Source organism: Candidatus Acidiferrales bacterium, assembly GCA_035515795.1.
Taxonomy (GTDB): Bacteria; Bacteroidota; Ignavibacteria; order Kryptoniales; family JAKASW01; genus JAKASW01.
Genome location: DATJAY010000003.1, coordinates 115,343 through 173,013, shown reverse-complemented (window position 1 = coordinate 173,013; position 57,671 = coordinate 115,343). Strand labels below are relative to the sequence as shown.

Below are 57,671 nucleotides of genomic sequence, written 5' to 3'. Positions count from 1 at the left end.
CTTTGGTATACTTTAAAGACTAGATCTACTCTGACTCTGCAAAATGGATATATGTGGCAACATAGACCTACGCCATCAGCTGGCGGTAGGCACCCGATTGACGTATTGATCTATGACCATGGAAATAATCAAAGAACTTTCGAGCTTTATGATCCAATTGCACACTCCCTGAATCTTATTCATTTCCCCAACCCACATCCTGCAGAAAAACTGATTGAAAAGATTGGCAATATGATTGAATTGCAAGAGGCTACAATCATTTTATTTGCTGCTCAATTTGGTAAAACGCTGACTCATTATAAAAACGGTGAGAGTTTGGTTTGGCGTGACTCCGGTGCGTTATTAGCAACATTTGGAATGATGGCTGAAGCTTTGAGTTTGAATTGCTGTGGCATAGGAATCACGGGTGAACCTTACCTTTCAGGGGCTCTCGCTTCCGGCGGTTTAGTAACGGGGGTCGGGGGATGTTTGGTGGGCAAGCGAACCTAGATTCTTTACTGGTTGCTAAGCCTTTTCTTCAAATCGACTTGAATGATGAAAGTGGTCATTATCATTACAATAAAGGCAGAAAGAAGTCTATAAAGAAAGAGAAGATAATTCCTGCCTCATTTTAACTTTCTGCAGCAGACTGCTAGATTTGTCAAATTAATAGAGGATAACTAATTATTATCCTTCATAGGGGACTGATGAACAAATAGAAAAGGTCTAACCCCTCTCAAAGAACCCAGACCTTAAATATCCTTGCGGTCACGTTATAATGGATTTATCACTTAGTCGGAGTAATTATAATGAGACCGAAGCTATGGCTGAAATAATCGATGCCGGGATAAAAGAGTTTCTGCCAAAACCTTTCCCAACTGAGAAGCTGCTGGAGAAAAATCCCAAAATGGTAATTTCATAAGCAACACTCTCGACGCCATATACAAGACGGCTGCTTCACCTAAATGGGTGAGGCAGCCGTTTGAGCTTTCCCTCTCTGTGAACGTTACTCTTTTTTTCTGCCGCTCTTGGCTTGATCCCTTCTCATTTCCCCAGCTTCCGATTTTATTTCCACGAGGTCTCTCTTGAACTCTGTCCAGCCATGCTATTGTATGTAGTCGGGATCCATTTGGAAAGTTCTTTGGAAACTCTTCATCTGAACTTCGCGGGACGCGCCAAGACTACGACCTCGCGCGTGTCGCAGGCAGGCCAAGCCAGAAAGTCGAATTGCCTGGATCAATTCACATTTCTCCACGAAAGCATTCAATGCACATAAGCCGCGTGAATGGTTGTTCGAATTTTAGGCATCACCGTCATGTCCGGCCGCTCCCAAGTAAGAGTTGCACTTACGGTGTGTTCGGAGCCAGGTTCCAGTTCGAATGTAAAATTCCTTTCATCGGATAGAACATAATTGCTATAATCATCGTCAGCAGCATCAGTGGGTACCGTGCCACATTGCAGATTAACAGTGCAGGTCACAGGCTGGTCTCCGGTGTTCTTGTATGTCCTTTCAACCTCCACAGTTGGATTGTCTTGGGTTCTGTTCCAGTGGACATGCGAGTTATGATAATCCACCTCCACTTGCTGGTCTGCTGATTCATCATCATTGTTATCTGCCGTAGTGTTTGAGCTTGATACTTCGTCATCAGTTGAACCATCACCTGTAGGAAGTACGTCAGCATTTGTAGTACTGATGTAAGTAATGCCATACGAATATGCTTCGGCAAGAGGCTGACTGGAATGTCGAAAACCCGTGACCATGGCGTTGACTCTTTCCGTTGGAGTCCCATGGTGTGCCGGGCTCCAAAAGAAGTATTCCCCCATAGAAAATAGACTGTTTGCAAAGCCTACGATATTTGTCGGGATTATATAATTTTTTCGGCCTAAGTAATATCCGGCCATGAAATCGGCGTCAAGCTCTCTAGCTTCACCCATTAACTGGCATCCATTCTTGAACTGCAGGATATGGGCAAACTCGTGGGCCATTATTCCGGCAACAGCAACGCCTCCTTCATTCATATTCCATAGTTGATCTCTTATTAATCCCAAACCGAAATAAACTGTCCCTGTGTATCCTACGAGAGTGATCACTTGGGGAGCGGCAAAAGCATTTGGAGACCCCTGGTCATCGAACAGAAACATGTTGGGATCGACGCCAAATACATTGTAAATAAGAGTACCTTCCTGGTTAATCCTTACGTCCAAATCTGGGACTCCCGTTGTCTTGTATAACGTTCCCATACTAAGATTGGGCTGCAAGCACTGACTTGAAGCCTGAATGCTCACCAGAAAGGTGATGACAACAACTAAAATCTTCGACATTTACCTCCTCCTTAGATTATATTTAAAGGCCAACAAGAAACCCAAGGTGTACTACACTGCCTTCTCGCCAAGCTAAAGTCGAATGCAGTCACCGAGGAGAATTTTTAGGAACCATGATTCAATGAACAGTACTATTAGACAAAGAGTTCCATGTGCTAACCATGGTCTCGTTTGATATGCTGTGGACAGCAAGAAAACATACAAAACTGAAGTCACTGCTTGATCTGACTACCAGGATGGAAGAGAAATCTGCAAAATTAATCTCTTATATTTTCGCACCTACACAGTGTGCTCTCGTTACTTTTCTTTTGCTTTCTTATCTTCTGACCCAAACTGTAGACAGAGACATCGTAGCCCTTGTCTCTGTATTGTTCGGGTCCATCTTGCCTTTTCTCTTCATATTGTTCTTAAGATACAGCGCAATTATAACTCACATTCATGTCCCCAACCGTCAGCAAAGAACCATTCCTTATTTGATCTGCATTTTGATCTATTTTATTGGATTCCTAATTCTTCTCTTCATCAATGCCCCTCTTCCCGTCTCTGTCCTGATGTTTTGTTACGCAACGAATACCCTAGTGGTTACCGCGATAAATGAGCGATGGAAAATAAGCGCCCACGCGATGGGTATAACGGGGCCTTTGACGCTGCTCTTTATCGTGTTCGGCTGGAAATCTCTTTTTGCTTTTCCGCTGGTAATCATTGTGCCGTGGGCTAGGGTCAAACTAAAAGTACACACCGTGGCTCAGGTTATCGCTGGGGGATTGCTCGGAGTTCCCTTAACTGCAATTCAAACGGAATTTCTTTTCAAGCTCATCGGATCTCACTAATTAAGGTCCCGGATGAGTGGATGAGCGCTTAAATATCTTTTTTGCTCTCCAGATCTGAATTAGGCTTGATCTGGTTCCAATTACGCTCGATGCTTGCTGGGAACTAGGATTTTGAAATTCACTTGATGGAGGCTTCCATTACCAAAAATAAAAAGCTGGCCGCTTTTCTGGCCGGTTGCTTTCCGACAGGGTATGACGTTCTTGTTAAGCTCATTCCGTTTGAAACAGACATCGGACTTCATCTCTTTACAGCAAAATTTATCCCGCTTAAATGCTGTACCGAATCCACGCTGACCTCATAATTTGAAATGGGCATCGGCTCCGATACATCATTCTTAAAGGAATATGCAAATGTTTCACCTGTCTTCTTGATATATATAATCTTCCAACAGTAACCTGGTACAGCGACCTTATCTTTGCCGATTGTCACACCTGAAGTGCACACAGACCCGCACCAGATCAGCAGGCTGTCGTTTTGCTTCGCGAGCTTGCGACAGTATGTCTCAAGGCTCTTCCATACTCCACGATTGAGCTTGGGAGTCTGTGGGCACATGTTGCTGTAATAAAAGCACTCCGTCATGCCGGCTTTGCTGCAGGCATTGTCTTCAGCGCTCATGTTGTGCCCGCGGTCGTAGCCTGATCCGGCGTAGTCTTTATTGAGATTTGTGTATTTCTTCAAGTCCGGATCGGATGTGAACTTGTTTGTCCGTTTCACATGCTTTGAACAGCTAACCATTTTCTTCGTTAGCCACCATTTTACTACCGTCGGCACACGCAGAGTCGTGTCAAATGTGGTGGTGTAGTAGGTATGTTTGATCGTGACTGTTTGTGATTGGCAGGTCATCGCCAGCAAGAAGAATGAAGCTAAAAGGGAATTCCGGAACGAGCTCATGGATGCCTCCTTTTCCATAATATAATGATTTTCTGCCCATTGTATCTGCTCGTGACCTGCCGAGGCTTGACTTTAGATTGATTCGAACATACATTCGAATTCCAAATAAAGAATAGGCGCAGAGCATAAAATGGGACAAGTAAAATGGTTTAGACGAGAGTTTAATTTTACAGCTAATCAAAATATTTTTCCCTCAATTATCGAACGACTCGCAGGAACGCCTGCCCGCCTTGAGGAAAAGTTCAGATCAGTATCTCCCGATATATTGACAGTAAGGATAGATGGTAAATGGACCATAAAGGAAAATGCCGGTCATTTGACTGACCTCGAGCCGCTCTGGCAAGGCCGTCTCGACGATATCATAAGCGGCAAAACCGAATTAAGGCCCACTGATTTACAGAACACCAAAACAAGTACGGCTAACCATGATGCAGTCCCAACTGAAGAACTACTTAGCCGCTTCAGGCAGATAAGGAAAGTGACTGTTACTTTGCTTGAAATGCTCGATGAGAAGCAAATATTCAGCTCCGCCCTCCATCCGAGATTGAAAACCCCGATGAGAACGATGGACTTGTTCTTGTTTGTTGCCGAGCATGATGACCATCATCTGGCCAGGATAACCGAACTGGTGAAACTCATATGCCTAGAGAAATAAGTTGCCACCGAAACTCTGTAATGACAAGTAATCCGGGCATGCAGAGCTAACAATCAACCATTTGACTAGACTCCGAAGAGGATTTAAGAAATGTCAGTGTGTCTTGGCATCAGCTGAGGGAATCGGATCATAAAAAGCGCATTTCTCTGTCCGAATCGCTGACGGCCGCTTTCCAGTTTGCCGCCATTAGTTGTCAGGCTGGATTTTTGACGCTTCTTTCTTGTATCTCTTCTGCTGTTAAACCAAATATCGGGGGTGTTTTCACTTTCAGAAGATTAAGGTATATGTATAATTGGGCACGATGGTGTATTTCGTGTTCCACCATCACGCGTAGCCATTTCCATATCGCCATCTGTACATCCCCCGGGGTTGTACATCTGCGTTTCAAATCTTCATCGCTGAGACTCCTGAAAATATCAAGAGATTCCCTGTGAAGGTCGTCAAAATATTTCAAGATATTTTCGTAACCGTCTGCTAATTGCCTTCCGCAACCCTGATACGCGCTCCGTCTCCCTGCAACGGTTTCTGCAAACATGTAGCGTTCGATTGTTGCGATATGCCTTATTTCGTCTCCGACCGTGAACTTCCCCGGCATATAGGCAAAGTCAAGATGTTCGGGCCTAATTACTTCCATGAGCCGTTTGGTTCTTTCCCTTACGCGCTCGTAATAATCGAGAAATGATTTCACCGATGTTATTTCCATGTCTCACCTTTTCTTTCTCCAGGCATAGCCCTTGCGGCTCACTCAATGGCACCTAAACGGCGCCTTATTCCACGAAGAAATACTTTTCCTGCATAAAGATGGTTCTTGGACTTCCTTAGGAGGCCATAGACCGAAAGGTTGGCCTTCTTCATACGGTAAAGGTAACATCCATTTGGCATGTTTCCGTTCATTCCCGGAGAACTTGATTTTGAAAAGCCGTCGCGATAGATTTCGTTTCCTGAATCAGACAATTCAGAGGAATTTACAAGAGAGCGGAAAGCGATAGTTATGGAAATCTTCGGCACCACAGCCGGATGGAGCTACGTTGACTGGTACGATCCTTTCTACACTGAAAAGAAGGAGAAAGGATTCTCGGAGCTGAGGATTGGTGCCGACTTCTTCCACTGCGTGCAAGTCAACAGTACATTCTGCCGCCATTTTTCCCCGGGTGGATTGTTAGGGAAATGAAAACGGAACAGCGCCAGTGTCATATACTATAAGACCAGCTGCTAGTCGGAGTTACATTGTTTTGAAAATCAAGGGAGACCTCACAAGCGAGATGGCGCTGAGGCAAGACCTCGAGGCACACTTCTTGGGAAAGAAACTTGGGATATCCCGATACTTAGTGGATGCAACTGAGTCCAGAAATGTCGATTCGGTTTCGAACAACTACGACTTCGCGTTTAAAGACATAATGATATCACCGGACATCGATAAGAATGCCCGGGTTGCACTTTTGGTGAGCCCGGAAGACAACTCCCATGATTTCGTCGAGACTGTAGCGAGGAATGCCGGTTTGGATGTGACTCTTTTCAGAGATCGTGATCTCGCGATACGCCATCTGTTGCGTGACTAGCTGAACTCGCGACCTCAACCCGTCAACCATATTTCCGCAAGGACTGTACAATGGCTGTTCGTTAGTTCTAATGGACTCCTTTGGAATTTAAGAAGTCGCAATATTTCTTATCTACCTGCAGGATATGTTTGTTCAGCCAATTCTTAAGGAAGTCCATGAATTCCACAGTGAGAGAGGTATTTCCTTGCTCGAAACTTGTTTTTATCGCGAAGATCTGTTTTGTCAACTCATCGTGTTCCTTTTTGTGAATCGCGTACAACGGGAACATGTGTTCCTGAAGCAGTTTCTCTTCTGACTTGAAATGATAAACCGTGTAGTCTGCCAGCTCGTTCAGAAAGTTTTTAAGTACATCTCTGTTTTCCCCCTTATTCATCGAATTATGGAGCAGGTTCATCAGGTTCACCAGCTTCTTATGTTGTCTGTCGAACTCTTCGATGCTGACGCTCAACTCTTGGGTCCACTGGATTAATTGCACTGGTTCATCTCTTCCCTTCTTCCCCTCATTTTATTAGAGCATCGCGAAGTGAGCTAGAGCATCAACCCCTTCATCTTACCCCTTTTCTCTTTTGACCGATTTCCGAGTTCCTTCGTGCTCCGTTAGGTATCGTTTAATTACCCATTTCTTCAACGCTTCACGTAAATCTCGTGCCTGAACGGGCGTAATGCCCGGTGATGAGAGCTGCACTATCTTCGCGATCCTGTCACTCTCGGCCTCAACCTCTTCCCTCATTTCTTCCGATTCGTATTCGAGGATCGACTCGCCCAGGACAGGTTTCGGCGGCGAGCCGCTCCCGTCAACAAGCCAGTTGAGGTCACAGCCCGCTTTTCTTAGGGCTAAGAACAAGCCCTGAGGATCGAGTCGCGCGTCCAAGTACTTGTTGTAGTCAGCGGGGTTCTTTTCAAGAAGCTTCGCGAATTCCACTTTGCCCAATCCGAGGATCTTCCTGTACTCCTCCACCCGGCCCCCGATTTCAATGCGTTGATCGCGTGCCGGAATATTTCTATGTTTGCCTATTGACATTAGTAAGAATATTTCTTATCTTGTTTCGCCAGCGAAACACAAACAAAGATGCCTATTGCGAATAAAAGAAGCAATGTGCTTTTCATCGGGATCGACAAGGTTGTCCTGGCAGCGATGCTGGGGGTCACTCCGTCGTATGTCAGACAAATTCTCCGGGGAATAAGAGGAAGTCCCGTCCAAATCGAAAGGATGCAGGCGATTATTGAAGATGACCTTCGGAGGCTGAGGCTTGATTCGCTCAAGTCGAAGGATCTCCTAGGGGACCTTATCCCAACCAATAGATTTAAAAAGAACAAAGACAAAATTATGAAAGGGGAACAATCGTGAAATCACTGCTTTATGCTTCATTGCTATTCATCTGTACGGCTATCTCGGCCTGCGTCGACGTCGGGTCGGCAACCTTCCCAGAGCCGACCGCGAATTACCAGCCTAAGAAGGTTTACAATGCCTCCATCGATACTCTCTGGAATGCGGTTGAAGCTGTCCTTGAAAGTCAGAGAGTCAACATCGCGTCCTCAGACAAATCCGACGGGCGCATCACAACCGATTACATCCAGGGTCCAACCCAAATGAACTTGGTTCCGGGAATGCCGGACATAACAACAAGGTATAAGTACGCGATCACTATTAAGAGTGTTGATCAGTCGCAATCGAAGCTCACCATAATCTGCACGCTTGAATCTTCCTCTGAATCGATGGCGTGGCATGATGTGAGCAAAGATAATGCGGAAAGGGTGACGGGGCTGGAAAACTGGCTGTACGAGAGGATCGACAAATCTCTGCCAAGTCACTGACCTTCCCCGGTTCAAATAACAGGAGGTATCTTATGCGAAGCGAAAACAATAATTCTCAACAATCCTTACGGGCGTGGTTCGCCTACTTCATCACTTCGATGTGTCTTCTCATCGCCTCTTGCACGGGGGTTGGTTACATGGTCGGGGGCTCAATCCAGAATTTTCAGGGCAAGTACTCGATTGACTTGACCCGCCAATATCCTGACATCCTTGACCTGGTCGCCGCTGTGGGCAAGTCAATGTCCTTGGATGTCAGCTCAATCGACTCCTCGAAGGGCGAAATTCAAATCTCGACGGGCACGGTCACTACATCGGGCATTCTCCTTGGCAACCAGAATTATCAATCCATCAGCGTCAAGTCGACGAACGGAGGAAGGCATGTAGACATCATAATTGGGGTTCAGGGAAATTTCGGCCATGGTACGAAGGATGCCGCCGATAAGCTCTTTGCAGAATTCAAAAGTAAGCTGCTTGAAATTTCAAAATAGTTCTTGCTCACAGGATGACCGATGAAACGTGAGGTGACAAATGAAACACAATCTTTCCTTCATGCGTGCCGTGAATCTTTTGCTGACCGTGGTCGTGTTTCCAAACCACGGCCAGGCTCAAACGGATTTCTGGCAGAAGACAAGCCTGCCTGAGACCTATGTATTCTCAATCGCAGCGAACAGTGCTGGCTATCTTTTTGTGAGGACACCCGCGATATATCGATCAACAGATGCCGGCGTTTCTTGGGACACTGAGGCCGGCGGGCCAGACCCCGGAGGCGGCAATCCAATATGCGCATCTCCGCTGGGGTACATCGTTGCAGGGGGATACGACCAAATCGCCGTGTCCGGCGACAGCGGACAGACTTGGTCTACTCAATATACTACTTACGATTACACCGGTGCCACAGTTCCCATTATGTCGCTTGCTTTTAATCCTTCCACCAAGACCGTATGGGCTGGAACATACGGCGATGGCCTTCATCAAGTCAATGGTTATTCATGGTATGTGTCTTCAACGGCATTTGGCACATTCCAATACTATCAGGGTTCATCACTTGCCGATGTCCACTCCGTCTTCTGCGATTCAGTAAGCGGTTGCCTGTTTGTATCTTTCCAATTCGGCGGAGCCGAAAGATCGACTGACGACGGCCAATCATGGAGCGGCGTATCTGTAAGTGACCCGTTCGCAGTTGTAAACGCCTGGGCTACCAGTGGGAATGGCGATATCTTCATAGGAACATGGCACGGTGTTTTCCTTTCAACGGATCACGGCGCCACTTTCTCGTCCACTGACACTACCCGGCTTAATAACAATGTGACTGTTCTCGTTATCGCGGCGGGGAACAAAATCTACGCCGGTACAGACACGAATGGTGTATTTCTTTCGACAGATTATGGCGAGAGCTGGGAACAAATCGACAGCGGCCTTCAGAGCCGCCATGTCTTCTCATTGGCCGTTGGGTCTGACGGTTATCTCTATGCCGGGACCCATGGGGGCGGACTGTACAAAAGCACCAATGTTGTCGCTTCTGTGAAGGGTAGAGCGGCGACCTTACCAATCAGATTTTCTCTTTCGCAAAACTACCCGAATCCGTTCAATCCTTCCACAAAAATCAGTTATGGATTGCCAAAAAGTAGCTTCGTAACACTCAAGATATACGACGTGCTCGGAAGGGAGGTGAAGACTCTTGTCGATGAACGAGAAACGGCGGGAGATCATGCGGTGACTTTCAACGCAGGAAACTTGCCGAGCGGTGTTTATTTCTACAGGATGACTGCCGGAAATTTTGCGGAGACAAAGAAACTAATGGTGATCAAGTGAGACGCGTCATGCTGAGATTCAGTTGCGAAAATTAGCCAGGCTTACAACCTGGTTGGGAAAGGGATTTCCCAATCAAGTGGGCAAACCTTTGCTCACTTTCCAAAGCGAGCTTCGAAATCCCGTTCTTTTAAAGGCAAAAACAACGGCATAGATCTTGAGTCACCAAAGGTGGCAACTTCAGAAACGGACTTTTACAGATTCATCTCAGGGAGACACGTTTCAGAGGAAAAGTTTAAGGAGATAAAGGGAGACTGTTATTCCAAGGAGTTGTGTGTGCCTTATGACCCCCACTTACATTTGTGTTGAAATTCAAACCCGTGCATATTTAGGGAACTGTTCCTTGGGTAGCGAGGACAAGCGATTGAATCCAGATGTTAATAAGGCGAAAAGTGCCGTCGGCATTGCATTAGTGAGTACACTTGAGCGAGATTAGAGAAATCAATCAGGAGGAAAACCCCAATGAAACATTTTATATTAACCATACTTGCAATTGGGTCCCTTGGTTGTATCACTTCCAGCAGTTTTTATACTGGTCGAACGCTTGAGCCGGGCAAGTTCTCGCTCGGCTTTGGAGCGGACGACATTATTATAAAAAGCACGGACAATTCGGTCACATATTCCCAAAGCCTTGCTTTTGTCCCATCATTTCTTTTGTCACTTGGATTGCCGCTGAGGTTCGAAGCCGACGGACGGTTTGTTATACCAAGACTGCTTGAAGTGTCCCTGCGGGATCAGATCAATCCTGGAACATTCGAGATGTTCGATTTTGCTCCTGATATGACTTTCGGAGATTTGTTTGGAGGCTATACTTATTTGCGATATGGTGGAACACTCAGCAAAAACATCAGCGGCTTTGAACCGTATGTTCATTACAGTATTTATCATTTCTTGAAGACAACATCATCAGATTTTTCTAACAGTTTTTTCTCTGCGAGCTTGACAGAAATTACAAATAATAATCGAGTGGTTGGCGCCGGAGTTGGTGTCCCACTTTGGGGACTGAAGTTTTATCCGAAGTTTGACTATCAATATTTCGGAAATAATCTCATATGGGGGATATACAGCTTTGGAATTGGAATACGAGGAGTGCGTAAATAGATGAAAAAGATCTTACCAACGCTAGAATATTTTCTTGTTGTAGTTGCTTGTAATGTGCTACTGATATTTTCGTTTAGCTGCAACTTGCTCACCGGCCCGCACCATGGAGGTGGCTCGGATTCCACGAGTCATACATTTATTTGGGCAATTGACTCGATCGGTACTCAACCGAGCGTATTGTACAATGTCTGGGGAACAGATATAAATAATGTTTATGCAGTTGGAATTGTAATATTATCATATTCTCCCTATGCATACACAGCGATAATGCGTTGGGATGGAACGAAGTGGTCATCATCGAATTATCTGGACGGAGTTTTGTTTGGTATCTATGGATTCGGCACGGATGACTTTTGGGTCGTGGGTGAGGTTCCAGTGTACAACGATAACTATGCTCTGATAAGTCACTGGGATGGGAAATCATGGACCACATGGAAACTGCAACAATATGCATTGCTTCAGTCGGTGTGGGGTACTAGTTCTTCAAATCTCTATGCTGTTGGGTGGGGAGGGTTGATTCTCAAATATGATGGTACAACCTGGACTCAAGAACAAAGTGGTACAACTATGAACCTTCATTCGGTTTGGGGATTGGACGATTCACATATATATGCTGCAGGAAATCAGGATAGTACAGGAGAAGGTGTATTACTAGAGTCAGATGGTATCTCATGGAAAACGGTGGCAAAAGGGGGAAATGAAAGTGATACAACTCTCTATGGTGGCTTTCATGGTGTCTGGTCTAATACACTCAGCAAGATATATGTAGTTGGCGATCTTTGCTACGAGGGTACACCTGGGAATTGGAGGCTTTCTAATATTCCGAATAATGCCCCGACCGAAAACTTTTACTATTTGGCAGAGATGCTTGCCGTGCGAGGCAACTCCTCAGCGAATAATGTTTTTATCTGCGGCTCGCACGATTTGATAATTCATTGGAATGCGAATTCATGGCACATATACAATCAGTTTTTTGACAAATCAAAGCAGTCTAATCTCAACGGCATCTGGATAAAAGATAATAGTGTCTTTATCGTAGGCTATGAGAATGGTGAAAACCAGGCAATAGCGTACAGAGGAACGCAATAAAGAAATAAAAACCCTCTGCACAGTGGCAACTGAACAGAGGGCGCAAACGGCAAACTAAGGGCGGTCATTAGCAACAAACGTTATCACCTCTTTCGGTGACAACGCCGCCTTTTTGTTTGCCAAAATTAGAGCACATTCAAAAAAGGAGGCGCTTATGAATGCCAGGTAAAAGATATACAAAATAATTAACGATTTCATCAACCAAAAAGTAAAGGAGTAAAAATCATGAACACAGTCAGGAAATTGTTCTTCTTTGTTATGGTCTGTGTTCCTTTGCTAAATTCCAAAAGTTTTGCAGGAGAACACACAATTGCTGCTACGGTCGAAATAACACAAACGGCAATCAATCGTTTTCTTAATACTGCGTACAATTCATGGGGAATCCCACAGTATGTCAACTTTCCTTATAGCGGAGTGAACTACAAATTAGCTTTGGGATTACCCCAAATTATTCTCACGCCTGGGAACGCCAAATTGCAGATGGTATTCGACCTTTACAATGGTACAACAGACGTGTACCACTTTGTTGTTAATCCCTCTGTGAATATTCCAGCCGGGCAGGTTTCCTCCCCGCAAGTGCAGGCGTTTCTGACTGATCTTCCGACACAGATAAATAATATATCATGGCTGCCGCAATGGGTGAAGGATACGCTGATTCACTATTATAATTCCCTTGGGATTACAATGTATCCATCGGAGCTCATCGACACGGCAAATACTCAGTGGTTTGCTCGACGTGCCATCCTTCTCGATTCACTTGCAGTAGGATGGCAGGTAGGCCAGGGAGTCATAGACCTTATTGTGTCTACATATCTATATGGAAATACATCTAATCCCCTTTGGTTAGCATTTGAACAGACTTCGTCAGGACATGATTCCTTGTTTTTTGGGTCGAATTTTCAAGTAACGGTGTCTCAGGTCAAGGTCTTTACAGAAGACTTGCAGCAGGATCTGTACGACAATAGTCCCAACATCGTTTGCCCAAAAGTCGGCCAGGCAAGTTTGTACATCGGGGATTTAGGGTTGGCATCCACAACTTACATCGAACGAATTATTTTTACTAAGGATAACACTTGGTATGCAGGGGAGTGGGATATTTCTCCAGTCATTTGCACATCTCCGAGTCAAGATTTCGATGCGAGCCACTCAATCTCAAATATGAAGAACGCAAATTACAAAGAAAATTTCTAAGAGAAGAGGTAGCTATGAAACTAAATAAACTGTGTTTAGAGATGGCATTGATCGCCTTCTTTCAGCTGAATTTCATCTGTATTGAAAGTGTTTTCGCTCAACAGGATGTCAGCGTGAAGATTACCCAAAGCACTTTGAATGAAGCTATTAATACCATGGTCGAAACAAGATCTGTGAATATTGGCGATTATCATCATACATGGTGGAGTCATGGATGGTTTCTGAATCTTGATGCTGGCAGCATTACTATAGGTTCCAATAACTCAGCCAGCATATCAGCAACCATCGTCGTTACGAATGAAGAACCCCTTGATTTCATAAATAATACATCTACTCACTTTAGCGTTACTATTTACGGTAATTTCCAGTTGCAACAATCGGGAAATGGTTACAAATTATTCTTTGATCCCACAGATGTTGAAAACGCCTCATCATGGGGGGACTTTTCATTCTTAACCAATGCATTTATAATTCCAGGAGTACAGCTAATCGTTTCTTTGATTGGACCGATTGAACTTAACTCAGGCACAAAACTCTTACCATCAGCCATAACTTCCTATTTCACTTCAACGATTCCGACGTTAACAACGGTAGTCGACCCGAACAATCCTAGCAATAGTTACGTCCAATTCTATTACACCATTGCCGGCAACAAGTTGATCACAATCCAAAATAATGTCGGTGGAGACGTTAGCATTGGTAACGTCAAAGTGTTGGAAAATGGGACATGGAATACTCCCCTGTCTCCGTATTCGGATTGGTTTTCGCCTAATTCGAGCCTTTCGTTTGGAACCTCCTCAACGGCGATAAACTATTCTGGACAAAATTGGCGACTCTATCAGTGGGATGATCAAACATCAGCAAGTCAGAGAACCGTTACAATTCACGGCGATCAAACTTTCACAGCGACGTTTGAGCCGGCCCAAGCAGTTACCATACAAACAAGCCTCGAGGGAGCAATCACATCTGCGAGCAACAGCCTTACTTTTTTGGGGCAGACGGTATCTTCGCCTTACAGCGATTACGCGTTTATGCCGCCGTACCGTGCACCTATCAGTGCGATAAACCCGCTTTCCTTAAACGGTAATACATGGAGCTTCTACAATTGGAGCGATGGAGTCACGTCCGCTTCAAGAACCATATCGCTTTCTTCTCCATCTACACTCTCAGCCAATTATAAGGGGCATCTTGTCTCTTCTATCTCCACTGCTACCATGGGCGACGGCTGCAAAATCGCGATCGATAACTATGATGTTCGCTATGCCGTTTACGCTTCGCTTGGCTCTATATGGTTCACGAAAACCAATGGAAGCGGCGGATGGACCAACGAGGTAAAATTAGGTGATGGAATAAATCCAGCAATCGCAGTAGCTGTTCAGCCGGGCGGCGGCACTTATGTATATGTAGTGTGGGAACATGAAGAGGCTCAAGGCTCTAACAATTACTGGATGGTTTACAGTTCAAGATCAACTGATGGCGGCACAACATGGAGCACGCCAGTCAACTTGAGCGGGAGTACCCCTTTAGCTTCTTTGGATCCGCAGCATTCAAGCCCTGTCATTGCTGCCGATCAAATCAGTGGCAATGTCGTGGTCCTTTGGTCCGAAGGCGGTAACAACTTTGCTGCCCAGACAAACCCAGGAACGGGGAGTGCCCCTGCAATCTTCGCGGACAACAGCCTTGGCACAAATCCACAGTTTCCCTCGATAGTTTGTTGTGCGGAGGGCGTGTACTATGCCGCCTACTCAACTGGGGGAAGCTCGATTCGCTTCATAAGTCTCTCTACACCTCCTACTTCTGGTGGAATGTTCAATGGCTGGAGTGCCCCCGTTGTTGTCCCAAACAGTTCTTCCTCAACAACTCCCTGCATCGCCTATGAAGCCGACGATGATGCGATTGGAATAGCATGGGCGAACACATCTAATCATACTGTCTACTACAGCGAAAGCACCGACGACGGAGTAAACTGGAGCACTACGCAGTTCACACATGGCTCCGATTACCTGTCGAGCCCGACTTTGATGTTCTATACGAACAGCAATGAGAGGGAAATCCTTCTCTTCCAGATGGGAAGTCACATCGGGGAATGCGTAAGGCCCATAAACTCCCTGGGATCATGGACACAGGTCATTAATCTTGGGACCGGGACGGGGCCGAGTCTTCCGGCGTTAGATCCAAATTTTGGAGAAATCACCTTCCCCATTGCGACTTGGACAACCGGTAGCGCTGCGCCGTACTCGATCAACTTTTCTAAATTCGAGTCGTTTTCAGGAACTATTTCCAGCGACACAATATGGAGCGGCTCGGTCAACGTTTCAGGTACCGTAACCGTTAATAGCGGAGTGAAACTGACTATCTCTTCAGGTACTGAGGTGACTTTCGCAAGTGGCGCCGGACTTACGGTAAACGGTACCTTGAATGCCGTAGGCACTTCGTCAAGCCCGATCATGCTCGACCGAAGCAGTTCGTCAGGCACATGGAACGGTATCACATTCAACTCTGGCAGCTACGGAACGCTTAGCTACGACAGCATCCAGCACGCGACGACCGCAGTTAATTGCAGCGGATCTCTGCCGTCAATTAATTACTGCACCATCTTGAATAATACGACGGGCATAAGCGTTTCTTTGAACGGAGTCAACGGCCATAATTTGATTGCCCATAACACGATTCAAAACAACTCGAGCTACGGCATCGCGGCATACCGCTCAACATTCTATATGGACACCAACAAGATCACGAGCAATGGGAGCTCCGGTGTCTACTGCTATAACTCGCCAAGCAGCAGTTACGCGCCGATATTGGTGGGCAACACTATGTCCGGTAATCCCTGCGGGCTCAATTGCTATCAATGCCCAGCGTATTTAGCATACGTCGACTCAAACCATAATGGTTATCCTCTCCAGGGACACAACACTCTGATGAATTGCAGTAGTTGCGGTATCAGCGCAGGTTACGGAAGTAGTGTGTTCTTAGGGCAAAATAGCAGCTACGGTGGATACAACAGTTTCAAACAGAATCCGAGCTGTGACATAAGTGCCGTTTATGACGGCACTATATGGGCGCAGATCAACTGGTGGAACAACATATCTCCCAAAGTGAGTGCGACGGGAACCACGGTTTATTCAAATTATCCTTTGACAGGTTCCGATCCTAATGCATCGTTGAACAGCAGTAGCTCCAAAGCTACTCCGGGGAATCTCATTAGTGGAAATATGCAGCAAAAAAGCCCAAACGGCGTAAAGTCGGTGACTCAAGGTGCAGATTCCTCGACAACGGACGATGCTCTTGGGCAGCTACTTGTGCTAGGATTCCAGGGGAAGTATGACGAAGCGATTGCAGGATATGAAGTGATATTCAGCCAAGAAGGCAACACAGTCAGAGGACGGTATGCACTAAGAAAACTGGATGAGTGCTTCCGTAGCCTCAACAGAAAAGAACAGTTCAATGCCTATTTGAATTCAACCGTCGCGCCGTTGACGACACCGAAGAGTGATCTTCAAGCTCTCTTGATTGAATTTGAAAACGAGACCTTGTTTGACAACGGAAACTACAATGCAATGGCGACTAATCTCCAGGGGATATTGAGAGACTTCAAAGGCAATAAAGAGACATACAAGCATGCACTTTTCGATCTTGGTTTCTTGTATCTCAACTCTCTGCATGAAGTCTCCAAGGCTAAGATATGTTTCGCCCAATTGCAGGATGCTTATCCAAACGATGATCTGCTTCAGTTTGCGAAATACCTTCTCAATAGTTGCGATACAAGTCAAGCTGCAGCAAGTTCAGCCGTTGCGGATTCGAGTGCCATCATCAGCCAGCAGATGCAAGCTGGCTTGATGTCAAATTATCCAAATCCATTCAACCCAACGACGAGGATACCCTACAATCTGTCAAAGAGTGGGCACGTAACCCTGAAGATCTATGACATTCTCGGCAGAGAGGTGGCAACTCTTGTAAACGAAAATCAGGAAATTGGAATCCACTTTGCGAACTTTGATGGTTCGCGACTTGCGAGCGGCGTTTACTTCTATCGCTTGACTGCACCTGGTATTAGTCAAGTTAAGAAGATGCTGCTAACAAAGTAGCTACATTGCAATCAAAGTAATCTCGTTTGATGCCCGGTCTCATTTTGGAGATCGGGCATCTTCGTGTCTTATAGCGCACTCCTCTTCATTTGGGATGCTGAGATCTCTAACGCCATAGCAACGGACATGTTGCAATAAGACTTCTCTTTCGATTTCCGGTCGAAGAGCGTAGAACGTCTCAATGCTCGTACTCCTGCCGTGTGATCAACCATACCAATGACCAATGAGCATAAAAATCCAGAAAGATCTCTCTTCACGGTTGGTAGTTCATCTGGCTCTTGTTGATCTGGTGGAAACCTGCGGTTGTAACTCAAGCGTCACTTGGGAACACAAGTTTAAGAAACAGTTCAAAGAGTCGAATACAATCGTGAAAAGTATAAAGTGTGCAATGCGGTTTGGGCAATCGTTTGCCCACGCAAGTGAGAAATCTTTTTCCCAAAATAATTTCCTGCATCGTAAAACAATATGGAAACCTCATATCAGGGGTGGCATGGAGTTTGTTGAATCTGCACTGTTCTAAAAGTTTTGTCGGCTAAACGTAAACAAGGTGTGGGTTGTGTGCTATCAACACTTGTCCTCAGGGAATTCTTCCAGAGTCATTATAACTATCGTTTACAGTCCCTCCTGGTTTTGTCATTTCAAACAAACCGAACGTCATTCAGACCGCATGAGTAACTTGGGGCAGTGGGAGAGAGGAGTATAAATATGCTGAAATTCATTTAACTACAGGCGGCGTAGCAGCGCCGCCCATAGCAGAAACAGTAAATAAATCGGCTCACGCTGCTGATCCGCCTGAGGCGGATAGGTGTGCCTTTTTATTTGCCTTAAATAATTAATGAACTAATTGTCAAAATTCAAAGCTTCGAAAGGGAAAATAATGAAAAAGATCATATCAAGATTATGGTTGTCGATTACGGCTTTCCTATTGCTCCAGATCGGTTTCTCAATCGACACCATGGGCCAGCAGGTACTGCATGGGCATGTTCCTCGGGATATCGCGAGGTTTGGACTGCATCCGATTGCTCAATTAGATAGCACGAAGCACCTAGAGCTTACTATCGGCCTCCCGCTACGAAACCAGCAGGGTCTCTTCGATCTTCTTCGTGAACTTTACGATCCAACCAGTCAGAACTTTCGTCACTGGTTGAGCCCAGAACAGTTCACGGGCCAGTTTGGTCCAACGCAAGCGGATTACCAGTCTGTCATTGCTTTCGCTCAAAGAAATGGGTTCACTGTGACAAATACATATCCCAATCGCATGTTGCTCGATGTGAGCGCGACGGTTCGTGATATTGAGAAGGCTCTTCATGTGCAGATGCTTGTCTATAAACACCCGATTAAATCACGCAATTTTTATGCACCAGACAGGGACCCTTCATTCGACTTGGCAACCCCGGTGTTGTCTATTGGAGGCCTGAGTGATTACGCATTTATTGCAACACGCACAAAAACGAATTCACCAACCAGCCAAAACCCTTCTCCGTCGACAAATAATGGATCTGGACCAGGCTATGGATACGATTCGAAGGACTTCCGTGCGGCCTATGCACCCGGCGTGTCACTCAAAGGGTCAGGACAAGCGGTCGGATTACTGCAATTCGACGGGTACTATGCCAGCGACGTCTCGACATATGAAAGTAAAACCGGCCTATCTGCGGTCATGTTGGACACTGTGTTGCTCGACGGATTCGACGGCAATGTGATACCCTATTGGACCGGGGAAGAAGAAGTGACTTTAGACATTGAAATGGCTATCGCGATGGCCCCTGCATTGTCCAAAGTAATCGTTTACGAAACATCGCCATATGGAGATGTATTTCAACACTTCGAGCATGTTCTTAACCGGATGGCCACAGATGATGCTGCTATGCAGTTGAGTTGTTCTTGGGGACTCTATCCTGACAGCGTCGTTCAGGTAGCTGATCAAAGCTTCCAGCAAATGGCCGCTCAGGGGCAGTCGTTCTTCAACGCTTCCGGAGACGAGGATGCCATAATCAATTCCACTTGGATAAGCGGAGGAGATACGGTTAAATCCTATTTCACTTTTCCATCTTCAGATCCCTACATCACTCAAGTAGGCGGAACTCATCTGACTTTGAGCGCACCGGGAGGCTCCTATGTGTCGGAAACTGTCTGGAACACCAACACATATCAGTATTACCGTTACGCTTTTGTGGGAAGCAGCGGAGGATCATCTCTTCTGTACTCTATTCCAAGTTGGCAGCAAGGTGTCAATATGTCAAATAATCAGGGATCTACAACGAAACGTAATGTGCCTGATGTCGCTTTAGTTGCAGACAGCGTTTACGAGTACGTTGACGGTGTGGATATCCCAGATCAAGGAGGGACGAGCTGCGCTGCGCCGCTCTGGGCAGGATTCACCGCTCTCGTGAACCAGCAGCTTGCCGCAAACGGCGGCGAGTACGTCGGTTTTATCAATCCTTCCGCTTATTGGATTGGAGCGAACAATGCGTCGCTCGGTGGTTTCCATGATATTGCGACAGGTAATAATGCATGGCCGGGTAGTTCCGGGAAATTCTCCGCGGTGTCCGGGTACGATCTCTGCACAGGCTGGGGAACTCCGTACGGACAAAACTTGATCAACGCCATTACCGCCAGCGTGTGGGCTGGGACCGTCAATATTAGTTCGAATTTTACCGTCCCATCAGGAGTTAGTCTCTTGGTTTTACCAGGCACACATGTGACATTTTCAAATGGTGCGTCACTGATTGTCAATGGCGCCCTGAATGTCGCGGGCACTGCTTCGAGCCCGATAACATTTGACTTCGGCTCGCCGAACTCGTCGACACAGAACGGTATAACAGTGAACGGCTGCTCAAGCTGTTATCCGAATGCTTACATTAGGTATGCTACGATAGAGCACGCTTACCGCGGGGTGTATGGAAACAATACCGTACCGGATATCGAATACTGTACCATCACGGCGAATACGTTCGGGATCTATCTAAACAACGCAAGCACGACTCTCAATATACCTCAGATCGACAACAACTCAATCACGTCAAATTCATCCGACGGGATAATCATGTACAATTCATCGCCGAGGTGGGTGCAGTTCAATACCATCAAGTATAACGGGCGGGATGGCATCAACTGTGTTACCGGTTCGACTCCATATATTTACTGTTGCACCATGTCGAACAATGGGAACCAGGGAATCGATTGCGAATCCAACAGCCCTGCTCACCTTTCCGACCAGTACAACGACCCCGGGCATAATGTTCTGCGAAACAACTCTTCAAACGGAGTCGTGGCAAGTTCCAGCAACGTCTATATGGGATCATCGCCGCCCGGACTGAACAGCGTTACCGGCAACAGTTCACTGTGCGTAGTAGCCGTGTACGGCAGCCACGTGTCGGCGGAGTACAATTATTGGGTCGGACATCCACCAGCTCCCTTATATTATGTTGACGGGACTTCGTCACTGGACGCTTCAAATCCGCTTTCGTCCGATCCGAATTCGGGAAGACAAACTGATCAAGCGAATGCTCCATCTTTGGTAAGCGTCTCTCAGAGAGTTTCACCCTCTGGGACCTTGGCCGCTACTTCGACAACGAATAGCCAGGACCAATCCTTCAATGCAGATGCGACATTCATGGATGCCGGTCTCGCCGATGCATTCAAAAGCTTAGTTTCTGGCAAGTTTGATGATGCAATTGCGCAGTATGCTTCGAAGTTCACGCTTGAGACAGACAGTCAGAAGAGGATATATGAGTTAGAACAACTTGCCGAGTGCTACAGGTCGGCGAACCGGACAGACTTTTCAGGTTTTCTCGTCAAGCAGGTTTACCCGGGGCTCTCAACGAAGGATCCTCTTTACGCGAAAGCACTTGAGCTGGAAAGCCTCTTCCTCATCTCTGCCGGGGAATATGATGCAGCCATTTCCAATTACAGCACGTTGTTGTCCAACTTTTCTAATGACGGAGTTGTCTGCAGAGATGCTTTGTTCAACCTCGGCTATCTCTACCGCGTTGAACTTAACGATAATGCGATGTCGGGAAGATACTGGAGTCAACTCAAGGCAAAGTATCCGACAGATAACCTTACGTGGCACAGTGAGGTGCTAAGCGGAAAGATTCAACCAACGGTTCCGAACACCGATGTGTCTCAAAATGCTAAGGTGACCTCGCCCGTTGAATTTGGATTGTTGAATAACTTTCCCAATCCGTTCAACCCGACCACAAGAATCGAGTACAATTTGCCAAAGGGTGGGTACGTAACGCTAAAAGTGTATGACATCCTTGGCAGAGAAGTCGTTACGCTTGTGAATGAAAACCAGGAGACGGGCATTCACTTTGCGAACTTTGATGGTTTACGACTCGGAAGTGGTGTTTACCTCTATCACTTGATTGCTCCCGGCATCAATCAAGTAAAGAAAATGTCGTTGATGAAATAGCGGAAGCACCGAAACTTCGTTTGAGGTCTGAGCTCTTCCACGCTCAGACCTCCATTCTTTTACAGGATCATTCGCTTATCACCTGCACACGTTGTGACGGCAGTTCGCCTAAAAATATTTTCAGGGAATCTTGAAATTTTGGAAACCTAATATCATATTAAGAACGAGTCGGTTATTTCGGATTTTGTGTACGTCCATGGAACAAGCGAGTTTCTTGGACTGAGTTATCAATTACACTTTGACTAATGCATGCGCAGACTCGACAACGCAGATGAGAGTGATGTGAAGATCGCCGGTCAAGAGTTGCGATCCTTTCTGAAGTCAGCGTCTTGAGAGTAGGGCGTTCATTTCTTCGCACCAGCGTTGGAGAATTCTACGTATGATTGACTGAGTGCCTATGAATTGCAGAACAACTGCATGGCGACAGGCTAGTCGGAGGAAAAAGAATATGGGAGGAGCACGAATAAATATCCGATCTCGCTTTCACAGTCCGCGCAGCGATGAAGCATCCAATCAGGCGATTAATTCAATGGAGGATGCAATGTCTACTGGCCAGATCGATAATCCCAGTTTTTACTACATTTTTCTCTTCGCTTGCTCGTGGCATATATAAATTTCGTCACACTCGACACTCCCTTGCATTCAATCGCGGCCTGTCTCTCTGGCCGAATCGAAGCATTTCCACATGGGAGGTGCCGAAGCTCAAATATCTTCAGACATGGGGAAAGGAGAAGTGGCATGAAAACGTTCATATGACCGAAGGCGGCATCGAGAGCGTCTCTCGTGGCAGAAGGGCAAACAAATCAGCCTATTGTCCCTTGTCCCTCTGTCATGGATATGTGCGCCTTTCTATCCGCCGCAGATAATCATCCAAATGGTTCTATCAACTCAAAAATCTGAAAGGAAATCCAAATGCATAAGGTAACAATAAGATTCTGGTTTCTAATATCCGTGTTTATGCTTTGCCAATTTGGTGTTTTCATCAATGCTGAGGCACAACAGGTAGTCCGCGGCTGTGTGCCTGCGGGAATTTTGAGGCTAGGCCTCAGTCCCATGGAGCGACTGAACCAAACAAAGGTTCTGCACCTTGCAATCATGCTGCCACTACGCAACCAGGATGCGCTCAATACTTTGCTGCGACAACTCTACGATCCGACGAGTCCAAATTACCACCAATATCTGACTCCCGAGCAATTTACTTCCCGATTCGGCCCCACTAGGCAGGATTATCAGGCTGTCATGACGTTCGCGAAAGAAAATGGGCTGACTATAGTCGGTACTCACTCCGACAATATGCTTCTGGATGTAAGCGGGACGGTGACCGCAATTGAAAAAGCATTAAATGTCAAGCTGAACGTTTACCGTCACCCAACCGAGAACCGTACCTTCTTTGCACCGGACGTGGAGCCAACGCTGAACCTTTCGGTGCCAATCTTACACATCAGCGGGTTAGACAACTATTATGCTCCTCGGCCACGAATTAAGAATTTCGGACGCGTCACGAATACACAAAATGCAAGATCAGGTACAGGTTCCGGCATGGGCGGATCTTTCACTGCCACGGACTTGAGAGCGGCGTATCTCCCGAATGTTACCCTCAATGGTCAGGGTCAGACTGTCGGGCTCGTGGAGTTTGACGGGTTCAATTCCAGCGACGTTAACGCGTATGCATACAACGAAGGATTGCCATATCCAAGTCTGTCTACTGTATTGGTGGACGGATTCAATGGAATCCCAATACCATGGGGACCCTTTAAAGATTCGAGTTACATGGCAGAGGTGGCTTTAGATATCGAAATGGTCATGGCCATGGCACCAAACGCCAAGATAACAGTGTACGAAGAATCTCCAGACTCTGACAACAGCACGGCGACAGCTTGGGATGACATGCTGGCCGCCATGGCAAACAACACGGCGATCAAACAGTTCAGCTGCTCATGGGGCGCGCCGTACGAAGGGGTCTACAACAACCAGGGCCAGTTTTTGTACAATCCTTATGACCAGTATCTTCAGAAAATGATTTCTCAGGGACAATCATTCTTTGCGGCTTCCGGAGACGACGATGGCCTCTACCCTGGTCAGATGGTATTTCCGAATGACGATCCCTATCTCACGGATGTCGGGGGTACGTGTCTGACTACTTCAGGCCCCGGTGGCTCATACGTTTCAGAATCCGTTTGGAATTATGGCGAAAAGGGAAGTACCGGCGGGACAAGCAGTGCCTACGCCATCCCGTATTGGCAGGAGGGTGTATCCATGGTCCAAAACGGCGGTTCAAGCAATAGGAGAAACACACCCGATGTTGCGCTCACGGCATCAAATATTTATTTCTACTACTGTCATGACGACACTGGTGGAGGCACAAGCTTCGCCGCTCCTCTCTGGGCTGGTTTTGCCGCTCTGGTCAATCAGCAAGCCGCCGCTAGTGGTGATCCTCCAGTCGGTTTCGTAAATCCGGCCATCTATTCGTTGGGTGAATCGTCGTTCTACTCATCCGTCTTTCACGATGTCACAAGCGGCAACAACAACTTATTTAATGCCGAACCAGGATTTGATCTTTGTACAGGTTGGGGATCGCCTAAGGGGCAGCCAATAATAAACGATCTTATTAATATGACCATCTGGGGCACAAATGGCAACAAAACTATCACTGAAAACTCCACCTACACCATACCAAGCGGAAAAGTTCTAGCAATAATGCCGGGCACAACAGTGCAATTCACCTCCGCTGCCTGGCTCACCGTGAATGGTACGCTCATAGCAGTTGGAGGTACAGACTGGAGCGATCCCATTACGTTCACCTTTCCTGGCGCTGGCGGAATCTACTTCAACGGTTCCGGTGCAAACGGTTCGATCCTGAGCGGTATATATGAAAGCCAAGGGGATGTTGAGATTTATAACTGTTCCAATATCACCGTCGAGAATTCCATGCTCGATACTCCACCAAACTATGGGATATACGCCTACAATGCGAACGGCACGATCCAGGGAAACATAGTAGTGAATGCTTTGTCCAGCTTGAAGTTCTATGCCGCATCGTTTAATTGTTTCCAGAATCAGGTTTACAGGAACAAGAGCCAAGGATCGAGCGCAGGTGTCGTCTGTCAGGGCGGTTCTGGCGGCAACTTCTGGCAGAATGATATCCGTAATTTTCGTTACGGCGTTGAAGCCGTGTCCAGCTCATCACCTTGGCTTTACTGGAACCCGTTTAATCCTCCATATATGAACAACCGCATCACGGGATGCTATTATGGCGTTTACGCTACCGGATCCAGCTGGCCCTCGCTTGGGGGACCGGAGTCGGATGAGGGGTTCAACAGTCTTTATGGAAACACCTGGAATATCTACTTTACTTCGGGGCCTCCCGCTCTTAGCGCATATCAAAACTATTGGGGAGTCTATCCCAATCCCTCCGGAACATTTATGCTCGGATCCGGGTCAAGCGTCATTTATACCAATCCACTTCCGACCGATCCTTGGACGGGAATACCTCTTCCATCCGTCCAGTCGAAGGGAGTAGCCAACGCCTCGACTTCGGAGTCGGTCTCTTCTGCAAATTCCTTAGATCGGACATTGACAGCTACGAACTCCGAGAGTGTCAGTTCATCACCGGTCGATCCACTCCTTCAAGGGGTTGAACTTCGCGCCAATGGCAAGTTCAATGAAGCAAAGGATTTCTTTATGTCGTATCTCGATAGACATCCCGAAAATCAAGCCGCATATGTCGACCTTTACAATTGTGCCAACAGCGAGACCACGCCGGACTTAATTCGTTATTTCAAGTCTCTTTCCAGACAGGCAGGCAATGAGCAAGTAATCCTCCTTTCATACCTATATCTGAAGCAGGGTCAGATAGATTCTGCAAAGGGAGTTAATAGCGATATCATCACGTATAACCCGAACACATCGCTGGCGGCAAGAGCGGAGTTGAACGCCTTTTATATTGCCTTATACAATGAGAATAATCCGAGCAGCGCATCGACAATTCTGAAACAGATTGAGAGTCAGGCAAGTCTGTTGACTCCTTTGGAACTATCGGATGCCCAAACAGCACTCAAGAATTATGTTGACCCGAAAACCGGAACGATGCCGAACTTTCAATCCACAGAAGAGTTAGATCCGGTGGAGTTGCAGGCCAATGAGCTCGGACAGAATTATCCTAACCCGTTCAACCCGACAACTAAGATAGCATATGACCTGTCAAAGGGTGGATACGTTACTCTGAAAGTTTATGATGTTCTCGGCAGAGAGGTAGCTAAACTTGTGAACGAGGACCAGGGAATCGGAATTCATTTTGCGAACTTTGATGGCTCGAGGTTCGCGAGTGGAGTTTACTTCTATCGCCTGACTGCTCCCGGTATCAATCAGGTCAAGAAGATGCTGCTGACGAAGTAATATCATTGCTGTTAATGCAATCTCGTTTGATGCCCGGTCCCGTTTTGGGGATCGGGCATGTTTTTGTCCTGCACAAGCTCTATTTGGTATTTAAGTGATGATGCCATTCTTATGATTTGCGCACAGGCGGGCAACCTCTTGCCCATCGACGTGGGCAGAAGCATGCCCAATCAGTGGAGTGACTGTTCAGATTTCAATATTTTGAGGGCAAAAAGAGTGGCACAGGCGTTGCAATAAACTTGCATTGACTTGAAAGTGAGTGTTAAGAAATGCTTGCGATCATTTGCAACAAGGATTAAGTAAAAAAAGACTTTTTGAAAATATTGACCTAACTTCTTGACACTCGCAATGTGTGTGTGCAAGTTTAAATCGAGTCGGTGTATCAGATTTTGTGCATATGAATAGGTCATGTAAGGAGTGAATTCAAGTTCTTTAGAATGCAACAGGTTCGTGTTTAATTTTCGGATAATCTGCGTTCGCGACACAGGGGATAGCGGTGTACGAAACGTACGGAGTATCTATGATGGAGAAGTTTCAAGGGCGCAGCGGATACATTCTTCGGTCGGTACTTTTCTTGGTCACAGTCATATCTGTTTTATGTGTCCCTATTCTTAAGATGAGGCTTGTGCAGAGGGGAACGGCTCTGGAGATTATCGAAAAGGTCGAACTTCATTCTGCGCAAACCAATCTGGAAGGTTCATCACAATTATTTCCCGATATAATTTCTTTGGACCAGGGTCCGCTTCCGACAGGGGGCAACTCATCCAAACTATAACCCAAAATGAAAGGGAAGAAACATGATCGGAATGGATTTCGTCAGCTTTCTCGTCTTACTCGTGATCAGCGTTATCGTGTCTCTCATTCTGTATTATGCGCTGAAATTGCGTATAAGAACCGGCTTCGCTTCACTCCTCGGTACAATTGTCTGGGGATGGATCGGAGCCTGGCTGGGATCGCCGATATTCGGCTACTGGTTTCCAGGATGGAATTACCATGATGTGTATGTAGTACCTGCAATACTTGGGGCCTTTGCCCTGGTTATCCTCATGGTTGATCTCGTGAAGACGATCAGAACCATCTCCTGACACCGTAACAATAGCCCACATCACAACCCGATGGACGATGGTGTGGGCCTCTGATTTCTGTTATCGCCTAAAGTTTGGGCAGATTATTTTCGATAGGATAGGAGGGGAATTCGACGAAACGCCACACCCTTACAAGTGGAAACACCATTGCTGTCCCTCTATATGACGAGACGTGTTGGCCGATATGAAACGCGTCAGAAGAACCAAATCAGGCCGGAGCAAAATCCACCCACATACCGTCTCCCGCTTGCTCGCAGAGTCTTCGGTAACCGGAGTTTTCCTAGTCCAGCACGGCGTGTTCCGTTATGTTAACGAAACCTTTGCGGAAATGTTTGGCTATGAGGCTTCAGATATCGTTGACAAGCTCGGCCCGTTGGATTTAGCCGCCGGGGATGACGGGACGAGACTCTCAGAAAACATTAATCTGTGTCTCAAAGGGGAAAGTCCTGACTTCAGGCACTCGTTCCACGGAATAACCAGAGACGGAAAACCCGTGTATGCTGAAATCCGTGGTGCTTTCGTCAAGTGCAAGAATCATCCGACCGTCATCGGAACCATCGCCGACAACACTAATCATTTCAAGGACGATGAAGCCTTAAGAGAGACATTGAACAGGTACCGGAGTTTTTTCGATGAAGATATCGCTCCCCATTACGTGACAACGCCGGATGGAGCATTTGTCGATTGCAACAGTGCTTTTGCCAGACTTTTCGCTTTCCCTTCCAGGGAAGAGGTTTTGAAGGCAAACGTGTCGTCGTTATATCCGATACCAGCTAATCGCATGAAATTCATCGAACTCATCAAGGAAAGAAAACAGTTGAAAGAACATAAGACAGAATACGTCCGCCGAGATGGCAAGAGGATGTACGTCAGCGAAAATGCAGTCGGCGAGTTCGATTCCGTGGGTAACCTTAACTATGTCCGCGGATATCTCATAGATGAAACCAGCGAAAGGCAATTGGAGGAGGAGCTTTTCCAATCACAGAGGCTTGAGACGTTGGGAACTCTCGTCGGCGGGATAGCTCACGACTTCAATAATATCTTAAACGTGATTCTATCGCATGTATGGATCATGGAGAGGTGGCGGCAGGACTCAGAAAGGGTTAGGAAAAGCTTCGAGGCGGTTAGAAAAGCGATTGAGCGCGGTGCCAATACGGTGAAACAGCTCCTCACTTTTGCCCGGAAAGTTGACGTCGTGACCGAATCGGTGAGGATAGGAGATGTTGTCAATGAGGTTACTGCCCTTCTTAAGGAAACATTTCCCCAAAAGATCGTTTTTCATGTAGAGATTGAGCAGGATATTCCTTTGATCCATGCTGACCCAAATCAACTTAATCAGGTTCTCCTCAACCTCTGCGTGAATGCGCGTGACGCAATGCTCAACGGAGGGACTATAAGCATTGTTACGAAGAAGATCGGTCGCGAAATGCTGAACGAACGCTTCCGGGAAAATGAAACTGACCGGTACCTCCTTCTCCAGATAAAGGACACCGGCACGGGTATGGATAAAGAAACACTCAAGCACATTTTTGAGCCCTTCTTCACGACAAAGAAGGGCGGACAGGGGACAGGACTGGGGTTGTCAGTTGTGTACGGAATCATGAAGGTTCACAATGGTCTTATCGATGTTGAAAGCATGGTCGGCAAAGGTACCACATTTTCTCTTTATTTCCCGATCCCTCCTCAAACAATAGAAGTGTTTCGTCATGAAGAAAAGAAGGGGATGGAATTCCTCAAAGGTCATGGCGAGTTGATACTCGCGATTGAGGATGAAGAACCGCTCAGAGATTTCTTCAAGACATTTCTTGAAGACAACGGGTACAAAGTGCTCCTTGCAGCCGATGGTTTGAATGGCCTCTTGACTTACAAGGTGCACATGAATGAAGTGAACCTGGTCATTCTCGATATGGGGTTGCCCGAAATGGGAGGCACTGAAGTTCTCTCCGAACTCAAGAGATTAAATCCTGAAGTGAAGGTTATGTTGGCGAGCGGCTACCTTGAGCCAGAGGTGAAAGCTGATGCGTTAGAGAAAGGGGCCACAGATTTCTTGCCGAAACCATATGAGACCGACGAACTGCTGATGAAAATTTATCGCACGCTGGGAAGGTTAGGCGTATAAGACATCTCAACGTTGGGGCATCGGGATCAGATCAAGAAATTGTTATCGCTAATCAAACATGGTTAAGTTTTTTCGGGTCATTCTCCGTTGATCGGGAGGTCCGGAAGATGCAGTTCTTTTAAAGGGGATTTAAGAACCCGTTGTACGGCTTGAAAGCATTCGCTTAAAACATCTCGTGTTTATCATTGGAAGCCAACCCCAGCGCCACTGCATCAAACATGTTGTAGTAGAACTTCTCCTTCCACCTCCGGTCTGACGAGAGATATGGCGACAATTCTGGATAAAGGCTAACAACGGCCTTTCCCACGTCCTGCTTGGTAGCTTTGCCGTTCTTGCATACGATCTTTCGGACGGTATTTGCTGCCATAACTTCTACACTCAATCCTCTCCTCTTGCCTATCCAGACTATTTCACGTGCGAACGTGTTGAGAAGAGTCCCGTTGCTGCTTTTTGCGAAAAACGTCTTCTCTACAGCGAGTATTGACGGACTGAAGTCATCGATCAGTAATCCAATAACTTTCCGTCCCTCTTTGAGCGCTTCACGCGTCGGCTTTCGCCGAGAGAGCGTTTTCACTCCATAGTACACAAGCTTCGGGCCGACAAGAACTGCCACGCCGATATAATGCGTACCGGGATCGATTGCCAGGATCCTTTTATTGTTTCTCATGATTTGTCAAGATTATTTTCCGACCTTTTTCCTTTTCCAAATCGCTCAGGCATTTCATTCCCAAAGCGACCGCCTCAAACATGCGAATGGAATATGGGCTATGGCTTCGTCCCCCAATCTCAAGTTCCGAGCAGAGGACAGGATATCTTGCGACCACCTCCTCCACAAGACGTGCCTTGTTCAACATCCCTAGAGATAGAAAGGACGACTCGACCTCCTTTATCGAGAAATCACGGACAACAAGACCTCTCTTTGCGGCCCACCTTTTCACTTCTGTTGTAAGTTCGCGAAGATTTCTTGAACTTCTTGCCGGATGAAGTTTTTTCATCGCTAGAACCTTCACGCCATACGTTTCCGCCAAGTCGTCGAGCGTCGCTGTCATAATGCCGTATATCTCGTCGGCCGTTCTGTGCCGTATTGATTTCACTCTCCAGTCGTCGAGATCCGATCCCCGGAACACCGCGATTCCGGTGTGCCTCCATCCGGGGTTAACCGAGATGATCCTCATTGGTTCACTCTGCATAGATGTTCAAAAGGTACCTGAATAATGCCGCCCGACTCTTTCTGATCCTTGATTCCGGCGTCATCCTGGTCTCCGACAAGATGCGCCTCAGGAATGGTTCGGGGTATTTCTTCGCGTATGAAAGGTAGATCGAGAGATGGTCTCGGTCGTCAAGGGCTTCGGATAGATCATGGGCCAATAATTTTTCCTTAATCTCGCGGTCGCTGCCTTCGGGAGGTTTGACCTCAGTCGTATCCGAGGGATAAGATTTTTTGACACCAACAACGTTATTGTTCTTATTTCTTGTTCCCTTATTGTTGTTTGTGTCTTCTCGTGATACATCCGGAGTGCCTTTACGGGACACCTTCGTTTCTTTAAAGAACATAGTGACCGGCAGAAGGTGGTACACCTTCCTTTCCCCGGGGGTCTTCCACACACTTATCAACTTATTTTCCACAAGCCTCTTAACTGCCCTGGATACTGATTCCCTCGAACAGCCGATCCTTTCCGCGACGTATTTTTGGGACGGATAACAGTCCTGGTTTTCGTCCACCATGCTTGCAAGAAAGTGGTACACCCCGACGGTCAGAAGGCCCAGTTTCCTGGCATATTCCTGGATGACCGCCTTATCCGCCCAATACCACTCGCCGGGGCGTATGACCCTTCGTTCCATGGCTTTAATCCAAAGCCGCCTTCTTGGAAGGCCCCTTCCGACCGAAAAGATCATCTTCCCGTTTCTTCAGTTCTTCCTTAAGCGAATGGTATAGATCGGGGAAGATTGCGTCGACCAGCACTCTATATATGATCGCGAGGCGGAACAGGTTCTTGACGCTCGGGAAGCACGCCCCTTTCTCCCAGCGCGATATGCGGCTCGGGCTCTTGAGGTTGAGCAACATCGCGACCTCTTTCTGCTTGAACCCTCTCACCCTCCGGTATTTCCTGAGAAGGCTCGGTATCCTCCGACGATTTTTGTTCTCCATACTTTTAGGATATCAACCGAGCGCATTCACAAATAAGGATGGCGAAAATGCCGGATTGGGCAAATAGTGATATTCGAGGATTTAACTAGCGTTGTCTAAGTTTTAATTTTTGGTCTAATTGGCTAAATTCTTGTCGGAGAGCGTGGATAGTCGTGAAAAGTTAAACAGACTTCAATGAAGTTTATTAACCGTAGCGAAGGAGGTAGTCATGTATCAGAATTATTCTTATGGGACTCATCAAGACACCGGACCGAGCACTCTTACCTTTGTACTCCTTACGGCCGCTTTCGGACTGCTACTAATTATCCTTATCGGGATAGCGGCGAGCATCCAGAAAAAGCGAGCAAAGGTAGTTGCGTTCTCGCACTGGCATCACTCATTTGAGGGGTTCCAGATTTCTGTTCAGGAGTTTTACAATGCGGTGACGGAACTTGTGAAGGCTAAGAACATACCCAATCTGCGCATTTCCCGTGTCGAACAACATGAGACCGCGTTTTATTCGGCCAAACGCGAGTACCTGAGAATTCAGAGGTTCGAGCTTTTGTTCGACATCTGCGCTGCTCCATTTGGGCCCGGATTCTTCACCTCGTGGTGGCTCGGAGAGAGACCGACTGGAGGTCAGATTTTCCTCTCGATGATCCCTTTCATGGGAGGCCGGCTGATGAAGCACCTTATGCCCGATACTTATTTCAGGAAGGATACCGCTATCATGTTCCAGGATAGTATCGGCAGCGCAGTACAGGAGGCTCTTGAACAACAGACGAGCGCGAAAGGGATACGGGCGCTCTCAGAAGCGGAGCGCAAGCCGATAATAAACGAGAAGCTTTTCCAGTAACACTAATTTTTCGAGGCCGCGGTGTTTACTCTTGCCGAGCGATTGACGGAGAATTTCTACCTCTGGGAATACAGGGGAAGAGGTTGGGATATTTATGACTTTCCCGTCGGCCTTGAACCACCATACGTACCGTTCAACCGGGCAACCTTTTTCTACCGTCAACCGGTGATCGATGACGGAAGGAAGCCTACTCTTATAAGCTCGCTCGTGGAAAAGGTCGGGAATCTGTTCAAGGGACATGAAGAGAACGAACCGTCTTTCGATTCAAGCATCGATGATTATGCGGCGGAGCCGAGCCCTTTCGAGGATGGCTCAGAACTTGTCGAGCTTGAAATCACGCTCCCGAGGGAGAGCGACATTTCCTTCCTGGGCGTTGAGCAGCTCCTTCTCAACCTTTCTTACACGCAGTTTCCGTTGAGCTTCGAGATCATCGGGACGCATGAAGCTATAACGGTGCAATTCGTCAGCCGCGCCTCCGATGCGGACCAGGTTTCGCATCATCTCAAAGCATACTTTCCCGGAGTTGTGATAGACCCCGTCCGGATGGACCCCTCTGGCGAAAGCAAAATCGCGTCCGGATTGGGAAACAACGACCGCAGCTCCGCAATCGTGGATTTCGGATTGTCGGATGAATTCATGAGGCCGATCAAAGCATTCAAGAACTTCAACATCGATCCCCTGACTGGCATATATGCGACTCTGGAGAGCCTCTCCAAAGGTGAAACAGGCATCTTCCAGGTTCTCTTTCAGTCAGTCCACAATCCATGGGCGGAGAGCATCATGAGGTCGGTGACCGATTTTGACGGGACTTCATTCTTTGTTGATTCGCCCGAGATGGTGAAGTTAGCCCATGAGAAAATAAGCAAGCCGCTTTACGCTGTTGGATTCAGGGTCCTGGGGAGTGCCGGCTCCGAGAGCCGGGCTTATGAGATAGCGAGGTCGCTTGCGGCAACATTCAGAACATTCTCGAGACCGGAAAGCAACGAATTCATACCGTTGAACAACGAGGGTTATGACGACGAGGAACATTTGAGAGATATCGTCTGGCGCCTCACGAGGCGTAGCGGCATGATACTGAACAGCGAAGAGTTGTGCGGGTTTGTGCATCCGCCGTCGTCAGATGTAATCTCCGAGAAACTTTCGAGAGTGACGACAGGAACAAGGCAGGCTCCTGTTGACGTCGTCGGTCACAACCTCATTATCGGTGAGAATGTTCACCATGGCATTAGGAGAGTTGTTTCCATAAGTCCCGAGCAAAGAACGAAACACATGCATGTCGTCGGTGCCACCGGGACGGGAAAGTCGACACTCCTCCTCAACCTGATTGTGCAGGACATGAAAAACGGTGACGGACTTGCGCTTCTTGACCCGCACGGCGATCTGGCCGAAGGCGTGCTCTGCCGCGTGCCGGAAGAAAGATTCGAAGACGTGATCATCATCGACCCCTCCGACAGCGAGTACCCTGCGGGCTTCAATATACTCTCAGCCACTTCGGAGATAGAAAAGACCGTTCTCTCTTCCGACCTTGTCGCAATCTTCAAAAGGTTTGCCACCAGCTGGGGAGATCAGATGACCACAGTGCTCGGGAATGCCGCAACAGTATTTGCGGAGAGCAGTGTAGGTGGGACATTGATGGATTTACGGAAATTCCTGGTCGAGAAAGAGTTTCGTGATAGGTTCTTGGAGACGGTCACGGACCGTGATCTACGATATTTCTGGAATAAAGAATTTCCGCTGCTTCATGGGAGACCGGAAGCATCAATCCTAACGAGGCTCGATATTTTCCTGAGACCGCAGATCTTGAGAAACATAGTCAATCAGAAGGAGGGGCTTGATTTTAATGAGATCGTGAACCAGAAGAAGATCCTTCTTGTGAAGTTGTCCCAGGGTCTCATCGGTGAGGAGAACTCATACCTCTTAGGGGCGCTGGTCGTTTCAAAGATACATCAAGCCATTATGGCACGACAGGCGCTAAGCGATGGATCAAGAGATAATTTCTACTTCTATATAGATGAATTTCAGAATTTCATCACCCCTTCTTTGGCAACGGTTCTCACGGGTGCACGCAAGTATCACCTCGGATTAACTCTTTCCCATCAAAATCTCAGACAGTTATACGAACGGGATAGAGGAGTGGCAGATTCTGTAATTTCCAACGCCGGCACGAGAATATGTTTCCGGCTCGGAGACGCGGATGCCGAGAAATTATCAGAGGGATTTTCACACTTCGATCCGCGCGATCTCCAGGAGCTCAGCGTCGGTGAAGGCATTGTGCGAGTGGACAGATCGGACCATGACTTCAACATCAAGACGTACCCAGAAGAGAAGATCGATGCCGCCGTAGAGAAGAAGACAGCGGAAGAAGTATTAGAGCGGTCAAGAAAGAAATATTCCCGGCCATCTGACGCTGAGAAGGTTATTTTGTCGGTTAAGGAAGAAGCCCCTCAAACGAAAGTCAATGAGCCAGAAGAAGCGCTGACCAACGCGAGCGGACGTGAAGCAGTCAGGCAGGAAGCAAAACGCAAAGTCCCACCGCCGTCTCTGGAAAGAAGCTCTGAAGAAAAATCAGTCTCGCAGCACAGGTATTTGCAGAACCTGATAAAACTGACGGCAGAGGACTGGGGGTACAGTGCGACCATTGAAGAGCCGACGCCGGACGGTAAGGGACGAGTCGATGTCGGGCTGGAAAGAGAGGGAAAGAAAATAGCCTTTGAAGTCTGTGTTACCACTGATGAAGTTCACGAACTTAAGAACATCAAGAAATGTCTTGCTGCAGGATATGACAAGGTGGTGGTCGTGGCCCATCATGAAAGGAATCTTGAAAAAATAACCACAATCTCTACAAACGGGCTTGAACCTAATGAACTAGGCAAGGTCACGGTGATCCAAACAGATGGGCTGGCCAGTTTTTTTGAACGAGAAGGTCGGGGAGAAATCCATCAAGAACAAATAATACATGCGCGCAGAGTCAAAGTGGACAGCCCCGTTGGTGGGGCTGTAGATAGTGAAAAGAAACGGCGGGCGATTGCTGAAGTGATATTGCGGTCGATTCGGCGACTCAAGGGGGATAAATGAATTTCATTAGGGGCACTTGATATCGGAAACTGTCCTTTTATGTGTCATGCATCCCACCATGATCGCTTCTCTTATATTCCACATCTCCAAGAGTACGCCGAGGAATTGGCGTTATTAGACTGCAGGCTTGCAATGGGAATGTCCTTGCCCACGGTGATGGGCAACTCGTTTCCCAACAGAATAATCGTCATAGCATAGTGAGTTGTTTTCGGAGTTCTTGGATAGGTACGCTTCTTGCACTTAATTCTGAGTGGAGCGGTGTCCAAAGGCTTTCCTTATGACTGATTCAAGGTTGGGACGATCTTAGGAATTGCTCTCGCTCGCGGTCAGGAGAAAAATCCTGATCTAAATGATGGACAGTCTAAAGGGGAAGCAGTATGAAATCGCGTTGTCAGCTGTGAGTATCGCCAACTGCAGTTAACAAATGGTTTGACTTTAGGGAGGAGACTTTCAATGTCATTATTATCATACTTTGATCTAAGCAAACGTACGCACCCTCATCTAACCAAAGAACCTGTCGGAGAAGACCCCACAATACCGATATCCGAGTTTTCTGCAATTGATTCAAACAAAATAATCTCGGAAAAGAATTTGGCACACGGACATCCTAAAGAACAGATGAAGGTGGAGGCAGACTTGGGGATGCATTCCCACCACTATCAAAAATATGAAACACATCCCAAACAATCTGGAGATAAATCGGTTCAACCAAAGGGGTCTAAGGTGGATCTTGGACAACAAATTATCATCTATATAGGTCTCGTTGTCGGAGTTCTATTTAGCTCAGCTGCTATGCAGCTGAAATCCGGCATAGCCGTTAACGTGAATATCACTCTGTCGAGCCTCGTATTATCCTTAATAATAGCCCTGGTTTTGTTGCCGGTTGTGTATGAAAAACTCGAAGTTAGCTCGGAGTCTCACATTCTTGTGAGGATTGGCTTCGCGGTACAGCACGGTGTTTTTTGGCAGGTATTGTTCGGTTCAATAGGAAAGCTTTTCGGCGGATGATGAACTCCGCACGGGAGCACGGTTAGAACGTAGAAGTAAGTTCAGGAGGTTCCATGCTCAAAATGTTGGGAGAAGAAAATATTAAGTCAATCGCGTACACCGGAGAGGTTAACATAACTATTTCCCCGGTCGACCCATCAAGAAGCACAATAAGACCAAGAAACAAGCGGATTTGCCCAAAATCTCTTATCGCCGGCTACTGTCTATTGATTTTCATTTGTCTTCCAATGAATAGCGGGAGAGGACAGGCTCCGCAAGATTCTATTCCATCGGTCACAGACTGCACTTCTGATTGGAGTGGATATTCTGATTCCATAAAAACAGGGGCTAATCTTATCTTGAAAATTAACGCCCTGGCCAGCTTGTTAAGTGAGGCTAAGTCTCCCAACCAGAAACTAGTCCTTTTTTTGAACGACATGCCTCTCAAGGGTCTGTATCCGTCGTCTATCAACAAGCTGAATGGCCAATTATCCTTTCATCTCATTCATACGGATCAAGCAAAGTCAACTTGGAATCTGTTGCAGCGGATCGAATCCCCATCGCGCGATGTCGCTATTAGCGTCGGGTGGGAAGATGGATATCCGATTCGGTCCACCGTACATAAAATGCTCATAGTTTACAACGTCTTCGCACTAATCTGTTCTTTTGTTTTGTTGGCCTTGATGGTAGTTCTTCTTCTCATACTTGCATCACGAACTGACATCCTGCGAGATGCGGGTCCTACTCCACCTGACGGGAAACGAAAGACATTCAGTCTAGCTCGGTTTCAGATGGCGTGGTGGTTCATACTAGTATTCATTTCAATGACTATTATTGGCGTCGTGGTGGGTGAACTTCCAGCATTCCCGATGTCGGTACTTGGAATACTCGGGATAGCTGGAGGCACTGCCCTCGGTTCTGTAGCGATCGATCTTGAAAAGCCCGACGACAGCGCGCCCACTCAATATTCATCTTTGGCAACTCAACTCGATGTGCTAAGAGCAAAGATTGTTGAGCTCAAAGCCGAAAACCCGAGCGACCCAGCTATACCAGCGCGTGAATCGGAAGTAACCACCCTGACGAAGAGAATGAGAGATTTGGAGCCAAGCGTTTTCAGCTGCGGATTCTTGAACGATATACTCTCCGACAATCAAGGAATAAACTTTCACCGATTTCAAGTTTTCGCATGGACACTTTTCTTTGGAACTTTTTTCCTTGTTTCTGCTTTCTCTGCCCTCACGTTAAAAGATTTAGATTCCAGCTGGTTAGCGTTGATGGGCATTAGTTCGGGAACATATCTGGGACTGAAGATTCCAGCTCAGCGCGTACCTAATCCTTGAGTTGCTCTTTGAACGATACACACTTTCCCGAATTTGCACGCTCGACAGATGGAAACCATCTCTGCATGAGCTGTTCGAGAAACGCATGACATGAATTTAGTCGGACGCAGGTACAGAAGGTGGAACACAGAACGGTATCTGAGTAAACTATTCAATTCAAACAACCAAAAGGAGAATCAACATGGCTAACACGGCAAAAATTGATCCGAAAGGCGGCACTGTAACATGGACGTTTTCTGTCACTCACTTGAAACTAGGGATTTACAACGGACTTGTTTATGATTCCTCTGGCGTAGTTCTCGAGCCGTGGAATGATCAAAGAACTGACGATAGCATACCAGATCGATTTGTCATGAAAACGAATCCCACTAAGTTGATAGGCGGTTCCTTATGGTGGGACTCATTTATTTCTGATCCAAGTGATTCCGGTGGGCCGTTCGTTTGCACCGTTTCAGTGGAGCAAGGTGGAAATGTTCTATGTCAGGATGCAGCTCCTGGAGTAGTACCTCCGGGGAGCGGTCAAATAGTCCATAAGGGTGACCAAATAACTTTTGAGTAAATGAGGCCCATTATACGAGTTGAGTTCCTAACAAAAAATTCAGTGAGGTTTCATATGAAGAAAAGACATAGTCCACGTATCAGTACCCTTCTGGCAGGACTCGTTATTATGTTTTGTTGGCTTGATGCTTCTTCTCAGACGGTTGAGACAGCTGATAGCGTTGCAAGGTTCCAGGCTATCCCGAACGACGTTGCCTTTGATCTGCTTGGCCTCCCCGGGAATAATATCCAGCAACCAGGCACGATCTCGGCATTTTTGGCCAGCGTGCAACCCGCCGTGAACTTGAAGGGAGAATTATCTCCGGGGATCGCAATCACATTTGCTCCTTACCAATTGCTTATGGGGTCCAAACTTCAGTTATACGACTACTATAATAGCCAGCTTGTTAGGATCCTCTCAAACACACAGGTGTCTCTTGGAACGGCACCTTCTAAAAATGCGGATTCAAGCCAAGATTGGGCCATTGGAACCAGAATAGTAATCCTGAATTCAGGTGACGGAAGACTTGATTCAAATAAGATAAAATTGCTGGCAAAAGCATCGATCGAGGCCCTTGATGCACTTCCCAAACCTCACGAAGGCCAGAAAGTGACTCCTCAAATACAAAAAATCTACGAGGAGGTTCAAGATTTGGTCCAAAACGTAAACAATTACATTGCGACTGGCGTGTCCGTGACTTCCAACGACTCTCTGAGCAGGATGCTTGATAAGCTGAGAAACTACGCAGACACATTAGAAGCGATAGACCCATCATACCACGCTGAGGCTGAAGCGCTTAGGAATCAAGCTGAACATTTCGTATTCAATTCCGCCATCCTAGAGCTTAGAAAAATCAAACCAAATCCCGGCTGGAACGCGACAACGTTAGACGTAGATGCAGGTGCGGTTTACAGGGCTAATAATGCAATTATAAGGCAAAGCGCACTCTCTCGATTTAGGGTTTGGATAAATGGCGGTATCGGCCTAGGAGACTCCCAACTGCTGGGACAACTCGGATATTATCGCCAATATGCTTTGTCTGGGCAAGCCGATTCCACATATCTCTCATATGCTATTATGTATCGTTACGGAAACCAGGATTTTCGGCTGGGCATTGGTGGAAACGGAATTGGGACTGAAAAGGGATCCATAAGCATCGTTGCTGAGATTCGCATGAGTCCTTTATTTTGGATTATTGCTTCCCTGAATCGGGACCTCAACAAGGGAATGACGTCTGTATGGTCACCGGGAATTAGTCTCAAGACAAGCGGCGGCCTTCTAGGGATCTAGACCTAGCAGCCGACCCGAGTGGAGATCTTTTTTACAAAAAGACAGATAAAGAAAGGAGCGCCTTATGTGGTGGTTGGTTGGCATTGTTCTCATGATCACAGCTTCTTATTTGGCGGCCCCGGTTCAATCCGGAGAGATTCGGGGTTGGATAGGTGTTGCTGCGGCCGTCTTGTTCCTATTTGGGTCCGAGCAGTTCCTGATAACAAGGGCAACTAGGTCGCGAAAAGAGAAAGATGAGCACCCGCTAAAGTCCCTTGACTTGGTCATGACAGGTAAAGACAATTGTCACAGTCTCTTCAGACTCCAAATTTATATTTGGACTCTTTGGACAGTGATTGCATTTGTTCAAGCTGCATTTGCCAGCGCTATTTTGCCAGCATTTCATCAAAATGTAGCAATTCTACTGGGCATTAACGGATTCACAGCCATGCTCTCAGCCGCTGTTATAGACACTTCGAAATTGCATGACAAATCATCTATTCCTCCAAGTTTTTTCAAGGACATTTTCCCTGACAACAAGGGTAGGCTAGATATGGCGCGTACCCAAATGTTCGTATGGTCAATCGTTAAGCCAAAACATCCGATCCACACAAGATCTTATGTACCTAAGTACCCAGAAAAGTTAACTCAAATCAAACCGGTACTTTGTAACATGAAGACCCTTGCCTTCTCACTTTTGACAGTCATCATGATCTCATTGGGGCCACTATCGTGTCCAACATTCGGGCAAATTGAAAAAATCTTTGAATTACAGCAAGGCGTTGTTGTCGATCTAGGACGAGGACTCATGTTTGTCATGAATCCAAAGGGCGGCATCGATGCAATTGACATCGGCAAAGGAACGCTTGTGTGGCACAGCAACGAAGCTGCCAAGCCCTTGATTCTTCAAGGCGACTTGCTGATCTGTCAAGGTGAACCTGCAGCCCAGACAAATGTCCTGGATATTGTCATTCTTCAAACACAGCAAAATGGAGGGCGAAAATCAGCCTTCGCAATCAATCTGCCACAGAGTGTTCAGGTTTCGATAGACGAGAGACTCACTGATACGTTTATCGTCGGCGCTCATCTTTTCGGCGACAAAGTTGTCATATCGTGGGAATATAAGCCGCGCCCGGAATGGGCTCGTGGTGTACGCGATACATCTGTATCGAATATGCCTTCCCGGCGCAATTCTGTAATTCGAGGCACATTCAGACTTGATCCTTCCACAGGCGCGACATCTCATCTCCCCACTGAAAGAATTTCTCCCTCTGTCGGCGGTCAAATTCTGAAAACTTCAGAACGATTAACCGAAGTGGTCGGCCCGCAATACTTTTCAGCAAATGCAAATCATATCTTGGGAACAAAGAAGATTGCAAACAGCTCTGAATGGAATAAGTATCGCTGGACAATTTATTCCCGCACGGACGGCAAAAAGATCGGAGAAGTTGGGATGCACGTGTCCTGGGCACCATTTTTCGCTTTGGATTCGACAATTATTTGCCGCACACCACCATATTCTCGATTAATCAATGGAAAGCTCGTCAGTCAAGAGGCGCGTGTACGTGCGATAAATCTCAGAACCGGAAATGAGATCTGGAGTTGGCCCATTCGTGATACGAAATTTCGCGGACCATTTCCGAACTGAGAGACGATCAAACGACGGTACATAAGAATATTTGACATCGATCCGAAAGAGCATAGAGGAGGATGATATGTTGACTCAAACATCTCGAATTCCAGCCAGTATCGTACATTCATATTCAAATCGAATCTTACGGCTCATGCTAGCTGCGTTGTTTGAATTTGGAGCTATCGCGGTCCTCGGAGGATTATTCTTCACTACAAGTAGCCACGCTCAGACCTGGACGAGACGAGGTCCGGGACCGATCACACACGGTCAAGTGTCTACTCTTGACGGAGAGGTCGAGGGAGCGATTAATGCACTCGCTCCTCATCCCACTGACGCAAATATCCTTTACGTTGGAGCTGTCAATGGCGGTATTTGGAAGACGACCAACGCCACAAGCGCAAGTCCCAATTGGACTCCACAGACAGACATGGCGCGATCGGCTTCTATCGGAGCACTCGAATTCGATCCAACGGATGCTACAAACTCGACCCTTGTCGCCGGATTCGGTGCGTATAGCAGTTTCGGAGATAATGGTCCCCTTACCGGCCTTCTCCGAACAACGGATGGCGGGGCAAACTGGATTCCCATCGATGGTGGCGGTGTTCTGGACGGATTCAGCATATCAGGAGTCGTTCCACGGGGTTCCACTATTGTCATTTCCGTTGTCTATGTGCTTACATCCTATCAAAAATGGGGTATCTGGAGAAGTACCGATCTTGGCGTTACGTGGACGCAAATATCAGGAAGTGCAGGCACAGGATTGCCTGCAGGGGGATCATACGATCTTATCAGTAACCCGACTAACTCCGCGCAACTATATACCAACGCAGGTGTTAACGGCTTGTACCGCAGCACCGACAATGGAGCAACATGGACCAAGGTAAGTTCCGGTGCGCTAGATGATTCGATACGCACAGCCTGCAATATCGAGATGGCGATGGGCGTCAATAATAATATCTATGCTGCGATCGTAAGCGGAAATACGGATCAATTATCGGCGGTATTCCGGTCGGGGGACGGAGGCACTACCTGGACGTTGATGGATTTACCTAGTTCCTCAGGAATGGGAACTCATCCTGGGCACCAGGGATTCTTGCATCTCTCTATCGCTGCGGATCCAAACAATGCAAATATTGTTTACGTCGGCGGTGATTATGGTCCACGATTTCGAGGTGATGCTTCGAACGCCGCCGGCAGCCAGTTTGTGCCGTATACCGATTCGCAGAACGGACAAAGCGGAACCTTGCACAATACTGCTCCGCATGCAGACTCACGGGATTTAAGATTCGCGGCAAACGGAGATCTCCTCGAAGTTGACGATGGCGGAATTTATCGCCGCACCAATCCTCAAACGAGCAATGGTGATTGGTCCTCCATGAACGGTGATATTCAAGTTACGGAGTTTCACTCAACGGCCTGGGATGCCAACTCCAAAATAATCATTGGAGGAACTCAGGATAATGATACCCCGGAACAGACATCTCCAGCGAGCACCCTTTGGTCTAACGTAGATTATGGAGATGGAGGTGTTGTTGCTGTTGATGATCGTACAACACCCGGGCAATCGATACGGTATGTTAGTTCACAATACTTGGGGGGCTTGCAACGCAGGACCTATGATGCGACTAATACAAAGATTAATGTCGAATATCCCCAATTAACAGTCCTTAACGGCGGCCCAGCTCTTTCACCTCAATTTTACACACCATTACAATTAAATGCCGTCGATCCATCCCGTATGATTATTTCCGGATACAACGGCATATACGAATCGGATGACCAGGGTGAGACGATCAGTATGATTAAAGCGATATCCGCGAACGATGACGGATTGGAAACGATTTGTTATGGAGCACAAAGTAATCCCGATCTTCTATATGTTGGATCCGGCAGCCAGGTGTACGTTCGAAAATCCCCAAGGCCTGACACACTTGTTGCCTCACCGACATATCCTGGAGGTTATGTCCGAGGTATCAAGATGGACCCAAATAATCCTGACACGGCCTTCGTGGTTGCCGACCAAGGGCTCTGGAGTGCCAATCGGGGAGTGTATCAAACGACTGATACAGGTGCAACCTGGACTACTATTACAGGAAATTTATTAACATTCAACCCCGGAACTTTGCGGTCAATCGCGTTTGTTCCGAATACTGCCTCCGGGTCGATTGCAGTAGGAACGGATGTCGGAGTCTACATCGCAGATGGCCCGTCATTCAACACCTGGAGTCGACTTGGCGAAGATCTGCCAACGGCTCCGGTTCAACGGCTTGACTACATAGAACAGGATCATTTGCTCCTTGCCGGAACGCTCGGCCGCGGTGCGTGGACGCTCGGCCTTGCGACGCGGACTCCAGTAGACGTTATGCTCGTCCTGGATTGTTCGGGAAGCATGCTCGATGCGGCGTGTCCAGGGTGTTCTGCGAAATTGGATGTTCTCAAAGAGGCTGTCGAAATCTTTATTCAACTCTGGACAGCACTTGCAATCCCTGATGATCGCTTAGGGGTCACATACTTTAGCACAAACATCAGGGATTTTAATATTGGAGGAACGAGGCTCTTCCCGGTCATTACTAATGCTCCGGCGATGATCGCTGATATCAACTCTCAAACCACGGCTCCCGACAGCCTCACGGCTATGGGAGGCGGCCTTCAATCTGCACTCAGCACGCTGACCGATGCCACACGACCGCGTAATATTGTGCTGTTCACCGATGGGATGCAAAATGTAAATCCGATGGTAACAGACCCTAATCTTGATATCGCAAATCAACCTGGATGTCCTCAGTCCAACATCGATCCTACAACTCCGGCCACCAGATTGAATACTGATCTCCATGTAAAAATAAACACCATCGGTGTCGGTGCAACTCCACGGTTCGTTAATTTGCTGAGCAATATCGCAACGGCAACGGCAGGATTAACGAAGCTCACGACTGCACCAGATGAAGATCTGCGTCGATTCTATGTGGAAGAATTAATTGATGTTCTTCGACAGGCAAGTCCACAGCTTCTCGCCTATAGGCATGGAACATTAGATTCAATTGGAGCAACAGAATCATTTACGGTGAATAATGGGGTAAAGAAAGTCATATTCAAACTCAGTTGGAAGCGATCGGACAAGATGAGTTTTAGCGTTTTAAAAGGAGGAGTTGACCTCACTGGTTCCGGCAAGCTCATTAATGGATCCTTTTATCGGATCCTTTCGATTGATATGCCAACAGAAATCAATGGGAATTATATCAGCGCAGGTGGAAAATGGGATATGAAAATCACTGGCAGGAGCGGGGCGGATTATGAATCGGCCGCGATTGTAGAAGAGCCACAATTGGAGTACAACTTCTCCGTGGGCCAAAAGGAGTACATTGTTGGCGATTCTTTGAATTTGCGTGTGCAGTTGAAGTACGATAACGCACCTATCACTGATGCCACGACTGTCACTGCTACAATTATGAAACCGGTGCTAAGCCTGGGTACACTCTTGTCCGTCAATCCGATGCCAGCCGTCCCTTATGATTTTCGTGCAGAAAGTCTAGCTACCGTAGCACAGAAAAAACTTGCGATTCTTTCCCGTGATCCAGAATTTTTCAGGAAGCTGCGGCCGACAGGTGAAAAGTTGACACTTCGAAACAATGATGATGGCAGTTATTCCGCGGTTTTCTCCGACACCAAGATGGCAGGTACCTACTCGATTATTTTCGAAGTGGCGGGCAAAAATAATTCCATAGGGGACTATCAAAGGACAGAGATTTTATCTGCAGATGTCCGTTTTGGCAAAGCGGAGAGCGATAAATCGGATCTTTATGTTTCGTTGTTCGACAAGACAGCCGATGGCAGAAAAATGCTCTTGCATATTCGTCCCAAAGATCAATTTGACAACTTCTTGGGGCCTGATTATGGGGATCACATTCATGTTTCGCTTTCTCTTGGATCAGTTAACCCCAATATGAGCGATCTCTTAGATGGTGACTATACAATTCCTTTGAATGTGCCATTGACCTCGGATCCGAAGATAAGAGTTACTGTTATGAATGATACTGTATACGATGGGCCACTCTCAAAACTGGAACGGGCTCAGCTCTCAGTAAGTGTGCACGCAGGGATTACATCGCCAGTGTCTACGTTTGCTAATATTTACCACCAGGGCGCCCTTGTGGAAGTCGATTTCCAGGACCGCTTTTGGAGTCATTGGGCGATAGAACTAGTATTTGGTCGTTATGGATTTGACCCGGGTTTTCAGATTGTGGGAGGAACTGCCTATTTTAAGGGATACGTCCCATTCGGTGGTTGGGAAGCCTATGCCGCGGTTGGGGCGGGTGTATATAAACCTAGAGGCATAGATGCTACTCTAGGCCTTAGTGCTGGAGTGGGAATTGACAAACCAATTCTTCCGTGGTTGACGGGAGACATCGGTGCTTACTATTTCCATATCTACCCTAAGAACGACAAGATCACATTTGTTGGTGTGGAAGCAGGATTGAGATTTATGTTCTAATAGGAATGAGGACATTTCATAGGAGTAATAACTCGCGAGAGAGGAATAATTGTAAGTTTGAGATTAATTGAATCACTGTCTAGTGTAGAATCAAATACATATTTTGAAAGTTGAAGTATGGAAGTAGAATTCAGGATCCTATGGATTAATGGCTTCTCACGTCAAACATAGACTAATGAACAGTATAATATGTTCTACTTACTTGTAGTGTACCGATGCACAATTGTTTATATCAAGAACCTGTAAAAAACTTCAATACATGTGTGCCTAGATGTAATAGTGTATTCTTATGATTCTGTAGCAGTGAATCAATTTAAGTGAATTCCTTGACGTGCCTCCCAAAAGTGATCCAGTCCTGAGTTAGTATTGTTATATAGACTGGATCAAAGGAGACACGACAATGGGAAGCCACGTCACACAGTAGAAACGATTGTAGCGAAGTTTCGGCTCGGGCTTATTGGTGACGCGGAAGAAGAGTACCTGAATCTCAAGGCAATTGGGTTGATTCGTTACACGTCAAGGATAGAGCGCAAACGATTTGCGTAATTTGATATTGAAAAACATTCGTAAGACGGATACGGCGAGGATCCTTGAAGAGGTCTTCGGCTCGAAGTAAGTAATAGCACGAATGGTGACCTGATACCGTTTTGTGTACCAATGATAAGTTAGGCACCGAGATCGATTGAGGATATTCCCATAGCCTATGTTTCAGTCTCTTGCTTATCTCAAATTGACACCATTCATGACCGAGATTAATTTTTCGAGAAACTCTTTTGGTGGTGTGCTCATATTATGAATCCATTTATGGATTGCCTGCGGTGTAACGCCAACCAACGCAGCAAGTTTTATTCTGGATTTGCCGGTCAATTTCAGATAAGCACTAATTCTTTCACCATAGAATTCTTTCGTCTTGATCCTGGGTTCGTATCCGAGGAATTTCGTGATTTTCGGATGATACCGATGATGTGGACAGGCATAATTATTCTCCCAGTTTCGGAGTGCAAAAATACTTACTCCCAGCATTGTTCGGACTTCTTCTCTTGATAGCTTAAGTTCCATTCTCCTCTTTCGTATATGGTCACCCCACGTTCTTAACATCGCAGGAATCGGATAAGGGGGCTTGAATTGAGTTTTTTTTGCGGTTAACGTGGCATGGCAAAATGGCACCGGACGCTGATGCCTTCACGACAAGCACGTGCGTACCAAAAAGCATTGACAATTCAAAACTCGACGCTTACATTCTTGGCAAGGATAGGTTGATGCGTTGGATAATCGAGAGCGAAATCTTTTTGAACTCGGAATTGCTTTGACATAAATATGAGATTGCACAGTGGATGAGTTCCATCGTCATACATAAGTTTATACGCAGACGGCGGAACTCACGTTTTGAAGACAGGTTTTGCTGGCTATGGTGGAAAGTTCAATTCCGCAACATCAAACATACATGATATGATTTTCTTTGAAATGCCGCTTAACATCTCGTGTAGTCAATTCAAGTAAGTTGGCTTTGGCAAGAGGGCAGAAGATTTGTGGCAAAAGAATCTATGATTGACTTTTTTGTTTATTCCTCTAGATATATATACACGTACTGAATCGCGGCGGCAAAGGCGTTTGCAGTCCGGCGGATAGTCCCTGAACCTATTAAAGGAGGTTATGTCAAGGTGATCCGCATAAAATGCTGTAACAAGTCCACAGACAACCATCAAGCAATTGAATACAAAGGGTTTCGCACGTCTTCTGTAAAAAGTCATAGGCGTGGTATGCTGACACAAAATCAGAACTCCGCATCTTATGCGGACCAGTCTAATTAAAGTTGGGTTCCGCAACCCAAAGGAGGATATACTATGAATTGGTTCTGCAAACTGTTTGGTCGAGAGGAGAAATATCTCGACCAAGAGAACGCGAAGACACCTCTAGCTACTTTCGTAGCGCCGATCGCCACTGCATCATTATTGTTTCTGCTTCTCACTTTCGTGACCTGCAAGAGTTATAAGAGCGTAGATATTATCGCTGCTGCCAAAAATGGTGATATCCAACGAATTACAGCATTGATCGATGGTAAAACAGATCTGAACGCCAAGGACGACAAAGGATATACCGCGTTGATGATAGCATCGGAAAATGGCCGCATTGATATTGTTCAGTTACTGTTGGCCGCAAAAGTCGATGTGAACGCGAAGACTGACGAAGGCTTAACCGCGTTGATGCTTGCGTCAGGTAAAGGCCAGAGAGAAATTGTTCGTGTGTTGCTCGACACTAGACCTGATGTGAACGCCAAAGACAACAACGGTGCTACAGCCGAGGACATGGCATCACAGAATGGTTATAAGGAGGTAGCCCAACTCATAAGACAGAAGGCAATTGACATGGTACTAGAGGACATGGCGGCTGAGGTAAATAAGCAAGAGCTTCTGAGCGCGTCCAGCATCGGAGACACGTCCCGTGTCAAACAATTAGTCGGTGCCAAAGCCGACGTGAACGCAAAGGACGAAAAGGGCACGACAGCACTAATGTTTGCAGCAGACAAGGGCCAGAAAGATGTTGTGCGATTGCTAATCGCCGCGAATGCGGATGTGAACGCCAAGACTAACGATGGCAACACTGCGTTGATGTACGCGATGCTTACAGCTCACACAAATATTATTCAGATGCTAATTGATGCGAAGGCCGACGTGAACGCGAAGAGTAACGAAGGTAGCACGGTGTTGACGTATGCTTCAGGCAAAGGCTATACGGAAATAGTGCGGGTACTGATAAATGCGAAGGCCGACGTGAACGCCAAGACTAACGATGGTAATACTGCATTGATGTATGCTATAGACGCAGACCACTTGGAAATAATTCGGATGCTAATTAATGCGAAGGCCGACGTGAACGCGAAGGCTGACAATGGCAATACAGCGTTGATGCTTGCATTAGATAAAGGCCAGGAAGATATTGTTCGGATACTAATCAATGCGAAGGCCGACGTGAACGCGAAGGCTAACGATGGCAATACTGCGTTGATGGCGGCATCAGTCAATGGGAACGCTGATATTGTGCAATTACTAATTGCCGCCAATGCCGATGTGAACGCCAAAGCTGATGATGGCTTAACTGCATTGATGCTTACGTTAGGCAAAGGACAGAAAAATATTGTTCGGATACTAATCAATGCGAAGGCCGACGTGAACGCCAAGGCTAACGATGGTAATACTGCGTTGATCTATGCAGCAATGGAAGGCCAGAAAGATGTTGTTCAAATGCTAATTGGCGCGAATGCTGATGTGAACGCTAAGGCTAACAATGGCAATACGGCATTGATGTATGCGGTGCTTAAAGGCACTGCTGAAGTAGTCCGGACGCTTATTAATGCGAAGGCCGATGTTAGCGCCAAGGCTAACGATGGCAATACTGCGTTGACATATGCTTCAGGCAATGGTTATACGGGAATAGTTCGGATGCTAATTAATGCGAATGCTGACGTGAATGCCGAGACCAATGATCGCAATACGGCATTGATATATGCTTCAGGCAATGGTTATACGGGAATAGTTCGGATGCTAATTAATGCGAAGGTCGATGTGAACGCCAAGACTAACGATGGCAATACCGCGTTGATGTTTGCGATACACACGCACCACACAGACATAGCTCAGATGCTAATTGATGCGAATGCCGACGTAAACGCCAAGGCTAACGACGGCGGTACCCCGTTGATGGTGGCGTCAGGTGAAGGCCAGAAGGATATTGTTCGATTGTTAATTGCCGCCAAAGCCGATGTAAACGCCAAGGACAATGAAGGGCTTACATCGCTTTCGATTGCAGTAGACCAAGGTCACACTGAGATAGCGCGAATGCTAATCAATGCAAATGCCGATGCGAACACCAAGCTAGAATACGGCAATACGACGCTTATGCTCGCGGTAATGAAAGGTCACACTGAAATAGTTCGGATGCTAATTAATGCCAAAGCTAATCTGAATGCCAATAACGACGTAGGTGAGACCGCATTAATGTCGGCATCAGACGAAGGTCAGGAAGATATTGTTCGATTGTTAATTGCCGCCAAAGCCGATGTGAACGCCAAGGATAAAGTGGGAATGACAGCACTGATGAGAGCGGCACTTAAAGACAACACGGGTATTGTCCGATTGCTGATCGCTGCCCAAGCCGATGTGAACATGAAAGACGTTAATGGTGGGACGGCGCTGATGGTGGCATCCAGCAAAGGCAACACTGAAATAGTTCGAATGCTTAAAAAAGCCGGTGCAAAACAAGGGGTTCCTGGCGACATCCAAGCGTTGCAAGGTCGGTCCGATCAGAGTCACAAATGAGAGTCTCTCTCATGGAAAGACCATATTCCGTGAAAGGGTTAGATGACTTCGCGGCAGGCGATGCATTCTCTGACTCTGTCCGCTCGACAAAATCCACGACCACTCCTGCTGGCGAAACCCAGATTTGGTCACTGGTCAGACAAGCTGGTTAGCAGACGCACTGACCGGCTGAAGACTGGAAAAACGAAGATGCTAAGCTCAATGCGCTTGGGTTTTGATCTTCTAGACTCTTCCGCGGCTCAAGCTGACGAAATAAGCGTGGGTGGTTTTTACCGCGCGAATAAGTTTAAGAATAAAATAAAAAGGTTGGTACTCGCGCGAGGTTGGTGGTAATTGAAAGTTATCGTTGCCGTCAGCTTAGCCGCCATCCGTTAGGCTAAACAATGTTGAGAGGCGAATTGTGAAATACATAAACGTAAAAGTGTTATGCGGTGTGGCTATCGCGGCTGGAGTATTGCTATCGGGTTGTGACGGATCACCAACACCAGTAGGAACTTATACAGGTGGTGTTGTCGGCAACCCTAATCTGCCGCCAACAATCACGCTTGACACACCAGCAACAGGAGCAAGACAGTTGTCTGGTCACGCGAATAATGTCGATGCCAGTAGGATCAAGGTTGTGATCTACGTCCTGACAGACATGTGGTATATCCAGCCGCTGGCTAACGCACCATATACGAACATTTTCAGCGACGGTTCATGGACAAGTCAAACAAATCCTTGGAACCGCATTGTTGTACTGCTTGTTGATTCGTCGCTCTTCATGGCGTCACCGGAACTCACCCATCATCCTTCGGTGGAACAGGGTGTGCTTGTATGGACCGAATATCCATCCTCTGGTCCATCAACACTATCGTTTTCCGGTTATACCTGGAGTTTTGATGTTTCCAATGATTCAAATACGCCGTTCGACCCAGGTCCAAACTACTGGTCCAACGATCCTTCTGTCGTCCACGTTGAAGCGGACGGCTTGCATATGAAAATCACCAACGGCAACGGCTTGTGGCAATGCGGAGAAATTCATCTTCCGCAACGACTCGGCTACGGTAAATACACGGTGCAAATCAATTCTCGACTTGATCAGCTTGATCAGAATACAGTCGCTGCTCCGTTGTTCACTTACGCCAAATTAGATCAAGAATTGGACCTTGAGTACAGTGGAATTGGTGGCCTCGTCATCCCCGCACCAAACACCGCACACTTTGTTGTCCAACCATGGCAAACGTCGAGCAACGTCTACCCATATATCCAGCCGCCTATCTCCCGGTTTACTTCACAAATTCAGTGGCAGGCAGACCACGTGAATTTCCTTACTTGGAAGGGATGGTCAGCAGTTCCGGCAGACAGCGATATTATCCAAGAATGGGATTACAAAGGAGCAGATATCCCGCCACCTGGCCAATTCGTATATATCAACCTCTGGTTATTGAACGGTCATCCCCCTGTGAGTGGTGTGGGTGATGAAATGATCATCAATTCATTTACGTTTACATCACAGTGAACGTAAGCAATAACTATCATGAGATAGTGTGGCCGTCTGGTTTTGGCGCCACCGTAGTTGTTGCCGCGATCATCTACAAACGACATGAGAGAATGGCCACCAAACAAGGCGCTCCAGCCGACCGAGCCTAGCGGCGCGTCGGCTGAGCTTGGCCGTTAAGTTCGGTCATTGAGAGTCACCTAGGTGCTCTGAGAAAACCAGTAATCTTTTTCACGATCTCCCGCGAGGTTTTCCCTTTGTCCATCTCCAATCGGCAGAGTGTGTGTTCATCAATGTGGAGTTGCTTTGCAAGTTGTTTTCTGCTTATCCCGTGAAGCAGCCTATATCTTCTGACTTTTTGACCTGTCGTACTGGTTGGAAAAAGGTTTTCAGGCACATATCCTAAGAAATCAATAATCTTGGGGATATGTCTCGTGAGCGGTTTGCAGTAGTTCAGCTCCCATCCAACGATGGTCATTTCATTGACATTTATTATCTTTGCAGCGCCAATTTGGTGAAGGTTTAGATCAAGCCTTTTTTTCCGTATATGGTCTCCAAGAGTTAACAGGGCCTTTGGGTAGAGTTTGGAAGGTGGCTTTTTAGCGATTAATTGGACATGCAGAACGGCAACGCAGGGATGAAGGTGTGGGGGTTTTGAGAACATAAATTCAACTTGCGTCTGTGCCATGACCATGATATAACACCACACATTTGAGGATTGTGTGTGTTTCGTAGGACAGACACACATATCGAAGCACCCGCAGTCAATCTAAGATCGCTTAATCTTCACTGGCTCTTATACACCGGTCCGAATCTTACATTGACTTTGATGACGCGAGAGTTGTTCGAAACAGGAATAAATACATCATTCTTGTTCGAAAATGAACACAGGTGTACGAAACTGAACAGTGATCGCATGAGTAGATCCATAAAACCTCCGGAAACCTGGATCACTGATTGATTCAGGTGGTATGTTTGTTGTACCTATGTCATTTATGGACAAACGAGGAGTTTGTTTAGTCGTCATTGATATTGGTCATTGAAGATTGGAGGAAGGGTATGCTGAAGAATTATTTTAAAATAGCTTTTAGAAACCTGCAGAGAAACAAGGCTTTCTCTTTCATAAATATCATCGGCTTTGCAGTTGGCATCGCTTGCTGCATTGCCATCATGCTTTTTGTCCACGACGAACTTAGCTATGACAAGTTCAACAAAGATGCTGGCCGGATATACAGACCGGTTCTTCACGTCTTGAGAAATGGGAACGAGGTGAGTGCCCCGATTACTCCCGCAGTGATGGGACCAACACTCTTTCGCGATCTTCCGGAACAGCGACATACATTTGGCTGTCGCCGACGTCAATGTCCGCGGCGTTAAGATTGATTTGCTTGAGTGCATCAGTGCGTGTGATTTTTTGTGGACGGTGGTGATGCTTTTTTGCCATACAAGAACTCCTTAAATTCCATCGTGAGAAAAAGACCACGATGTCCTTTAGCCGTCAGTTTTGGTGTGAGGAACTTTAGAAACTACTCATGTAATACAAAGACATGACAGTACTGAAATCTCATCATTATTCTGTAGCTCCTGCTTTCTGAAGCATTTGCACAATCTCCGCATTACTGGCATTCCTCGCGATGTACAATGCCGTATGACCATTTTTAGTTTTTGCATTAACATTCGCTCCGTGGGCGATTAGGGTTCGAACCACCTCGGCCCAACCAGCAGACGCAGCAAATATCAAAGATGTTGCGCCTTCAGCATTTTGAAAGTTAATATTTGCATGTTTGCTCAATAGAAGTTCTATGATCCTGACATTCTTACATAACATTAAAGGTGGCATACCTCGGCTGTTAACGATATCAACGTTTGCTCCTTTATCTAACAAGATCTTGACAAACTCAACATCCTCGATCGCTACCGCATCAGACAACATCGGGTCACGCGAGAGGACGCCGCTGACATTGACGTCAATATCGTGTTTAAGCAATGCTTCTACGATAACAGTATCATGTCCGTAATAGCTGTTGAATAACAATTTCCCATTTACCTTTGCAAAGTGATCGAGGAGTATGTTCACTATCTGGATGCGAGGAGAATCATTATCAGAATCTCTTCTGAAAGGACTATCCACTGCGTATTCTAGAGCGGTCTTTCCATTGTAATCCACTGCATTAATCTCAACTCCTCTAGCAAGAAGCATTTTCACGACCGAAAGTTGCTGGAAATGAGCTGCACACATTAATGGCGTTTCACCGTTAAACGCGTTTGAGTTTGGGTTAGCGCATTTCTCAAGGAGCATCTCCACGACATCAACATGCCCCAGCATCACTGAAACCCTCAACGCCGTATTACCGTTTCCGTCTTCTAGATCGCAGTCCGCGTTTTTCTCAAGTAAATATCTTACTACGTTGGCATTGCCATTTAGTGAGGCAATCTCCAAAGCAGTATAGCCTTTAGTGTTTCTTGCGTTGATTCTTGCACCTTTCTCAATCATGACGCCGATTGTATTTGTGTCTCCTTTATCAGCAGCATCGACCATCTTGTCAGTTGTGTTTTCACCGCACCCAGAAAGAAACACGGTCAAAGCAGAGACAAGTGTTAGAACTTGAAGATTAATCATAGTAATACTTCTCTTTATGTAATATGTCTTTCACAACCCAACAAAAGCCCATCCCTTCCTTTCCGCGAATGGCATTGATTCGTCTAATTGCAACTAGCCTGCCATGAATCCGCATAATATTCCGGCATTAAGAATGTCATGTCCCAACAAACTCTTAGGTTTTGTCTCATTTCCAGAGTTTTCCACTTCATATCATTCCCTAAATCATGGATTGTTATTGGTGAACTCTTAACTCCTGATGCAGCATTCCAAATATGAGCGCATACCATCGCAGTCTTTACTTGATCTATGTCCAAGCAGTTCTTTTGTTACACTAATGTCATATTTATCGTCGAGAATGTCAAGCATTTTTCCCTATAGCACATTGACTCACAAAGAGGGTAACTCTTGAGGAGTCGATGCGCTGCTTACTAAGAAAGCTTGACAATATCAAAACCGACGCTTATCTTCCTGACGAGAATAGACTAACTCGGTGGATAAGTTGGACCGAAACCTTGTTGAAACATGAATCGCTCCGAGATAGATATTAGCTTTCTTCAGTCGAAGTGTAGCGTGACTATGCGTGGGTTCAAAAGCACATGAATGGACTCAAGTTTTGAGTTGAGGCAGAGGAGCAAAGAGCCCACTTGACAACACACTTTGATTTGCGGAATGATACCCGGAACGGAGGTGGGATGATGAAATGAAAACAAAGGTTTTGCTCAATCATAACATTCTCACCGCCAAAGTGTAAGGCGGATTCATGGAAGGGCCATCATGGTTAGCTGAGGAATTCTGGCAGTGCGATCATCTTTTTTAGAGAACGGTCTCAGTATCCGGATGTGTTATCTCTTTTTATCTCTCTTAGTGATTTCTTGCTCAAAATATCAGTCGTTTGATGAGAGCGAGCAAGGCGAAACCATCCTCAAAAGCAGACGATGGGAAGTAAAACTGCCCTACAAAAGTGGAAAGAATGTCACCATTGATCTGTCTCGACCTGCTGAACTTCTGATGTATGAATCTGGCGGAGATTTTCATGTGGTTCGAATTCCGTTGGAAACTAAGGGAGAGCCTGGGATAATGAGATATGCAAAGTTAGACGAGGGTAAAAATCTCCATCAACTTTCAACAGGTCAATTGTTGGTTGAAACAGAGGAGGACAATCGCGCATTCGTGGCTTTGCTTGATTCTAAAACGTTAGATCTACTATTCTCTACAACACTAAAGTATTCCACTAGTTCAATAATTCCTACAAGTGATCATTATATCTCGTTTGAACACTGGACGCAGAAAGGTGACATGCTGATCTTTTTTCACAATCTCATCAGGATCAGGCGTTATTCATGGACTGTTGGAGATTACTCCTTCAGCGTCCCCTATGTTGTAGATTCCAGGTATGATATTTACCTAATTAACCTAGCAACGCAGAGAGTGCGGTCGTTTTTTGAACTGACCCCTTCAGCCTTAGGCCCGCTTGGGAAATTATTGAAGGAAGAAAAATCCGAGATTATCAGCCAGAAAGGTACTTATTCTCTTCCTGAGTCACAGAAAGTTCCGCTCGATCGATATGTCTATACGTTGGATAAGTTCTTCCTTGTTGACGATCAGCAAGTTTTGATCTTCTCTCTTGAAAATGAAGTGGGAACATCCTTGTACTACTTGCTTGATCTTCGAAAAGCTAATGCTGTTCCGACATGGGACCTGCCAGAAAATATCGCTGCACAATATCCATACGAGCTTAACTTGACAGAAGCTGATACAACAGAGCGAATGAACTCTCAAGATCTTGTGGTAAAGAATACAGACATGATTGACGTGACTTATGCTGTGGATGAGATCGGTCTTTCTCCTGCGGGGTTTGTGCTCGTGGGTCGGGAGAAGTACGGCGAGGATGTATATGCAGATGGGAGATCAGTGGCTGGACTCCAAATTCTTGCTGACGGGATAATGAAACAGACTTGGTGCTATCATCTTGGCCATCACTATCGTCTTGGGCCTTTGCTTTTTGATCCTCTTAAGCAACGGGTTTTTTTCCCAGAAGAAGACTCCGAAGGTAAATTTAACGTCGTTGGGTGCATGACCGACAATGGGAAGAAAACCTCCGCCTTTCCTGCAAATATCCTGATAGATCAGGGCAATGACGACAAGGGAGGCCCGACCTTGAGGATCGTTGGAACTGCAGTCGATTTTGAACATGGGTTGATCTATATTCACAACCAGAAACGACACAGCGTTTTCTGTGCAGATATTGATCTTCCTCACTAAACCCGGTTGTTTTGCCAGAACGAAGTCAGCCCTATTGTTCTGCGATTAGAAAACACGACGCAGAGAAGAGTTAGTTAGAATTTGCTAAGAAAAGCTAACAAATGAGTCGGGTTGACGCGGGGAATTTTGGGTTCTTTCAAAGTTCGATGTGTGATGTAGTATCATGGCTTCGTCAAGGTTCATAGATGGTCCCCACCCAACTCAACCGTACTGTTAATTCAAAGAAAGGAGAAAGGTATGTCACAGATCGGAATACTATTCTACATTGATGAAGTTGGCGGCGGAGTGTATGGACACAAGGCATACAAAGTATTCTTTTCGTTTTGTCTTCTTAATTTTCAATAAATAATAAGTAATTGTGGTTAGGCTGCATTATTGTTTTGTGCGGTGGCTTAAAAACTACACTGTTACTAAACAAATAATTTAGGTGATCCTATGAAAACCAAAACAAAAATATTTTCGTTATTGTTGTTTTTAACACCTTTAGTAACCATTGCGCAAACAGAAGGCTATTACTTAAAAGATGAATATAAACCCAATTCCACCCTTAATGTTGATTATAGAACCGAAACGATACTTGAGATAACAGATATTACGGGCGATGAAAATATGCTGGAACGCCTAAAAAGTAATGGTTTTAGTTTGCCTCTGAAAGCGATTACAACACAACTAATAGAGACTAAGATAATAACGGGTGCTATTAATAGTGATAGTTCTTTTCCAGTTAAAATGACGCTCCTGGATATTCATAAAAACATCTCAGTCAACGATAAAGAAATAGATTTGCCCGACCTAAGTACTTTAAAAGGTGTGACGATTAATTACACATGTACCAAAGATAAGAATTTTGATAACTTAAGAATTGAAAGTGGTAATGTAAGCGATGAAATAAAAACTATTTTCTCTGATGTAACAAAAGGCACAAAGTACCCTGACAAACCAATTCATATCGGTGATAGTTTTCAACAAGAAATGTCCACGCGAATTCCAATACCTGGAATTGTTGCAGTTAATATGAAGATAGTTATGATTTATCAATTAGAAAAAGTCGTTGAAAATAAAGGATATCTTCATATCACGGTAAAGATGTTTATGACGCCAGATGATTCAAGTTATACGTTAAATGGAAATGGTAATGGTGAAGGTACACTGATTCATGATTTCCAAGAAGACATTTCACCTGAAGTCAATATCGGCATGACAATGTCTTTTGCAATAACAAAAGATAATCTAAAGATTAATTCGAATTTTGGCACAAAAACATTTTCGAAAATAACTTATTAAGTGTTTCATAACAGGCAGGTCAACTTGACCGCGTTTTCTTATCGACATTTGCGTGATTATATA

Annotated in this window: 43 protein-coding genes (1 of these 43 cut by a window edge); 29 read left to right on the top strand and 14 right to left on the bottom strand. The window is 46.3% G+C overall.

The features are described 5' to 3' along the window. On the top strand, positions 1-489 hold the 3' portion of the coding sequence (locus tag VLX91_01965) for a nitroreductase family protein (GenBank protein HUI28954.1). It extends 141 nt beyond the left edge of the window; only the last 489 of its 630 coding nucleotides appear in the window; the start codon falls outside the window, past its left edge; the stop codon is at positions 487-489. Between the two features lie 753 nt (positions 490-1,242). On the opposite strand, the gene VLX91_01960 is transcribed toward VLX91_01965, so the two are convergent. Continuing rightward, positions 1,243-2,301, bottom strand: coding sequence for a hypothetical protein (locus VLX91_01960; protein ID HUI28953.1), 1,059 nt, complete (start codon positions 2,299-2,301; stop codon positions 1,243-1,245). Positions 2,302-2,453: 152 nt separating this feature from the next. Between VLX91_01960 and VLX91_01955 the strand changes: the two genes are divergently transcribed. Next, complete coding sequence (locus VLX91_01955; protein HUI28952.1) at positions 2,454-3,131, top strand: hypothetical protein; 678 nt, start codon at positions 2,454-2,456, stop codon at positions 3,129-3,131. 238 nt (positions 3,132-3,369) lie between these two features. On the opposite strand, the gene VLX91_01950 is transcribed toward VLX91_01955, so the two are convergent. Beyond that, positions 3,370-4,023 carry a DNA/RNA non-specific endonuclease gene (locus tag VLX91_01950; protein ID HUI28951.1) on the bottom strand — a complete coding sequence of 218 codons (654 nt, stop codon included), beginning with the start codon at positions 4,021-4,023 and terminating at the stop codon, positions 3,370-3,372. A gap of 130 nt (positions 4,024-4,153) precedes the next feature. Between VLX91_01950 and VLX91_01945 the strand changes: the two genes are divergently transcribed. Beyond that, the gene (locus VLX91_01945) at positions 4,154-4,678 is read left to right on the top strand and encodes a DinB family protein (protein ID HUI28950.1); all 525 of its coding nucleotides are present in this window, start codon (positions 4,154-4,156) and stop codon (positions 4,676-4,678) included. A gap of 193 nt (positions 4,679-4,871) precedes the next feature. Here the strand turns inward: VLX91_01945 and VLX91_01940 are convergent, their stop codons facing one another. Continuing rightward, complete coding sequence (locus tag VLX91_01940; protein HUI28949.1) at positions 4,872-5,381, bottom strand: DinB family protein; 510 nt, start codon at positions 5,379-5,381, stop codon at positions 4,872-4,874. Positions 5,382-5,669: 288 nt separating this feature from the next. Here VLX91_01940 and VLX91_01935 point away from each other — a divergent pair, with 288 nt between their 5' ends. Next, entirely contained in the window at positions 5,670-5,849 is a 180-nt protein-coding gene (locus VLX91_01935; protein HUI28948.1) for a hypothetical protein, read from the top strand. A gap of 61 nt (positions 5,850-5,910) precedes the next feature. Continuing rightward, entirely contained in the window at positions 5,911-6,237 is a 327-nt protein-coding gene (locus VLX91_01930) for a hypothetical protein (protein HUI28947.1), read from the top strand. A gap of 67 nt (positions 6,238-6,304) precedes the next feature. Here the strand turns inward: VLX91_01930 and VLX91_01925 are convergent, their stop codons facing one another. Next, on the bottom strand, positions 6,305-6,712 hold the full coding sequence (locus tag VLX91_01925) for a bacteriohemerythrin (protein ID HUI28946.1): 408 nt from the start codon (positions 6,710-6,712) through the stop codon (positions 6,305-6,307). Between the two features lie 75 nt (positions 6,713-6,787). Then, positions 6,788-7,258, bottom strand: coding sequence for a hypothetical protein (locus VLX91_01920; protein ID HUI28945.1), 471 nt, complete (start codon positions 7,256-7,258; stop codon positions 6,788-6,790). Positions 7,259-7,306: 48 nt separating this feature from the next. Here VLX91_01920 and VLX91_01915 point away from each other — a divergent pair, with 48 nt between their 5' ends. The 12 genes from VLX91_01915 to VLX91_01860 all read left to right on the top strand — a co-directional run bounded on the left by VLX91_01915 (position 7,307) and on the right by VLX91_01860 (position 29,346). Continuing rightward, positions 7,307-7,585: a hypothetical protein gene (locus VLX91_01915; GenBank protein ID HUI28944.1), complete on the top strand. Its 279-nt coding sequence runs from the start codon at positions 7,307-7,309 to the stop codon at positions 7,583-7,585. Continuing rightward, positions 7,582-8,052: an outer membrane protein assembly factor BamC gene (bamC, locus tag VLX91_01910; GenBank protein ID HUI28943.1), complete on the top strand. Its 471-nt coding sequence runs from the start codon at positions 7,582-7,584 to the stop codon at positions 8,050-8,052. The genes VLX91_01915 and bamC overlap by 4 nt, the downstream gene beginning before the upstream one ends. A 32-nt stretch (positions 8,053-8,084) precedes the next feature. Then, positions 8,085-8,540, top strand: coding sequence for a hypothetical protein (locus VLX91_01905; GenBank protein ID HUI28942.1), 456 nt, complete (start codon positions 8,085-8,087; stop codon positions 8,538-8,540). A 40-nt stretch (positions 8,541-8,580) separates the two neighbouring features. Beyond that, on the top strand, positions 8,581-9,864 hold the full coding sequence (locus VLX91_01900; protein ID HUI28941.1) for a T9SS type A sorting domain-containing protein: 1,284 nt from the start codon (positions 8,581-8,583) through the stop codon (positions 9,862-9,864). 459 nt (positions 9,865-10,323) lie between these two features. After that, on the top strand, positions 10,324-10,962 hold the full coding sequence (locus VLX91_01895) for a hypothetical protein (GenBank protein ID HUI28940.1): 639 nt from the start codon (positions 10,324-10,326) through the stop codon (positions 10,960-10,962). Then, a complete protein-coding gene (locus VLX91_01890; GenBank protein HUI28939.1) occupies positions 10,963-12,051 on the top strand; it encodes a hypothetical protein in 1,089 nt (362 codons plus the stop codon). Between the two features lie 225 nt (positions 12,052-12,276). Continuing rightward, the gene (locus tag VLX91_01885) at positions 12,277-13,242 is read left to right on the top strand and encodes a hypothetical protein (GenBank protein HUI28938.1); all 966 of its coding nucleotides are present in this window, start codon (positions 12,277-12,279) and stop codon (positions 13,240-13,242) included. A 14-nt stretch (positions 13,243-13,256) separates the two neighbouring features. Then, positions 13,257-17,330, top strand: coding sequence for a T9SS type A sorting domain-containing protein (locus VLX91_01880; GenBank protein HUI28937.1), 4,074 nt, complete (start codon positions 13,257-13,259; stop codon positions 17,328-17,330). A gap of 877 nt (positions 17,331-18,207) precedes the next feature. Continuing rightward, on the top strand, positions 18,208-21,747 hold the full coding sequence (locus VLX91_01875; GenBank protein ID HUI28936.1) for a protease pro-enzyme activation domain-containing protein: 3,540 nt from the start codon (positions 18,208-18,210) through the stop codon (positions 21,745-21,747). Between the two features lie 912 nt (positions 21,748-22,659). After that, complete coding sequence (locus tag VLX91_01870) at positions 22,660-26,142, top strand: protease pro-enzyme activation domain-containing protein (protein ID HUI28935.1); 3,483 nt, start codon at positions 22,660-22,662, stop codon at positions 26,140-26,142. A gap of 797 nt (positions 26,143-26,939) precedes the next feature. Next, the gene (locus VLX91_01865; GenBank protein ID HUI28934.1) at positions 26,940-27,227 is read left to right on the top strand and encodes a hypothetical protein; all 288 of its coding nucleotides are present in this window, start codon (positions 26,940-26,942) and stop codon (positions 27,225-27,227) included. Positions 27,228-27,411: 184 nt separating this feature from the next. Further along, positions 27,412-29,346 (top strand): PAS domain S-box protein, encoded by a 1,935-nt coding sequence (locus tag VLX91_01860; protein ID HUI28933.1) that lies wholly within the window; start codon positions 27,412-27,414, stop codon positions 29,344-29,346. Between the two features lie 163 nt (positions 29,347-29,509). Here VLX91_01860 and VLX91_01855 read toward each other — a convergent pair whose 3' ends face one another. From VLX91_01855 to VLX91_01840, 4 genes are read right to left on the bottom strand one after another with little or no spacing between them, the layout of a single operon-like run. Next, entirely contained in the window at positions 29,510-30,013 is a 504-nt protein-coding gene (locus VLX91_01855; GenBank protein ID HUI28932.1) for a crossover junction endodeoxyribonuclease RuvC, read from the bottom strand. After that, positions 30,000-30,521 (bottom strand): hypothetical protein, encoded by a 522-nt coding sequence (locus tag VLX91_01850; GenBank protein HUI28931.1) that lies wholly within the window; start codon positions 30,519-30,521, stop codon positions 30,000-30,002. The genes VLX91_01855 and VLX91_01850 overlap by 14 nt, the downstream gene beginning before the upstream one ends. Positions 30,522-30,525: 4 nt before the next feature. Continuing rightward, positions 30,526-31,188: a helix-turn-helix domain-containing protein gene (locus VLX91_01845; GenBank protein ID HUI28930.1), complete on the bottom strand. Its 663-nt coding sequence runs from the start codon at positions 31,186-31,188 to the stop codon at positions 30,526-30,528. 4 nt (positions 31,189-31,192) lie between these two features. Further along, positions 31,193-31,495: a helix-turn-helix transcriptional regulator gene (locus VLX91_01840; protein HUI28929.1), complete on the bottom strand. Its 303-nt coding sequence runs from the start codon at positions 31,493-31,495 to the stop codon at positions 31,193-31,195. 208 nt (positions 31,496-31,703) lie between these two features. On the opposite strand from VLX91_01840, the gene VLX91_01835 reads away from it, so the two are divergent. From VLX91_01835 to VLX91_01800, 8 genes are all read left to right on the top strand, one after another. Then, positions 31,704-32,330 (top strand): hypothetical protein, encoded by a 627-nt coding sequence (locus VLX91_01835; protein HUI28928.1) that lies wholly within the window; start codon positions 31,704-31,706, stop codon positions 32,328-32,330. Between the two features lie 21 nt (positions 32,331-32,351). Then, a complete protein-coding gene (locus VLX91_01830) occupies positions 32,352-35,405 on the top strand; it encodes a type IV secretion system DNA-binding domain-containing protein (GenBank protein ID HUI28927.1) in 3,054 nt (1,017 codons plus the stop codon). 453 nt (positions 35,406-35,858) lie between these two features. After that, a complete protein-coding gene (locus VLX91_01825; GenBank protein HUI28926.1) occupies positions 35,859-36,413 on the top strand; it encodes a hypothetical protein in 555 nt (184 codons plus the stop codon). A gap of 53 nt (positions 36,414-36,466) precedes the next feature. Then, positions 36,467-37,732 carry a hypothetical protein gene (locus tag VLX91_01820; protein HUI28925.1) on the top strand — a complete coding sequence of 422 codons (1,266 nt, stop codon included), beginning with the start codon at positions 36,467-36,469 and terminating at the stop codon, positions 37,730-37,732. 181 nt (positions 37,733-37,913) lie between these two features. Then, a complete protein-coding gene (locus tag VLX91_01815; protein ID HUI28924.1) occupies positions 37,914-38,291 on the top strand; it encodes a hypothetical protein in 378 nt (125 codons plus the stop codon). Positions 38,292-38,345: 54 nt separating this feature from the next. Then, positions 38,346-39,560 carry a hypothetical protein gene (locus VLX91_01810; protein HUI28923.1) on the top strand — a complete coding sequence of 405 codons (1,215 nt, stop codon included), beginning with the start codon at positions 38,346-38,348 and terminating at the stop codon, positions 39,558-39,560. 652 nt (positions 39,561-40,212) lie between these two features. Continuing rightward, positions 40,213-41,187, top strand: coding sequence for a hypothetical protein (locus VLX91_01805; protein HUI28922.1), 975 nt, complete (start codon positions 40,213-40,215; stop codon positions 41,185-41,187). A 136-nt stretch (positions 41,188-41,323) separates the two neighbouring features. Next, positions 41,324-45,664 carry a VWA domain-containing protein gene (locus tag VLX91_01800; GenBank protein ID HUI28921.1) on the top strand — a complete coding sequence of 1,447 codons (4,341 nt, stop codon included), beginning with the start codon at positions 41,324-41,326 and terminating at the stop codon, positions 45,662-45,664. 720 nt (positions 45,665-46,384) lie between these two features. Here VLX91_01800 and VLX91_01795 read toward each other — a convergent pair. Further along, positions 46,385-46,723, bottom strand: coding sequence for a helix-turn-helix transcriptional regulator (locus tag VLX91_01795; GenBank protein HUI28920.1), 339 nt, complete (start codon positions 46,721-46,723; stop codon positions 46,385-46,387). A gap of 785 nt (positions 46,724-47,508) precedes the next feature. Between VLX91_01795 and VLX91_01790 the strand changes: the two genes are divergently transcribed. Together VLX91_01790 and VLX91_01785 are read left to right on the top strand one after the other, a co-directional pair. Next, positions 47,509-49,980, top strand: a complete 2,472-nt coding sequence (locus VLX91_01790) for an ankyrin repeat domain-containing protein (protein HUI28919.1) — start codon at positions 47,509-47,511, stop codon at positions 49,978-49,980. 400 nt (positions 49,981-50,380) lie between these two features. Beyond that, on the top strand, positions 50,381-51,481 hold the full coding sequence (locus VLX91_01785) for a hypothetical protein (GenBank protein ID HUI28918.1): 1,101 nt from the start codon (positions 50,381-50,383) through the stop codon (positions 51,479-51,481). 175 nt (positions 51,482-51,656) lie between these two features. On the opposite strand, the gene VLX91_01780 is transcribed toward VLX91_01785, so the two are convergent. The 4 genes from VLX91_01780 to VLX91_01765 all read right to left on the bottom strand — a co-directional run bounded on the left by VLX91_01780 (position 51,657) and on the right by VLX91_01765 (position 54,080). Beyond that, on the bottom strand, positions 51,657-52,148 hold the full coding sequence (locus VLX91_01780) for a helix-turn-helix transcriptional regulator (protein HUI28917.1): 492 nt from the start codon (positions 52,146-52,148) through the stop codon (positions 51,657-51,659). Positions 52,149-52,483: 335 nt separating this feature from the next. Beyond that, a complete protein-coding gene (locus VLX91_01775) occupies positions 52,484-52,708 on the bottom strand; it encodes a hypothetical protein (GenBank protein HUI28916.1) in 225 nt (74 codons plus the stop codon). 34 nt (positions 52,709-52,742) lie between these two features. Further along, positions 52,743-52,904: a hypothetical protein gene (locus VLX91_01770; GenBank protein ID HUI28915.1), complete on the bottom strand. Its 162-nt coding sequence runs from the start codon at positions 52,902-52,904 to the stop codon at positions 52,743-52,745. A 126-nt stretch (positions 52,905-53,030) separates the two neighbouring features. Then, complete coding sequence (locus VLX91_01765; protein ID HUI28914.1) at positions 53,031-54,080, bottom strand: ankyrin repeat domain-containing protein; 1,050 nt, start codon at positions 54,078-54,080, stop codon at positions 53,031-53,033. A gap of 1,059 nt (positions 54,081-55,139) precedes the next feature. Between VLX91_01765 and VLX91_01760 the strand changes: the two genes are divergently transcribed. Together VLX91_01760 and VLX91_01755 are read left to right on the top strand one after the other, a co-directional pair. Beyond that, a complete protein-coding gene (locus VLX91_01760; protein HUI28913.1) occupies positions 55,140-56,324 on the top strand; it encodes a hypothetical protein in 1,185 nt (394 codons plus the stop codon). Between the two features lie 435 nt (positions 56,325-56,759). Continuing rightward, the gene (locus tag VLX91_01755; protein HUI28912.1) at positions 56,760-57,608 is read left to right on the top strand and encodes a hypothetical protein; all 849 of its coding nucleotides are present in this window, start codon (positions 56,760-56,762) and stop codon (positions 57,606-57,608) included. The last annotated feature ends 63 nt before the right edge of the window (positions 57,609-57,671 follow it).

Bases quoted from the DNA above. Each gene is read 5' to 3' on its own strand.
- VLX91_01960 (HUI28953.1), bottom strand. From the start codon at position 2,301: ATGTCGAAGATTTTAGTTGTTGTCATCACCTTTCTGGTGAGCATTCAG.
- VLX91_01845 (HUI28930.1), bottom strand. From the start codon at position 31,188: ATGGAACGAAGGGTCATACGCCCCGGCGAGTGGTATTGGGCGGATAAG.
- VLX91_01780 (HUI28917.1), bottom strand. From the start codon at position 52,148: ATGGCACAGACGCAAGTTGAATTTATGTTCTCAAAACCCCCACACCTT.
- VLX91_01885 (HUI28938.1), top strand. From the start codon at position 12,277: ATGAACACAGTCAGGAAATTGTTCTTCTTTGTTATGGTCTGTGTTCCT.
- VLX91_01940 (HUI28949.1), bottom strand. From the start codon at position 5,381: ATGGAAATAACATCGGTGAAATCATTTCTCGATTATTACGAGCGCGTA.
- VLX91_01870 (HUI28935.1), top strand. From the start codon at position 22,660: ATGCATAAGGTAACAATAAGATTCTGGTTTCTAATATCCGTGTTTATG.
- VLX91_01765 (HUI28914.1), bottom strand. From the start codon at position 54,080: ATGATTAATCTTCAAGTTCTAACACTTGTCTCTGCTTTGACCGTGTTT.
- VLX91_01915 (HUI28944.1), top strand. From the start codon at position 7,307: ATGCCTATTGCGAATAAAAGAAGCAATGTGCTTTTCATCGGGATCGAC.
- VLX91_01825 (HUI28926.1), top strand. From the start codon at position 35,859: ATGTCATTATTATCATACTTTGATCTAAGCAAACGTACGCACCCTCAT.
- VLX91_01770 (HUI28915.1), bottom strand. From the start codon at position 52,904: ATGGCAAAAAAGCATCACCACCGTCCACAAAAAATCACACGCACTGAT.
- VLX91_01850 (HUI28931.1), bottom strand. From the start codon at position 30,521: ATGAGGATCATCTCGGTTAACCCCGGATGGAGGCACACCGGAATCGCG.
- VLX91_01950 (HUI28951.1), bottom strand. From the start codon at position 4,023: ATGAGCTCGTTCCGGAATTCCCTTTTAGCTTCATTCTTCTTGCTGGCG.
- VLX91_01875 (HUI28936.1), top strand. From the start codon at position 18,208: ATGAAAAAGATCATATCAAGATTATGGTTGTCGATTACGGCTTTCCTA.
- VLX91_01865 (HUI28934.1), top strand. From the start codon at position 26,940: ATGATCGGAATGGATTTCGTCAGCTTTCTCGTCTTACTCGTGATCAGC.
- VLX91_01810 (HUI28923.1), top strand. From the start codon at position 38,346: ATGAAGAAAAGACATAGTCCACGTATCAGTACCCTTCTGGCAGGACTC.
- VLX91_01790 (HUI28919.1), top strand. From the start codon at position 47,509: ATGAATTGGTTCTGCAAACTGTTTGGTCGAGAGGAGAAATATCTCGAC.
- VLX91_01820 (HUI28925.1), top strand. From the start codon at position 36,467: ATGCTCAAAATGTTGGGAGAAGAAAATATTAAGTCAATCGCGTACACC.
- VLX91_01880 (HUI28937.1), top strand. From the start codon at position 13,257: ATGAAACTAAATAAACTGTGTTTAGAGATGGCATTGATCGCCTTCTTT.
- VLX91_01945 (HUI28950.1), top strand. From the start codon at position 4,154: ATGGGACAAGTAAAATGGTTTAGACGAGAGTTTAATTTTACAGCTAAT.
- VLX91_01935 (HUI28948.1), top strand. From the start codon at position 5,670: ATGGAAATCTTCGGCACCACAGCCGGATGGAGCTACGTTGACTGGTAC.
- VLX91_01895 (HUI28940.1), top strand. From the start codon at position 10,324: ATGAAACATTTTATATTAACCATACTTGCAATTGGGTCCCTTGGTTGT.
- VLX91_01760 (HUI28913.1), top strand. From the start codon at position 55,140: ATGAGATATGCAAAGTTAGACGAGGGTAAAAATCTCCATCAACTTTCA.
- VLX91_01800 (HUI28921.1), top strand. From the start codon at position 41,324: ATGCTAGCTGCGTTGTTTGAATTTGGAGCTATCGCGGTCCTCGGAGGA.
- VLX91_01920 (HUI28945.1), bottom strand. From the start codon at position 7,258: ATGTCAATAGGCAAACATAGAAATATTCCGGCACGCGATCAACGCATT.
- VLX91_01815 (HUI28924.1), top strand. From the start codon at position 37,914: ATGGCTAACACGGCAAAAATTGATCCGAAAGGCGGCACTGTAACATGG.
- VLX91_01805 (HUI28922.1), top strand. From the start codon at position 40,213: ATGAAGACCCTTGCCTTCTCACTTTTGACAGTCATCATGATCTCATTG.
- VLX91_01835 (HUI28928.1), top strand. From the start codon at position 31,704: ATGTATCAGAATTATTCTTATGGGACTCATCAAGACACCGGACCGAGC.
- VLX91_01905 (HUI28942.1), top strand. From the start codon at position 8,085: ATGCGAAGCGAAAACAATAATTCTCAACAATCCTTACGGGCGTGGTTC.
- VLX91_01855 (HUI28932.1), bottom strand. From the start codon at position 30,013: ATGAGAAACAATAAAAGGATCCTGGCAATCGATCCCGGTACGCATTAT.
- VLX91_01795 (HUI28920.1), bottom strand. From the start codon at position 46,723: ATGGAACTTAAGCTATCAAGAGAAGAAGTCCGAACAATGCTGGGAGTA.
- VLX91_01840 (HUI28929.1), bottom strand. From the start codon at position 31,495: ATGGAGAACAAAAATCGTCGGAGGATACCGAGCCTTCTCAGGAAATAC.
- VLX91_01860 (HUI28933.1), top strand. From the start codon at position 27,412: ATGAAACGCGTCAGAAGAACCAAATCAGGCCGGAGCAAAATCCACCCA.
- VLX91_01890 (HUI28939.1), top strand. From the start codon at position 10,963: ATGAAAAAGATCTTACCAACGCTAGAATATTTTCTTGTTGTAGTTGCT.
- VLX91_01900 (HUI28941.1), top strand. From the start codon at position 8,581: ATGAAACACAATCTTTCCTTCATGCGTGCCGTGAATCTTTTGCTGACC.
- VLX91_01755 (HUI28912.1), top strand. From the start codon at position 56,760: ATGAAAACCAAAACAAAAATATTTTCGTTATTGTTGTTTTTAACACCT.